Origin of the sequence: Micromonospora sp. NPDC005979 (genome assembly GCF_040614415.1) — a bacterium.
Classification (GTDB): Bacteria; Actinomycetota; Actinomycetes; order Mycobacteriales; family Micromonosporaceae; genus Micromonospora.
Genome location: NZ_JBEXUR010000016.1, coordinates 11,501 through 67,177 on the forward strand (window position 1 = coordinate 11,501; position 55,677 = coordinate 67,177).

Here is a 55,677-nt window from a genome sequence, read left to right on the forward strand (position 1 = left end):
CTTGTCGGAGCCGTATTCGTCGTCGGAGCCGTATTCGTGGCCCTCGGACTCGTGGCCCTTGGACTCCCAGCCCTTGTCGGAGCCGTATTCGTCGTCGGAGCCGTATTCGTGGCCCTCGGACTCGTGGCCCTTGGACTCCCAGCCCTTGTCGGAGCCGTATTCGTCGTCCGAGCCGTAGTCCTCGTCCTTGGACTCCCAGTCCTTGCTGTCCTTGTCCTTGGACTCCCAGTCCTTGCTGTCCTTGTCCTCGGACTCCCAGTCCTTCTTGCCTTCGTCCTTGGACTCCCAGTCCTTCTTGCCCTCGTCGTCCTGGGCGTCCTGGCCGTGCTCCTCGCCCTTCCAGTCCTTGCTGTCCTCGTCCTCATAGGCGTCGGCGGCAGCGCCACCGCCCTGGCCGCCGGGCTGGGCGTCGCCGTGCTCACCCTTGCCCTCGTCGTCCTTGCCCTTGTCGCCCTTGCCTTCGTGGTCCTTGCCCTTGTCGTCCTTGCCGTGCTCGTCCTTGCCCTTGCCCTTGTCCTCGTCCTTGCCGTGCTCGTCCTTGCCCTTGTCGTCGTGGTCGTAGGAGTCGTCCTCCTCGCTCCACTCGCCGCGGTCCTCGCCCCGGTCGTCGCGCGCGGGCTTGAGCTTGACCTTGCCGGTGACCTTGGACCACACGTAGGCGTGCTCCTGGCGATCCGGGCAGATCTCGAGGAGCTTGACCTCGTCGCCGGCCTTCACGATGTGCGGCTTGGCGTAGACCTTGCCGTCCTCGTCGTGGTGACCGTCAGCGAACGCGATCCCCGGCGCAAACACCAGGAGGGACGCGCCACCGAGGGCAGCGCCCGCAACGACCTTCCCGAGCATCTTCTTAGCCATGACCTGCGTCACTCCATCCCTGTTGTCCTGAGCCCGGCGACAACCGAGCTAAGACCGACGTTAGACCTTTTCATGACCTATGAAGTGAAAGATTCGCGTTTTGACCTTTGCTGGTGGTAAGCGGCGAAGGAGTGATACGCGGCTTTCTTTGCCCGCCATGCCACGCCGGGCGCTCACCGCCCGGTCGGGTTGGTCGTGGCCTTCCGGGAACTAGCGGCTGCCCTCGACCGGTAACGGAAGGCTGGTGCCACCCGCGTCACCTCGGAGGTATCGTCCGAGTCGAGGGCGACGACGCATCGAGCCATTGCCATGGAAGCGCTCCCATGCAAGAATCGGCGCACGCGGTTCGGGGGAGCCACACCGCGCAGGCGGGGCGTCGAGGGCATCCGGTTCACCGGACGACAACCGGCCGCCGATCGGTCGGCCACGCGCCGGCCAATCACCACCAACCACCACCACCGCCCGTCCGGGTCGGGCACCCCAAAGAATCCCGTGGCGCCGGAGGCCGTCCGTGCAGGACGCCCGCCGGGCCGTCTCGCCGGGCCGTACGCGGGCCCGGTCTCGCCCAAGGAGATCAGTGGCATGAATGTGTGGAGAAGGCTGTCCGGCCCCCGCCGGACCCTCGCGCTCGCCGGCGCGGGCGTTCTGGTCGCCGGCGGGCTGGTGACGATCCCGGTCACCGCGGCGCAGGCCGCGACGCAGTGCGACATCGCGTACACGACCAACGACTGGCAGGGTGGCTTCACCGCCAACATCACCATCAAGAACCTCGGCGACCCGGTCAACGGCTGGACGCTGGGCTGGACCTTCCCCAACTCCAGCCAGCGCGTGCAGCAGGGCTGGTCGGCCACGTACACCCAGTCCGGCAGCCAGGTCACCGCCCGCAGCATGTCCTACAACGGCACCCTCGCGACCGGCGCCTCGACGACCCTCGGGTTCAACGGAGCGTGGAGCGGCAGCAACCCGAAGCCGACCTCGTTCACCCTGAACGGTGTGGTCTGCAACGGTGGCACCGGCAACCCGACCACCCCGCCGCCCACCACGCCCCCGCCGACCACGCCTCCGCCCACCACGCCTCCCCCCACGACCCCGCCGCCCACGACGGGGCCGCCGCCGACCACCCCGCCCCCCGGTGTGAAGGTCGACAACCCGTACGCCGGTGTGCCCGGGTACGTGAACCCGGAGTGGAAGGCCAAGGCGGACGCCGAGCCCGGCGGTAGCCGCGTCTCGAACAACCCCACCGCCGTGTGGCTGGACCGGATCGCCGCGATCAACGGCACGCCGAACAGCAGCTCCAACGGCGCCTTCGGGGTGAAGGACCACCTGGACGAGGCGCTGCGCCAGGGCGCCGGCTACATCCAGTTCGTCATCTACAACCTCCCCGGCCGCGACTGCTCGGCGCTCGCCTCCAACGGTGAGCTGGGGCCGAACGAGCTGCCCCGGTACAAGTCCGAGTACATCGACCCGATCGCCGCGATCCAGGGCGACTCGAAGTACCGGAACATCCGGATCATCAACATCATCGAGATCGACTCGTTGCCGAACCTGGTGACCAACACGTCCGGCCAGGCCGGTGGCACGGTCATGTGTGACACGGTCAAGGCCAACGGCGCGTACGTCAACGGTGTCGGCTACGCCCTCGCCAAGCTGGGCGCGATCGGCAACGTCTACAACTACATCGACGCCGGGCACCACGGCTGGCTCGGTTGGGACAGCAACTTCAACCCGTCCGCCGAGATCCTGAAGACCGCCGCTGTCGCCTCCGGCAGCACGGTCAACAACGTGCACGGCTTCATCACCAACACCGCCAACTACTCGGCGCTCACGGAGCCGTACTTCAAGGTCACCGACAACGTGAACGGCCAGACGGTGCGGCAGTCCAAGTGGATCGACTGGAACTACTACGTCGACGAGCTGTCCTTCGCCCAGGCGTTCCGGACCAAGCTGGTGTCGTTGGGCTTCAACTCCAACATCGGCATGCTGATCGACACGTCCCGCAACGGCTGGGGCGGCGCCAACCGGCCCACCGGCCCGGGCGCGACGACCAGCGTCGACACGTACGTCAACGGTGGCCGGGTCGACCGTCGGGCGCACGCCGGTAACTGGTGCAACCAGGCCGGCGCGGGTCTCGGCGAGCGGCCGCGGGCGAACCCGGCGACGGGCATCGACGCCTACGTCTGGGTGAAGCCTCCGGGCGAGTCGGACGGCTCCAGCTCGGAGATCCCGAACAACGAGGGCAAGGGCTTCGACCGGATGTGCGACCCGACGTACGGCGGTAACGCCCGCAACGGCAACAACCCCACCGGGGCGCTGGGGAACGCGCCGATCTCCGGAGCGTGGTTCTCGGCTCAGTTCCGCGAGCTGATGCAGAACGCCTACCCGGCGCTCTGATCGGGTAGCTCACGCGCCAACCCGCCTCCGGCAGTAGGTGAGGCACTGCCGGGGGCAGGTTTCCCCGGGGTCCCCGGTCCGACCATCACGGTCGGGCCGGGGACCCCCCTTTCCGCGTCTGTCCCAGGTCAGGGCACGGTGCGTTCGATCGCCGCGCGGCCGTGTTCGGCCAGGTCGCGACGGGCCTTCTCCAGGTTCTCCGGGGTGAGGTCCTGCCCACGGGCCTTCACCAGGTCCTCCGGTTCCCAGGGCTGCTCGGCGCCGGTACGGATGTTGTCGCCGCCCGCGCCGGTGCCCGTCCCGGTCGCGCCGGTCCCGGCGCCGTACGGGTCGCCGATCAGGTCGTCGGAGTCCGGGGCAAGGTCCGGCTGCCGCTCGCGGGGTTCGGTGAAGGTCGGCGTGTCGCGGTCGGGGCCACCCCCGGTCCGCAGCTCCGGGACGGTGCTGTCGTCGTCCACCGCGGCGGCCGTTTGCGGGCTCTCCTCCAGCGGTCGGCGGTCGCGATCGGTCATGGTGCTGCCTCCTGTGTCCGACACGGTGCCTGATCCCCGCCGCGTACCCCGTGCGCGGGTGCCCATGCGCGGCGCCGGCGCCGTCCCGGTGGACGGCGCCGGCGGCGGAGCGGGGTTCAGCGGTCGGACTGCGACTCGTTCGCGGACGGTGCCTCCGCCGGCCGCAGCCACTGCCAGAGCAGCATGACCAGCCCGAAGGCGAGCATCACCAGGCCGGCCCACAGGTTGATGCGGACACCCTCGGCCTTGTCGATCTCGGCTCGACTGTCGAAGATGCCGATCAGCGTCACGATGATTCCGTACGCCACGAAGAGCCCACCGATCACGCGACGGATGTCGAACAGACGGGCGGCGGCGGAGCGGCGCTCCTCCGACTGCGTCTCGTCGATCAGCGGGTCCTGCGCCGGCTGGCCGTCGTTGCTCATCTGCCGACTCCTTTCCTAGAAGACCGGGATGTAGAAGAGTGCGGCCAGCGCGACCGCGACCAGGCCGAGCAGCACGGGGGAGCGGTACCAGACGGCGTCCCCGGCGAGCACGTCGCCCTTCAGGTCGACGCCGCCCATCCCGTAGACCAGTCCGCGCAGATCCTCGTCGCGCTTGGGCGCGGTGAGCGGGGTGAGGATGGCGGCGACCACCGCCACGGTGACGAACGCGATTCCGGCGCCCCAGAAGCTCTCCTCCAGGTCGGAGTTGAAGCCGATGACGCCGCCCTTGTAGAGCAGGTACGTCGCCAGCGACGCCAGGGTGCCGAGCAGCAGCGACCAGAAGCCCGCGAGGGCGCTCATCCGCTTCCAGAACATGCCGATGATGAAGGTGGCGAACAGCGGTGCGTTGAACAGGGAGAAGAGTGCCTGGATGTAGTTCATGATGTTGCTGAACCCGGAGGCGATGAACGCGGTCCCGATGCCGATCACCACGGCCGCGACGGTCGCCCACCGGCCGATCCGCAGGTAGTACTCGTCGGACCGGCCGCGCCGGACGTACGACTGCCAGATGTCGTAGGTGAAGACGGTGTTGAAGCCGCTCACGTTGGCCGCCATGCCGGCCATGAACGACGCGAGCAGGCCGGTGACCGCCACACCGAGCACGCCGTTGGGCAGCAGGTCCCGCATCAGCAGCGGGATGGCGTTGTTGTACTGCAGGTCGCCGCTCTCCGCGCCGAGGCCCTTGACCGTCACCAGGGCGACCAGGCCCGGGATGATCGTGACCAGCGGGATGAAGAGCTTCGGGTACGCGGCGATGATCGGCGTACGCCGGGCGGCGCTCATGTTCTTGGCCGACAGGGCCCGCTGCACCTCGGCGAAGTTCGTCGTCCAGTAGCCGAACGAGAGCACGAAACCGAGGCCGAAGACGATGCCGATCCACTGCGCGCCGAGGGGGTTGTCGGTGCTGCCGGTGTCCTGCCAGGCGTGCAGACCCGCCTCGCCGAGTTTCGAGTCGCGGACCGCGTCCATCAGCCCACTCACGCCCCCGACCTTGACCAGACCGATCACGGTGACCGGGATGAGGCCGGCCAGGATGACGAAGAACTGGAGGACCTCGTTGTAGATGGCCCCGGACAGGCCACCGATGGTGATGTACGCCAGCACGATCGCCGCGCCCACCACGATCGCCGTCCAGAGCGGCCAGCCGAGCAGCGCCTGCATGACCAGGGCCAGCGCGTAGAGGTTCACACCGGCGATCAGCACCTGGGCGACGGCGAAGCTGAGCGCGTTCAGCAGGTGCGTCGGTCGGTTGAAGCGCAACCGCAGGTACTCGGGGACGCTGCGGACCTTGGAGCCGTAGTAGAAGGGCATCATCACGATGCCCAGGAAGACCATCGCCGGCACCGCGCCGATCCAGTAGTAGTGGACCGTCATGACGCCGTACTGGGCGCCGTTGGCCGCCATGCCGATGATCTCCAGTGCCCCGAGGTTCGCCGAGACGAAGGCGAGGCCGGTCACCCAGGCCGGCAGGGAACGGCCGGAGAGGAAGAAGTCGACGCTGGTCCGGATCGCCCGGCGGGCGGCGAAGCCGACCCCGAGGACGGTGACGAAGTACAGCGCGAGGATCAGGTAGTCCAGCCCGTTCATGTTGAGCCGGAGGCCGCCGCCGTCCATCTCGTCACCCCTCGTCCGACGTGGGCACCGCATTCGATGCGCGCGCCCTATTACCCGCTGCGCGAGGTTTCACGCCTGCCTGTCTGATCCGTGTGGTTCCGGCGCTCCCGAGGTCTTTCGTGGCGTACCCCGCGGGTTGCCCCGGCTGCCGCAGCGGCGGCGTCGCGGCGACGCTGCGGGGATGGGCGCCCTGCGGTGGGTGGCCTGGTCCCTTTGCTCTGCTTCAGCGGAGGAAACAGCGGGCGTCCGGTATCCGGACACCGGGTGTTGCCTATGGTGAAGCAGAGCAAAGGGGCCAGACCGGTAGCCGGCTACCGGCCGGCGGCCCGGCGCCGGCGCGGCCCGGCGTTGGCCCGCGCCCGGCCGGTGCGGGCCGGTGCAGGCGCGAAAAGGGACGCCCGGCCGGTGTCGGCCGAGCGTCCCGCGGTGGTCCGGGTAGGTCAGCGACCCAGGACGCGGTCCAGGAAGTCCCGGTAGTTACGGACCGCCATGCGCAGTTGCTCGGTGTCCGCCGAGCCGGCGTCCTGCCAGCCGCCCAGCGTGTTCTTCTGCGCCGCGAGCGCCGAGGCGAGTGCCTGGATGGCCTCCTCGACCAGGGCCTGCGCCTCGCCCGCCGCGGCGGAAGGATCGTCGACGAACCGCAGTTGCACGTCCCGCCAGCGGTCCCGGAAGCCCTGTGCGGTGTCCCCGTCCAGGAGCGTGGCCGCGTCCGAGGCGACGGTCGAACCGGCGGGCCGCGACGTGCCGGCAGACTCCAACGAGGTGCCGACGCCCTCGGCGGGGACCGGTTCGGCGTCCGGGTCCACCATCTCCGGGGAGGCGCTGCCGTAGCCGGCCGCGCCGGCCGCCGCCGCGTCCGGATCGCCGGCCCAGTCGGTCAGGTCGCTCCGGCGCTCCGGGGCGCCTTCGGTGCTTCCCGGCACGACGACGGTTCGCGCGGTGTCGGTACGGTCACGTCGGTCGTCGAGATCCGGGTCGGCAGCCTCGTCGGCGTCCGGCGTCGTGTCCTCGTCGGTCTCCGCGAAGTCGTCGCGGCGGTGCAGTTCGGCGGTGGGGTCGGCGCGCAGGCCCTCCCGCTCGCCGTCCTCGGCGCCGTCGCCCGGCGCGGCGGTCCGCTCGGCCCGCGGGTCGGGCTGGTCCTGCGGACGCGGGCTGGCCAGAGCGGACGCGGCCACCGCGTCGGCGACCGTGGTCGCTCCGAACGTAGTCGGCAACGGGCCCGGCTCGTGGAAGCCACCCTCGTCGTCGGCCCGGTTCCGCCGGTCGTCGTCGACTCGGTCGTCGTCGACTCGGTCGTCGTCGAGCCGGTCGTCGTCGAGCCGGTCGTCGTCGAGCCGGTCGTACGGGACGTCCGGGTCGGTGCCGTTGATCCGCTCGTGGTCGGTGGTCGGCGCGTCGTCGGCGTCCCGTTCGGCGCCGACGGTCGGATCGTCGAAGGTGCCCCGGTCGTCCAGGGCATCTTCGGGTACGTCCGAGTGGGCGGCCCGGTCACCGGTCGGCGGGACCGGCACCGGCGCGGACCGGACGGCCTCCGGATGGTCGTTGCTCACCTGCTGCTCTTCGTGGCGCATCGGTGGCCTCCTCAGCGGCTCGTGGCGTCGTGCGGAGTGTCCGGGTGGGAACGCTGTTCGGGCGTGCGCTGACCGACGGGCTCCTCGCCGAGCAGGTCGGCGAAGAGGGCCCGGTAGTGCACGACCGCCTGACGCAGCTCCTCGGTGGTCGCCTCACCCCGCGAGTTGCGCAGGTGGATCTCGTGCGCGTCCCGGTAGTTGGTCAGGGTGCGGGCGTGCTCGACGGAGAGATGGGCGATCTGGTCGGAGAAGTCACCGGTCGGGTAGCCCTGCTCCTCGATGAGCCGGGTGACCAGTTCGTCCGCGTCGCCCACGGTCTCACCCGGCGAGTCGATGAAGCGGATCTGGAGCTCCTCCCAGGCGGCGGCGTACCGCGCTCGCGACTCCGGGCTGAGCGGGGTGAGCGTGAGCTCGGCGTGCCGGCGCTCCCGGTCGCGTAGCTCACGCTCCGCGGCGGACCGGCTCTCCTGCTCCTGCACCACCCGGTCGTACTCCGGTCCGAACCGGCTCTGCAGCGCGCGGCGACGACCGATCGTCCGGACGGCCACGGCGATCGCCGCGATGACCACCAGCACGACGAGCACGATGACGACTATCTGCGTGGGCGACATGGGCTCCTCCTTCGTCATCTGGTATTCCCTCCGCGTAGTGATCGCCAATCCCGATCCGGGGTACTTTCCTCGCCGATCGCGCTCCGGCGTGGCGGTAGATGACAGAAACCTGACTCATTCCAGATAGTCCGCGTGGGTGGACTGGCCCCCGTCGTACGGCACCGCCGGCAACGTCTGATCCTTTCCCGCCCAGCGCCAGCGCCCCGGCGAGCGCGACAGCGGGGCGCTCGCCGTACTCGCGGGGGCGCGCTCCGCAGCCCGGACGCCGTCCGACGGCGGTAGTGCAACCGGGCGTGATTACGTATCCTGCCCAAGGCGCGCGCGCCGGTGCCCGGCCCGACGACCGGGTACGCGACCGGCGAGCGCGCTGCCCGGCGGTGCCGGCGCCCCTCCTGCCACCCTTGACGGGCGAGGTCTGATGAAAACCCGCGACTGGCCTATCCGCTCGAAGCTGACCGCGTTGGTCGTCGCGCCGGTGACCGCGCTCCTCGCGTTGTGGATCTTCGCGACGACGTTGACCTTCGGGCCCGCCCTGAACCTGCTCTCCGCGCGTACCCTCCTCTACGACCTGGGCCGCCCCGGCGAGGCGGTGGTCACCGAGCTGCAACGCGAGCGTCGCCTCTCGGTGGTGCAGCTCGCCGGCGACACCGAACTGCCCGCGTTGGCCGAGCAGCGCCTGCGTACCGACCGGGCGGTCGCCGAGCTGCGTCGCCGGGTCGACGGGGAGGCGTTGCGCTCCGCCGCCGACGACCTGCTGGAGGACCGCGTCGACCGGCTGGTCACCGCCCTGGCGGCGCTGCCGACCGGACGGGACTTCATCGACGACGGGATGATGGACCGCGCGGGCGCGATCGGCCTCTACAGCGGCATGGTCTCGGCGGCCTTCCAGGCGTTCTCCGCCATGGCGAACCTCAGCGACCCCGCCATCAACCGGCAGGCGCTGGCCCTCACCACGCTGGGCCGATCCCGCGAGCTGCTGGGCCAGACCGACGCGATGCTGGCCGGTGTGCTGACCGCGGGGAAGTTCGCCAATGGGGAGCACGCGCTGCTCGTGCAGACCATCGGCAACCAACGGTGGCTCACCGAGAGCGCGGTGGCCGACCTGCCCGAGACCGGGCGCGCCGCGTACCAGCGGCTCACCGAGAGTCCCGACTTCACCAGCCTGCGGGCCATGCAGGACGCGCTGATCGGCGCCAACCGGTCCGGTCGTCCACCGGTGGACGCCGCCGTGTGGCAGGCCAGCCACGACGCCGTGCAGCAGGAGTTGCGCGACTTCGAGCTGGCCGAGGCCGACAACCTCACCGACCGCTCGGTGCCGATGGCGGTCGGGATCCTGGTCCGGCTCGCCGCCGCCGGGGTGCTCGGTCTCGTCGCCGTGGTGGTCTCGGTGCTGGTGGCGCTGCGGGTCGGCCGCACCCTGGTCCGGCGGCTCAGCGGAGTCCGTACCGCCGCCCTCGAACTGGCCGAGCACCGGCTGCCCGACGTGGTCGCGCGGCTGCGTCGCGGCGAGCACGTCGACGTCGCCCGGGAGGCGCCACCCCTGGAGTACGGCCACGACGAGATCGGCGAGGTCGGGCGGGCCTTCACCGAGGTGCAGCGCACCGCCGTCCAGGCAGCCGTGGACGAGGTCACCCTGCGCCGAGGGCTCAACGAGGTGTTCCTCAACATCGCCCGCCGCAGCCAGGGCCTGGTGCACCGGCAGTTGCACCTGCTGGACCGGATGGAGCGACGCGCCGAGGACCCGGACGAGCTGGCCGAGCTGTTCCAGGTGGACCACCTGGCCACCCGGCTCCGCCGGCACGCCGAGGACCTGGTCATCCTGGCCGGCTCCGCGCCGGGCCGGGGGTGGCGCAACCCGGTCGCGATGGTCGACCTGGTCCGCGGGGCGATCAGCGAGGTCGAGGCGTACGACCGGGTGGACATCACCGTCGTGCAGCCGGCCGGTGTGCTGGGCCGGGCGGTGGGCGACATCATCCACCTGCTCGCCGAGCTGGTCGAGAACGCCACCGCCTTCTCCCCGCCGGACACGCGGGTGACCATCACCGGGGAGCAGGTCGCTGACGGGTACGTCCTGTCGGTCACCGATCAGGGGCTGGGCATGTCCGCCACCGCGCTCGAGAACGCCAACACCCGGCTGACCAGCTCGCCCGAGTTCGATCCGGCGCAGAGCGCCCGCCTCGGTCTGTTCGTGGTGGCCCGGCTGGCGGCGCGGCACTCCGTACGCGTGCGACTGCGGTCGCCCGAGGACGGCGGCGTCACCGCCGTGGTGGTGATCCCCACCGACCTGGTCACCGCCGAGCCACCGGCCGGCCCCGACCCGGCGTCGCCCGCCGCCGCGCCCGGTGACCGGCGACTGGCCCGACCCGTACGCCGGACGACGGCACCCCGGTCCCGTGCCGGTCGTACCACCTCGGCCCCGGTCGTCACCAGTGACCCGCCCACCCTCGTCCTGCCCACGGGGCCGACGTCCGATCTCCCGGCCGCCACGGACGAGCCGCCCTCCGACGGGACGGCGGACGACCTGGAGGGGCTGCCCCGGCGGGTACGGCGACGTACCCCCAACGCCCTGCCCCGGCCCACCGCCGCCGACACGCCGTCGCCCCGCTCGCCGGAGGAGGTACGCCGGGTGATGGCGTCCCTGCAGGCCGGCACCGCCCGGGGTCGGGCGACAGTGGTCGCCCCGGCGGCCCCGACCCGCGTTCCCACGCCCCCGCCCTCCGCAGCGCCGGCGATCCCGGCCGCTGCGCCGGCGGCGGTCCCGGCTCAGCGATCCGCGGCGGCCCCCGAGACCGGGTCCGCTGCCGATTCGGGATCTTCCGCGCCCCCGAAGGCCTTCGATCCGACAGCGACTGAGAGGGACGCCTAGTGCGGGAAACGACGAAGCAGAGCGCCAGCCTCGACTGGTTGCTCGACGAGCTGGTGCAGCGGGTTCCGGCCGCCCGGGAGGCGGTCGTGCTCTCCGCCGACGGCCTACTGCTCGGCTCCTCGGCCGAGTTGGAACGCGCCGATGCCGAGCACCTCTGCGCGCTCGCCGCCGGCTTCTCCAGCCTGGCGCGGGGCGCGAGCCACCACGTGGACGGCGGTCCGGTCCGGCAGACCGTGGTGGAGATGGAATCGGCGTACCTCTTCGTCACCGCCGCCGGCCAGGGCGCCTGCCTGGCCGTGGTGAGTGACGCGGACGCGGACATCGGCCTGGTCGCGTACGAGATGGCGATGCTGGTCATCCGCGTGGGGGAGAACATGACCGCGTCGGCCCGACCGTCCGCGGACGCCGGTGATGCGGACTGAGCCGCCCGGCCCCCAGCACGAGTGGCTGGACGGCGACGCGGGCCCGGTGGTCCGCCCTTACACGCTCACCGGCGGCCGGGTGCGCTCCGCCGCCGGTGGCTTCGACCTGGTCGCGTTCGTGTTGGCCGCCGCGGACCTCGACCCGGCGGCCCAGCCGCAGTTGCCGCCGGAGCACCGGCGGTTGGTCGCGTTGGCCAGTCACCCGGTGTCGGTGGCCGAGCTGGCGGCCGAGCTGGACCTCGCGGTCGGTGTGATCCGGGTGCTGCTGGGCGACCTCCTCGCGCAGGGCCTGGTCGCGGTGCACGAGCCGCCGGCCAGCCGCGATCTTCCCAACGACGACATCCTCAAGGCGGTGGTCAGTGGACTCCGTGCGCTATGACCATGCGGGCTCAGCCCTCACCGTTCCGCTGGCACTGAAGATCCTCATCGCGGGGGGCTTCGGCGCCGGCAAGACGACGCTGGTGAGCGCGTTGAGCGAGGTCCGGCCGTTGCAGACCGAGGAGGTGCTGACCGACGCCGGCATCGGCACCGACGACCTCTCGGGGGTGGAGGGCAAGACGACCACCACCGTGGCGATGGACTTCGGCCGGATCACCATCAACGACGACCTCCAGGTGTACCTGTTCGGCACCCCCGGCCAGGACCGGTTCTGGTTCCTCTGGGACGAGCTGGCCTTCGGCGCGCTCGGCGCGGTGGTGCTCGCCGACACCCGGCGGCTGGCCGACTGCTTCCCGTCGATCGACTACTTCGAGCAGCGTGGCATCCCGTTCGTGGTGGGGGTGAACTGTTTCGAGGACACCCGTCGCTTCGACCTGGAGACCGTACGCCGAGCGCTCGACCTGGACCCGGACGTGCCGATGGTGCTCTGCGACGCCCGGGACCGACAGTCCGGCAAGCTGGTGTTGATCTCCTTGGTCGAGCACGTGGCCCGGCAGCGCGGCGAGCCGGTGCCGGCCTCCTGAACCGCCACCACGTGTTCGGCGGACCGGGCTGGCGTCGAAAAGCCGGTTAGCCGGTCGGCTTCCTGGGCAGCTCTGGTTGGATCTACTCCAGGATGTCGGCGAAGGGGTGCAGCGTGACTGGTCCGGGCGAGATCGTCCACATCGGGGGTTACACCGCGCACAGCGGCGGGCGGGCGGACGGCATCGTCGCGGCACGCCGCGACCCGGCCACCGGGGCACTCACCCCGCTCGGAACGGTAGCGGTCACGCCGTCGCCGTCGTTCCTCGCGCGGCATCCCACGCGGCCGGTGCTCTACGCGGTCAACGAGTTGACCGACGGTCTGGTCAGCGCCTGGCAGGTCTCCTCGGACGGCGCGCTGGACGCGCTCGGCAGCTTCTCGACCGGCGGCGCCGAGCCGTGCCACCTGGCGGTGCTGCCCGACGGTGGGCACCTGGTGGCGGCCAACTATGGCAGCGGAAGCGTCGCGGTCTTCCCGCTCGACGAGCAGGGCGTGCCCGGCGAACGGACCGATCTCGTGGTCCACGAGGGCCACGGCGCCGACCCGCAACGCCAGGAGCGGGCGCACGCCCACATGGTCTCTCCCGGCCGGGAGCGGGAGCCCCTGCTCGCGGTGGACCTGGGCACCGACTCGGTCTACCGGTACGACCTGGACAACGCGAGCGGGCGGCTGGTGCCACGCGGTCCGCGGATGCGTACGACGCCGGGCGTCGGGCCCCGGCACCTGGCCCGGCACCCCGACGGCCGGCGCTGCTACCTGGTCGGCGAGTTGGACGCCACGGTCACCGCGTACGAGTTGTCCGAGGACGGGTCACTGCACCAGCGCGGCCGGGTCGACACCAGCGGGCGGACCGGCCACGTCCAGCCGTCGGAGATCGCTGTCGACCCGGACGGGCGTCTGCTCTACGTCGCGAACCGCGGTATCGGCACCATCGCCGTCTTCGACCTGACCGGTGAGCTGCCCGCGCTGGTGTCCGAGGTGGACACCGGCGGGGAGTGGCCGCGACACTTCGCGCTGATCGGCGAGCATCTCTACGTCGCCGACGAGCGGGCGGACATGGTGCGGGTGTTCCGACGTGACCCGAGCACGGGGGTACCGGCTCCGGTGGGCGAGCCCGTACCGCTGGCGAGCCCGACGTGCGTCCTGCCGTGAGCGGACGGAATGACGGAAGCAAATGCGAGAGCGGGACAGGTTTGGCAACGGCGTGGGGCCGATTCATCACTCTCTGTTGTTAAATGGTGATCAACTGTTTCTCCTGCGTAACTTTAGTCCGAACGGATGTGGCAGAGACGGCACCTAATACGCAAGATGGTCAGCGTGTCTGCAGGCCGCCATCGAATGCGTTCGAAACTCCATCTAGCAGCCGCCGCCGCGACGGCGACGGTTCTCGTCGTCACGACCGGCGTCTGGTTCGGCTACAAGGAGCTGATCCAGCCAAGCTGTTCGGGGGAGATCCGACTCGCCGTGGCCGTCGCCACCGAGCTCGCGCCCGCGGTGGACGCCGCCGCCTCCCAGTGGGTCAAGGACGGCGCCGCAGTCGGCCCCACCTGCATCCGCGTCGATGTCTCGGCATCCGACCCGGTCGACGTGGCCGCCGTGGTGGCCGCGAAGCACGGTGCCGTACTCGCCGGCGTCGGCCAGGCCAGCGGCACGGCCGTGACCCCGGACGTCTGGGTGCCGGACTCCTCGACCTGGCTGCTGCGTCTCAAGAAGGACGCCACGGCGTTCGCGCCGACAAACGGGGCCTCCATCGCGCGCAGCCCCGTCGTCGTGGCGATGCCCGAGCCGGTGGCGACGCGGCTCGGCTGGCCCAACGCCAAGTTCACCTGGGCCGATCTGCTCAAGCAGGTCAACAGCAGCAAGCCGCTGCGTACCGGGATCGTCGAGCCGACCCGCGACGCGGCCGGGCTGTCCGGTCTGCTCTCGCTGACCACGGCCGCCAGTGGCGCGGGCGGCGACGCCCAGCGCAACACCGTGGGCGCGCTGCGGGCGCTGGCCACCGGTCGCTCCTCGCTCCGCAACGACCTCCTCGCCCGCTTCCCGACCGCCACGGACCCGACCTCGATCGCGAGCGCTCTCGGTGCGGCGGCGCTGTCCGAGGAAGACGTGATCGCGTACAACAGCAAGAAGCCTCCGGTGCCGCTCGCCGCGCTCTACATGGAGCCGGCGCCGATGCCGCTGGACTACCCGTACGCGGTGCTGCCCGGCATCGAGCCGACCAAGGCGGCCGCGGCGAAGGTGCTGTACGAGTTGCTCACCGCGCCGAAGTTCCGGGACCGCCTGGCGGCGCAGTCGCTGCGTGGGCCGGACGGCAGCTGGGGTGCCGGCTTCAACGCCCCGCAGGGCGCGCCGAGCCCGGCCGGTGGCGCGTCGACCGCCCCGGCGGCCGGCGGCACCGCGGCGGGCGGCCTGGACCCGGCCGCGATACAGCGTGTCGTGTCCAGTTGGTCGATCGCCACCCAGTCCGGCCGGATGCTCGCCGTCATCGACGTCTCCGGCTCGATGAAGGACGAGGTGCCCAGCGCCAACAACCGCAGCCGGGAGGAGGTCACCGTCGACGCGGCCCGCCGCGGTCTCGGGCTCTTCGACGACTCCTGGTCCATCGGCCTGTGGACCTTCTCCACGAAGCTGGTCGGCAACCGCGACTACCGGGAACTGGTGCCGATCGGACCGCTCTCCGGCCAGCGGGCCCAGTTGGAGGGGGCGCTCGCCACCGTCAAGCCGTCCAACGGTGATACCGGCCTGTACGACACGATGCTGGCCGCGTACCAGGCGGTGCAGGAGGACTGGCAGCCCGGCCGGGTCAACTCGATCGTGCTGTTCACCGACGGCAAGAACGAGGACGACAACGGCATCAACCAGCAGCAGCTGCTCGCCAAGCTCAAGCAGATCGCCGATCCGGAGCGGCCGGTGCAGGTCATCATGATCGGTATCGGCGAGGGCGTCAGCAAGGCCGAACTGGAGTCGATCACGAAGGTGACCGGCGGGGACGTCTTCGTCACCAAGGACCCGAGCGAGATCGGCAGCATCTTCCTCACCGCCATCGCGCGGCGTCCCCCAGCCCCGCGCTGAGCCGCCGCTGAGCAACAAGGAACCCGTCGTACCGGTGAGCCGGTACGGCGGGTTCCTTGTGTGGCCAGGGGATTGAAGAAAAGTGACGGCAATACGTCGGAAGCAATCGGCAGTCATAGTTGTCAGGGCAGGATGTCGACGTGTTCCGGCAATGTCGGTCCGCCTTCGGCCCGACCCGTCGGCCGGGGCCGTCCTGAACAGAGTGGGAGGGCCGGTGACGACCGCGACACTGTTGACCCCCGCCGACACCTCGGCGCCGCCGAAGGACCGTCCGAGCGGACTGGTGGCCCGTGCCGACGAACGTTCCTACATCCGGGTCCTGGTGGTGCTGGACACCACCGTCCTCATCATCGCGCTGCTCGTCGGATACGTCGGCAGGTTCGGTGACGAGGAGCCGGTCGGCTCCAAGATCCCGTACGTGCTGGTGGCCCCCGGCCTGGTCCTGGCCTGGCTGATCTCCCTCAAGGCGCTCGGGTGCTACGACGACCGGGTCGTCGGCTACGGGGCGGACGAGTACCGGCGGGTCAGCTCGGCGAGCCTGCGACTGGCCGGCGCGATCGCCATCGCCGGCTACATCGCCGACGTCGGCGTCTCCCGGGGTTTCCTCGGCATCTCCTTCGCGGTCGGCACGGTCGGGTTGGAGGTGACCCGGTTCGCGGCGCGCAAACGGCTGCACCGGGCCCGCTCGAAGGGCGCCGGCTGGTCCCGCCGGGTGCTCGTCGTCGGCGACACCGCGCACGTCCTGGAACTGGTGCACACCCTGCGCCGCGAGCCGTACGCCGGCTACCAGGTGGTCGGCGCGTGCATCCCCGACGCGCTGCTGGCGCCGGTGGCGCAGCGGCTCGGTGACGTACCGGTGGTGGGATCCTTCCGGGGCATCCCGGAGGCCGTGACCGCGATCGGCGCGGACACCGTGGCGGTGACCGCCTCCGGTGAGCTGACCGCGGCCCGACTGCGTCGACTCGGCTGGCAGTTGGAGGGGACCGGCGTCGACCTCGTCGTGGCCCCCGCCCTCACCGACGTGGCGGGTCCGCGGATCCACACCCGCCCGGTCGCCGGGCTGCCCCTGATCCACGTCGAGGCGCCCGAGTTCCGCGGCGCGCGCAAGTTGGTCAAGGGTTTCGTCGACCGGTCGATCTCGTCGGTCGCCCTGGCGCTGCTCCTGCCGCTGATCGCGGTCATCGCGTTTGCCATCAAGCTGGACAGCCGCGGGCCGGTGTTGTTCCGGCAGGTCCGGGTGGGGCGGGGCGGGCAGGAGTTCGGGGTGTTCAAGTTCCGGACGATGGTGGTCAACGCGGACGCGTTGCTCGCCGAGCTGGCGGCCCGGAACGAGACCGACGGCCTGATGTTCAAGATGCGCGACGACCCGCGGGTGACCCGGGTCGGCCGGCTGCTGCGCAAGTGGTCGTTGGACGAGCTGCCGCAGCTGGTCAACGTCCTGCTGGGCCAGATGAGCCTCGTCGGTCCGCGTCCGCCACTCCCGTCCGAGGTGGCCCGCTACGACGGCGACGTGGCCCGGCGACTGCTGGTCAAGCCCGGCATGACCGGGCTGTGGCAGGTCAGTGGCCGGTCCGACCTCAGTTGGGAGGACGGCATCCGACTCGATCTCTACTACGTGGAGAACTGGTCGCTCGCCGCCGACCTCACCATCCTCTGGAAGACCGCCGGCGCGGTGTTGAACAGTCGCGGCGCCTACTGACCGCCACGCTCACCGCTGCTGCGGGCCGGTCCAGTCCAGGCAGACCACCACGGCGTCGTCAACGAGGTCGCCGGCCACGAAGGCGCGCAGGTCGCCGAGGAGCGACCGGACGGCGTCCAGCGGCTCCATCGGCCCCGTCCGCCGCAGGAACCGGTCCAGTGCCGTCTCGCCGTAGCGGACGCTCTGCCCGGTGGCGTCCACGACGCCGTCGCTGACGACGAACAGCCGGTCACCGCGTTCCAGCGTGAACGTCTGCTCGTGGTAGTCGGTCGCCTCGAACATGCCGAGCGGGAACTGCGCCTCCAGCGGCTGTTCGGTGACCTCACCCCGGCGCAGGAGGACGAGCCGTGGCGAGCCGGCGTCCACCACGGTCATCGTCCCGGAGCGCAGGTCCAGCTCCATCAGCAGCGCGGAGAGGTGCCGCTTGCCCCGGTACTCGTCGTAGATGGCCTGGTCGGCGAGGGCGGCCTGATCGCCCAGGCCGAGGCCGGCCCGGCGGGCGTTGCGCAGCGCGTGGGTGGCCAGCGACGTGAGCAGCGATGCCGCGACACCCTCACCGCTGCCGTTGATCGTGGAGAGCCAGAGCCGTTCCCCGTCGTCGGACCAGTCGAAGCTGTCACCACGCACGGCGTACGCCGGTTCGAGCTGCCCGGCCAGGCTGAACGAGGGGCGGATCCGGCTCCGGCCGGGCAGCAGGTCCCACTGCATCTCGGCGGCCAGGGTGAGCCGCTGGCTGCGTCGGGCCACGCTGTAGACGTCGGTGCCGGGGGTGACGGCGGCCACCTCGTGTGCCAGCGAGGTGGCGATGTCGGCCAGCGCGGCGAGCACCGAGGGGTCGTCGACCACCGGCGCCAGGCGCAGGACGCCCCGGCGTTCGCCGCGCATGCTCACCGGAAGCCAGGCGACGCCGTCGACCAGGACGGGGGACTGGTGATCGAAGGCACGCCACGCGGGGTGGCCGGCGCCCCGGAGAGAGTCACCTTCGGTGAGGGGCAGCAGCTCCGCGAGGCGGTAGTCGACCTGGTACAGCTCCGCCTCGGAGATCCCGTACGCCTCGTTGAGAACGGCGCGGACCCCAGCCACGAGACGGTCGGCGGATGTCTCGTTCAGGCTGCGTCGTGCCCGATTGACCGGTTTGCTCATCAGGCCTCTTTCATCCGAGCTCGACCACCTCTGGGTTCGGAGTAGTCTCGGGCCACCATGGCCGAACACAACGGTCCGCCGGACCCTACGACGAGTATGGCTGCCGCATTGGACGCGGCGGCGGGTGCCCTGCTGGGTGTCTGGGATTCCGCCCGCGAGGCGACCGCCAGCCGGGTCTCCGGTGCCCAACTACGGGCGGTGATGGTGGTCGAGCAGTACGACGGGATCAACCTACGCCGGCTCGCCACCCGTCTGGACATGTTGCTGAGTTCCGCCAGCCGCCTGTGTGACAGGTTGGTCGCGGCGGGCATGCTCGAGCGCGAGCCGGGGCGCTTCGACCGGCGGGAAATTTCCCTGCACCTCACCCCGGAGGCCCGGCGACTCCTCGCGGAGCTGCGCAAAGACCGCCAGGAGCGGCTGGCCGCCGTGTTGGCCGCGATGAGCCCGGCGGGTCGCGCCGCGCTGGTGAGCGGGGTGCGGGAGTTCGACGAGGTCGCCCGCCGGCAGCGCGCGCGGAGAGCGCCGGACGACGGGGACTCCCCGCGCGGGCGGGACGAATGGCCGCAGGACCCGGACCGGCCCGACGGCCCGGCGCGCAAGTCGTCGGAGCACCCGGACCAGCCCAGTCGAGGGGTGTGGCAGGGCGGGGCGGCCAAACCGGAGCGGACGGTGGGCGCGCCCCGCGACTGGTCCGCCGGCGAGCCACCGGTGGCGCGGACCGCCTGAGGGGTCGAACCGCGGGGTTCAGCCCGGTGTCGACGCGCACACCGCCAGCATGGCGATGTCGTCGGCGGCCTGCCCGCCCACCCAATCGTCGACCACCTGGAGCAGCCTGTCGACCAGGACCGCCGGAGGCAGACCGGCCGCCGCGGCGAGTGCGCCGCGCAGCCGGCGTTCGCCGAACTTCTCCGCGTGCGCCGGGCCGCCGCTCGCCTCGGTCACCCCGTCGGTGTACGCGAGGAGCAGATCGCCCGGATCGAGGTGCACCCGTACCTCGGTGAACCGGGCGTCGGTCAGCGCGCCGACCGGCATACCGCCGACCGGGACGCCCGTGACGGAACCGGCGGCGGTGACCAGCAGCGGTGCGGGGTGGCCACCGCCGGCGATCCGGAGATCCACCCCCGTCGGTCCGTGCTCCATCCACCCGAGCAGCAGGGTGGTGAGCTGGCTGCGCCGTGCCGCGTCGGGCGCGTCGAACAGGGTGCGGTTGAGCAGGTGGATCAGCTCCAGGGGGCGCTGCTCGACGAGCCGTAGCGTCTGTAGCGACTGGCGGACCCGCCCGGTCAGCACAGCCGCGCCGACACCCTTGCCGGCCACGTCGCCCAGCGCGAACAGTGCGCCGCGCGGGTGCGGGAACACCTCGTAGAAGTCCCCACCGATGCGAAGTGTGTCGCCCGCGGACCGGTAGCCGCCGGCCATGCGTACGCCGGGCACCGTCGGCAGCTCCGGCGGGAGCAGGCTGGTCTGCAACACCCGGGCCAGGTGGGCCTGCTCGCCGTACAGCTCGGCGGCGGCCAGCGCCGCGCCGGCCCGCGCGGCGAATTCGCGGGCCAGCTCGCGGTCGCGGGAGTCGAAGTCGGCCCGCCCGGCACGGCGGACGAGCAGCAGGGCGCCGGCCGGGCCGCCGGGGCCACGTATCGGGCTGACCAGCGCCGCGCCGGGCCGGCCGAAGCTGGGCGGAAGCAGGGCGGTCAGCCCGGCGACGTGGGTGTCCGGCCACTGGGTCGGATCGTCGAGGTCGCCGTCGAACGCCGCGCCGAGATCGGGGACGAGGTCGCTCAGCTCCTCATCGGCCACCCCGGTCACCGGGGCCGGCTCGTCGTCGGCGTACCGCGTGAAGCGGGGATGCGGCTCGGCCGGCGCGGGCGGGCGGAGCAGCGCCACGGCGGCGTCGGCCAGGTACGGCACGGCGAGGGTCACGGTGGTGCGGAGTGTCTGGTCCCGGTGCAGCGAGAGCCCGAGCCGGCTGCCGGCCCGGGCGAGGAAGGCGGTGCGGGAGCGTTCGGCCAGCAGGGCGTCGGTGCGGGCGTGCTCCTCGGTGACGTCGCGGACGTACCAGGCGTACCGGTCGCCGGCGAGCTGCCGCCGGGTGCCACGCAGGTGGCGGCCGTGGTGCTCGGCCTCGAACGCGGCGGTGCCGTCGCGGACGGCTCGGGCCAGCGCCGTCATCGGGCACCCGGACAGCTCGATGCCCGCGACGATCTCCGGGAGCAGCTCGACCGCCCGGGCGTTGACCAGGGTCACCCGGCCGCCCGCGTCGGTCGTCAGCACCGCCTCGGCGAGCCCGTCGAGCAGCTCGCGGGCCAGCGGCGGGTCGGCGGGCAGCCCGGTGCCGGGGTGGCGGGTCGGACGGCGCGATGTCTGCCCGTCCCCGCCGACCGGACCGGCCGAGCCGCCCCGTTGGGTCGTGGTCACCGCCCGACGCCGGCCCGCGTCCGACGACCTGTACGCATACCGCTCCCGCGCTCCTCGCCTGCCGATCGTTGCTCGACGGCAAGGGTACCGAGCCGCACCGACACACTCCCAGAACGCGTCGCCGGTAATCAGCCGGCGCGGTTCAGCCAGCCGGCGGGTCGGGCGACGATCCGCCGTACCACCGAGCCGGCCGCGCCCACGGCGGCGGCCTCCGGCCCGAGGGTCGACGGGCGGACCGTGACCGGTGACCAGGCGGCGGTGAGCACCCGGGCCTTGATCTCGGCGAGCACCGGTGGGCAGAGCCAGGGGGCGAGCGGGGCGTACCCGCCGCCGAGTACCACGGTGTCCAGGTCCAGCAGGTTCACCACACCGGCGACCGCCACCCCGAGGGCGGTGCCGGCGTCGTTCAGGGCGCGCAGCGCGGCCGGCTCGCCGGCCTCGGCCAACTCGGCCAGGCGGGCCGTCGCGGTGTCGGCGGGTAGCTCCGCCCGTACCAGTCCGGCAGCGGCCACGATCGCCTCCTGACCGGCGTACTGCTCCAGGCAGCCGCGCCCCCCGCAGCGGCAGGGCCGCCCCTGCGGGTGTACCGGCAGGTGCCCGATCTCGCCGCTCCAGCCGCGTGCGCCCCGGAACAGCGCGCCGTCCAGGACGATCCCCGCGCCGATGCCGACCTCGCCGGAGATGTGCAGGAAGCTGGCCGGGCCGGGCGGTCGGGAGTGCAGCTCGCCGAGCGCGGCGAGGTTGGCCTCGTTGTCCACCACTAGGGCCGGTACGTCCGGTACCCGATCGGTGAGGGGTGGGTGCGCGCTCAGCAGCTCGGGCACCGGCACGTCCCGCCAGCCGAGGTTCGGCGCGAGCCGGACCTGCCCGGAGTCGTCGATCAGGCCGGGTACGGCGAGCGCGGCCCCGGCGAGCGTGAGGCCCTGCCGGGCCGCGTCGGCGCGGGCCTGCCGGGCCAGGTCGACGAGGCGGGCCAGGGCGTCCTCGGGCGCGACGGGGCGCAGATCGGCGCGGTGCACGGTGCGGTGGCGGACCTGGCCGGCGAGGTCGACGACGCATACCGTCAGATAGTCGACGTTGACTTCGAGCCCGAGCCCGGCCGGGCCCTGGTCGGCCAGGACCAGTCCGCGTGCCGGGCGGCCGGCGCCGGCCCGGGGCGCTGGCTCGGCCTCGCTGACCAGTTGGCCCGCTAGCAGGTCCTCGACGACCGCGGAGACGGTGGCCCGGGTCAGCCCGGTGGCCGTGGCCAGGTCGGCGCGGGACGGGGGTCGGTCGGCGGCGGCGATCCGGCCGAGGACCAGGGCGAGGTTGAGTTCGCGCAGGCTGCCCTGACGGGCCGCGCCGACCGGGGCGTGGGTGGGGCTCACCCCTTGACACTGCCATAGGGCGGGCAAATAATTCAATCGCTGAACAAATACCTGACACCACCATCCCGGAGGTCACCCATGGCACCTCGTCCCACCCCCGCCGACAAGTTCTCCTTCGGGCTCTGGACCGTGGGCTGGCAGGCCCGCGACCCGTTCGGCGACGCGACCCGCCCCGAGCTGGACGCCGTCGAGGCGGTGCACCGGCTCGCCGAGCTCGGCGCGTACGGCATCACCTTCCACGACGACGACCTGATCCCGTTCGGCGCGGACGCCGCGACCCGCGACCAGCACATCGCGCGGTTCCGCAAGGCCCTCGACGAGACCGGCCTGGTGGTGCCCATGGTCACCACCAACCTCTTCACCCACCCGATCTTCAAGGACGGCGGCTTCACCAGCAACGACCGCGACGTCCGCCGTTTCGCGCTGCGCAAGGTGCTGCGCCAGGTCGACCTGGCGGCCGAGCTGGGCGCGAGCACCTTCGTCATGTGGGGTGGCCGCGAGGGCTCCGAGTACGACCTCGCCAAGGACGTCCAGGCCGCGCTGGACCGCTACCGCGAGGCCGTCAACCTGCTCACCCAGTACTCCATCGACAAGGGCTACAACCTGCGCTTCGCCCTGGAGCCCAAGCCGAACGAGCCGCGCGGCGACATCCTGCTGCCCACCATCGGGCACGCGCTCGGCTTCATCTCCCAGCTGGAGCACCCGGAGCTGGTCGGCCTCAACCCCGAGGTCGGACACGAGCAGATGGCCGGGCTCAACTACGCCCACGGCATCGCCCAGGCGCTCTGGCAGGGCAAGCTGTTCCACCTGGACCTCAACGGCCAGCGTGGCATCAAGTACGACCAGGACCTGGTCTTCGGTCACGGTGACCTGATGAACGCGTTCGCCCTGGTGGACCTCCTGGAGAACGGTGGCCCGAACGGCGGGCCGACCTACGACGGTCCCCGGCACTTCGACTACAAGCCGTCGCGTACCGAGGACATGGACGGGGTGTGGGCGTCGGCGGCGGCCAACATGAGCACGTACCTGCTGCTCAAGGAGCGCGCCGCGGCGTTCCGCGCCGACCCGGAGGTCGTTGAGGCGCTGGCCGCCAGCAAGGTGGGCGAGCTGAGCACGCCGACGCTGGGCGACGGCGAGGGCTACGAGGAGTTCCTGGCCGACCGTTCCGCGTTCGAGGACGTCGACGTGGACGCGGTGGCCGCCCGGGGCTTCGCCTTCGTCCGGCTCAACCAGCTCGCCGTCGAGCACCTGCTCGGCGCCCGCTGAGGCCCCGCCATGCCGCTGGTCGCGGGCGTTGACTCGTCCACACAGTCCTGCAAGGTGGTCATCCGGGACGCGGAGACCGGCGCCCTGCTCCGGCAGGGCCGGGCGCCGCACCCGGACGGCACCGAGGTCGACCCGGAAGCCTGGTGGCAGGCGCTTCGCGGCGCCGTCGACGAGGCCGGTGGGCTGGCCGACGTCGCGGCGGTCTCGGTCGCCGGCCAGCAGCACGGCATGGTCTGCCTCGACGAGGGCGGCCAGGTGGTCCGTCCGGCCCTGCTGTGGAACGACACCCGCTCCGCCGACGCCGCCGCCGACCTCGTCGAGGAGGCCGGCGGCGGCGCGGCGGGGCGTCGCTTCTGGGCCGACGCCACCGGCAGCGTGCCGGTGGCGAGCTTCACCATCACCAAGCTGCGGTGGCTGGCCCGGCACGAGCCGGAGCAGGCCGCCCGGGTGGCCGCCGTGTGCCTGCCGCACGACTGGCTGACCTGGCGGCTGGCCGGCGCGCCCGGCCTGTCCGCGCTGCGAACCGACCGGGGGGATGCCAGCGGCACCGGCTACTGGTCCCCGGCCACCGGCACCTACCGTCCGGACCTGCTGGAACGGGCGTTCGGCCGGCAGCTCGTGGTGCCCGAGGTGCTGGGCCCGGCCGAGTCGGCCGGTCGCCTGACCGGGGAGTGGGGTGACGCCCTGCTGGGGGCGGGCACGGGCGACAACGCCGCCGCCGCGTTCGGTGTCGGCGCCGGTCCCGGCGACGTGGTCGTCTCGATCGGCACCTCCGGCACCGTCTTCAGCGTGGCCGACGTCCCGGCCGCCGACGACAGCGGTGCGGTGGCCGGCTTCGCCGACGCGTCCGGTCGCTTCCTGCCGCTGGTGTGCACGCTCAACGCCGCACGCGTGCTGGACGCCGCCGCCACGATGCTCGGCGTCAGCCTGGACGAACTCGCCGAGCTGGCCCTCTCCGCTCCCGCCGGCGCGGACGGGCTGGTCATGGTGCCCTACCTGGAGGGCGAGCGGACGCCCAACCGTCCGCTGGCCACCGGTGCGGTCCATGGCCTGACCCTGCGCACCTCGACCCCCGCGCACCTGGCCCGGGCCGCCGTGGAGGGCATGCTCTGCGCCCTCGCCGACGGCCTGGACGCGCTGACCGCGCAGGGGGCCACCGTCCGCCGGGTCATCCTGGTCGGCGGCGGGGCACGGTCGGCCGCGGTCCGCCGGATCGCGCCGCAGGTCTTCGGCTGCCCGGTCGTCGTCCCACCCGCCGGGGAGTACGTCGCCGACGGGGCCGCCCGCCAGGCCGCCTGGGTCGCCCTGGGCGGTGCGACGCCGCCGCAGTGGGACGTCAAGGGCACCGAGGAGTACGCGGCGGAGCCCGTCCCCGCCGTCCGTGACCAGTACGCCGCGGCTCGCGGGCTGGTGCTCGACCGGCGCTGAGCGTCGGTCGACCGGGTGGGCGTCGGTCAACGGTGATCGACGCCCACCCGCGTGCCAACCTGGTCGCCCGGGTCTGATTGGCTGCGGGTCATGACGGTGACCAGTGGCGGGCGGGAGCAACGCGCGCGCGGCCGGGGCGGTGGTCCGGCGCACCGGCTGTACAGCGTCGTGGTGTTCGTGGTGCTCGCCTCGTTGGACAACGTGGCGATCGGACTGGTCCCACCGCTGTACGGGCCGATCGCCCGCACGTTCGACGTGTCGACCGGGCTGCTGGGCGTGGTCACCGCCGTCAGCTTCCTGGTCAGCGCGGTGGCCGCGGTCGGCTGGGCGTACGTCGGGGACCGCGGCAACCGTAAGCCGCTGCTCATGGTGGGCACGCTGCTCTGGGCGGCGGGCACCGGCGGCAGCGCGCTCGCCGGCGGGTACCTCACGTTCCTGGCCGCCCAGTTCGTCGCGGCGGTCGGCCTCGGCGCGGTCGGCTCGGTCGGCTTCTCGGTGGTCACCGACCTGATCTCACCGGCCCGCCGCGGGTTGGTGATGAGCTTCTGGGGGCTCTCCCAGGGCGTCGGCACGCTCGCTGGCACGCTCGTCGGTGGGCTCCTCGGCGCCACCGACTGGCGGCGGCCGTTCCTGCTGCTCACCGGGGTGGGGCTGACCGCCACCGTGGCGTACCTGTTCACGTACGACATCCGTCGCGGCCAGAGCCAACCGGAGCTGGTGGACGCCCTGGACTCCGGTGCCGAGTACGACTACCGGATCAGCCGGGCCGACCTGCCGCGCATCCTGGACCGGCGGACCAACCGGTGGCTGATCCTGCAGGGCCTGACCGCGCAGGCCGCCTTCGGCTCACTGGTGTGGCTGCCGAGGCTCTTCGCCGAGCGGGCCGAGGCCCAGGGCTACTCGGAGTCGACCGCCGTGGTGGTCGGCAGCGTCTTCGCCACCCTCTTCCAACTCGGCGGGGTCCTCTCCATCGTGGGCGGGCTCGTCGGCGACGCGGCGCAGCGGCGTACCCCCCGGGGCCGGGCAGTGGTCGCGGCGGTCGGCATCCTCGCCGCGCTCCCGTTCTACCTGGTGTTGTTCTTCGTGCCGGTGACCATCGACGTGCCGGACGGCGGGAGCGGCGGCGCGGTCGTCGGCGCGGTGCTGGCCAGTGTGTTCACCGAGCCGTCGGTGGGGCTGAGCCTGCTCACCGCCGTGGTGGCGCTCGCGTTGACGTCGGCCAACTCGCCGAACTGGTTCGCGCTGATCGCCGACGTGAACCCGCCGGAGCACCGGGGGACCGTCTACAGCCTCGGCAACCTGGTCAACGGCGTCGGCCGGGCGGCCGGCAACGGGCTGGTCTGGGGAGCCTTCCAGGGGCTGCGAACGGCGTTTCCGCCGCCCCTGAACTTCGCCGTCGGCCTGGCCGCGTTCCAACTCTTCTTCATTCCCACCGGCGTCATGTACTGGCTCGCCTCGCGCAGCTCGCCGACCGACATCGACAACGTGCACAACCTGCTCCACACCCGAGCCGAACGCCTCTGACGCCGCCGCCGCGTGCCCGCGCCGGCTCGCTGGCTGGTCTTCTGGAGGGCTTGGACCTCCTTCTCACCACCCGGTCATCGGGCCGCCTCTCCCCGGTCCGGGTAGTGCCAGCGCCTCCTTTGCTCTGCTTCAACCCCGGCAACAGTTGGCGCCCTTACGTGTTGCCTGGGTTGAAGCAGAGCAAAGGGCGTGATGCTCACCCCGCCCCCGCCCCCGCCGCCGCCGCCGCCCCCCGGACCGCCCCACCGACCCGGCGCGCTGGAAGCGGTGGTCGGTGGGGGCGGTGGGGCGGTCGGGGCGGTGCAGCGGTCGATCGGGTGGGTCAGCCGTGCAGCCAGACCGTCACGTCGGTGGGGACCGCGCCCTGGTCGGTCAGTGGGGCGCTGGCGGCGAGCACCTCGGCGTTGGCCGGTACCGGCACGGGGGCGTCTCCGAAGTTGGTCAGCACCGTCAGGTCGCCGTTGCGGAACACCAGCGTCTCGTCATTGGAGGAGACCCACTCGAGCGTGCCCCGGCCCAGACCGTGGGCGCGGCGTAGCCGCAGCGCCGCGCGGTACAGCTCGTACGTCGAGCCGGGCACGTCGCGCTGCCGGTCCAGCGCGTACTCCGCCCAGGACGGCGGCTGCGGCAGCCAACTGGCGTCGGTGGGCCCGAAGCCGTACGACGGCGCGTCGGCCTCCCACGGGATCGGCACCCGGCAGCCGTCCCGGCCTCGCTGGGTATGCCCGCTGCGCGCCCAGGTCGGGTCCTGGCGGGCCTCGTCCGGCATGGTGGTGTGCTCGGGCAGGCCCAGCTCCTCGCCCTGGAAGAGGTACGCGGAGCCGGGCAGGGCGAGCATCAGCAGGGTGGCCGCCCGAGCCCGACGCAGGCCGAGCGCGGCGTCCGGCTGCGGGTCACCGATGCCGATGCCGTTGGGCCGGCCGCCACCGATCGCCAGGCCGAGCCGGGAGGCGTGCCGCACCACGTCGTGGTTGGACAGCACCCAGGTCGTCGGCGCGCCCACCGAGTCGGTCGCTTCCAGGGACCGGGTGATCACCGCGTACTGGGCCGGCGCGGTCCACGCGGCGAGCAGGTACTCGAAGTTGAACGCCTGGTGCATCTCGTCCGGGCGGACGTAGCGGGCCAGCCGCTCGGCCGGCTCGACCCACGCCTCGGCGACCAGCACCCGTTCGCCGGGGTAGCCGTCCAGGACCTGCCGCCACTGCCGGTAGATCTCGTGCACGCCCTCCTGGTCCCACATCGGCGGTCGCGGCTTGTCGATCTCGTTGCCGGAGAGGATCTCCTGGGGCTCCTGCCAGTCGGGCAGGTTCGCCTGCTTGATGAGGCCGTGCGCCACGTCGACGCGGAAACCGTCCACCCCCCGGTCCAGCCAGAACCGCAGGACGTCCAGGAACTCCTCGTGTACCTCCGGGTTGTCCCAGTTGAGGTCCGGCTGGCCGGTGTCGAACAGGTGCAGGTACCACTGGCCGGGCTGGCCGTCCGGGTCGACCGTGCGGGTCCACGCCGGACCGCCGAAGACGCTCTGCCAGTCGTTCGGCGGCTGCTCCCCGGCCGGGCCGAGGCCGTTCCGGAAGATGTACCGGGACCGCTGAGCGCTGCCCGGGGCGGCGGCCAGGGCCTCCTGGAACCAGCGGTGCGCCGAGGAGGTGTGGTTGGGCACCAGGTCGACGATCACCCGAAGGCCGCGCGAGCGGGCCTCGGCGATCAGCTTGTCCGCGTCGGCGAGGGTGCCGAACAGCGGGTCGACGTCCCGGTAGTCGGCCACGTCGTAGCCCGCGTCGGCCTGCGGCGACGGATAGAACGGGGACAGCCACACCGCGTCCACCCCCAGCTCGACCAGGTGGTCGAGGCGGGCGGTGATGCCCGGCAGGTCACCGATTCCGTCGCCGTTGGAGTCGGCGAACGAACGCGGGTAGATCTGGTAGATGGCGGCCTCGGTCCACCAGCCGGTGGCGGTCTGCTGCGTCGGGTCGGTGTTCAGGGTCGTCTCCCGTGTCGTGCCGTGGTTGATGTTTCAGTGTGCCCGGGGCGGTGCGGTGGACTCCCGGACGACCAGCCGAGTGGGCAGGATCACCGGCGAGTCGCCCTCGGCGGTCCGTTGACCGACGACCGGGCCTAGCGTGCGGGCCCCGAGCGGGTCGAGCAGTATCCGGGCGGCCAGCCGGCCCTGTTCCGCGGCCGGCTGGGCCACGGTGCTGAGGCCCAGCACCCCGGCGAGGTCGTGGTCGTCGATGCCGACCACGCTGACGTCCTGCGGTACGCGCAGACCGGCATCGCGCAGCGCGGTCATCGCGCCCATCGCCATCTCGTCGCACGCCGCGACGATCGCCGTGGGTGGCTCACCGCGGGCCAGTAGTTCGGCGGCGGCCCGGTTGCCACCGTCGATGGTGAACGACGACTCGACGTCGAGGCTCGGATCGGGTCGCAGGCCGGCGGACCGCAGTTCGGTCTGGTAGCCCCGGCGTCGGTCGAGGTGGGTGGTGTAGGCCAGTTCGTCGTCGGGGTCGCCCGAGATGTGCGCGATCCGACGGTGGCCGAGGTCGAGCAGGTGCCGGGTGGCCATCCGTGAGGCGGCCACGTCGTCGATGCGTACGCAGGGCCAGTTGGGGACCCGGCTCCCCGAGCTGATGGTCACGCCGGGCAGGTCCAGGGCGGCCAGGGCGGTCAGGTCGGCCGGGCGCAGCGGCGTGGCGACCAGCATGATGGCGTCCACCCGCTTGTGGAGGTTGGCCGTACGCAGCACCCGCTGGCGGATCTGCTCCCGACCGCCGAGGTTGTAGAGCAGCAGGTCGTAGCCGGAATGGTGGAGGTGCTCCTCGACGGCCTCGACGACGGTGCTGAAGAACCAGCGGGTGATCCGGGGTACGACCACCGCGACCGTGCCGGTGCGACCACCGGCGAGCCGGGACGCGCTCGGCGATACCGCGTAGTCGAGCTGCTCGGCGGCCGCGAGGACGCGGCGTCGGGTGGCGGCCGAGACCGTCGGCAGCCCGCGCAGGGCCCGCGAGACGGTGGCCGTGGAGACCCCGGCCAGCCGAGCCACATCATCAATTCTCGTCACGGTTCCCCCGCTCGATACCCGTCGCCCGCCGCCGCCTTCAGGGGCCGGGCGGCGGCGGGCAAGCGGGTCAGCCCTTGACGCTGCCGGCGAGTAGACCTCGCACGAAGAAGCGCTGTAGGGACAGGAATACGACGAGCGGTACGACGATCGAGACGAACGCGCCAGCGGTGAGCCGCTGCCACTCGTTACCCCGGGTGCCGGCCATCTCGGCCAACCGGACCGTGAGCGGCGCGGTCTCGTTGCCGCCACCGGCGAAGATCAGCGCGACCAGCAGGTCGTTCCAGACCCAGAGGAACTGGAAGATGCCGAACGCGGCCAGCGCCGGAGTGATCAGCGGCAGCACGATGGTGCGGAAGATCTTCGGGTGCGTGGCCCCGTCGACCCGGGCCGCCTCCATCAGGTCTCCGGGGAGCTGCGAGATGAAGTTGTGCAGCAGGAACACCGCGAACGGAAGCGCGAAACACGTGTGCGCGAACCACACCTGGGCGAACTTCTGCTCGTCCACCAGGTCCCACGCCGGCATCAGGGTGACGCCACCGAGGCTGACGCCGGTGGAGAAGAACTTCAGCAGCGGCACCAGGGCCATCTGCAGCGGGACGATCTGCAACGCGAAGATCGCGATGTAGAGCCAGTCCCGCCCGCGGAAGTTGATCCACGCCAGCGCGTACGCGGCCAGCGAGGCGAAGGCCAGCGGGAAGAGCACCGACGGGATGGTGATCGCCAGCGAGTTGATGAAGTAGCTGGCGAGCTGCCCCGACGACGCGGACCGCCCGAAGAGGACCTGTTGGTAGTTCTCCAAGGTGAACTGCGGGTTGGTGAACGCCGTCCACCAGCCGGTCGTCTTGATCTCGTCCTCGGGTCGGAGGGAGGAGACGAGCAGGCCGAAGGTCGGGATGGTCCAGACCACCGCGATGACGATCGAGACGAGCGTCGCGGTACGGCTGTTCAGCCGCTTGCGGACCCGGCCGGCGGTGCTGGACGTCCCGTCGGCGGTCTTCTGGGCGCCGGCGGCGACGGTGGGCGTTGCGGTGGTCATCTCAGCCCTCCCGCTGACGACGGAGGTTGCGGATCTGGTAGATCACGACCGGGATGACCAGGATGAAGAGGAAGACCGCGAGCGCGGAGCCCTGCCCGTTCTGGCCGTACCGGAAGGCCTGGTTGTACATCTCGCTGGCGATCACGCTGGTGTCGTAGTTGCCGTTGGTCGAGGTCCGGACGATGTCGAAGACCTTGAGCGTGGCGATCGTGAGCGTCACCGCCACGACGATCAGCGCCGGCCGGATGCTCGGCATGGTGATCTGCCAGAACATCTGCCACGGGCTGACGCCGTCGAGCCGGGCGGCTTCGACGATGTCGCCGGGGATGGCCTTGATCGCGGCGGAGAGCACCACCATGGCGAAGCCGGCCTGGATCCAGACCATGATGACGATCAGCAGCAGCGTGTTCAGCGGTGACTCGAGCAGCCACTGCTTCGGCTCACCGCCGAGGCTGACGACGATCTGGTTGAGCAGACCGATCTGGTCGCCGTCGCCGCGGTACGCGTAGACGAACTTCCAGATGATGCTCGCGCCGACGAACGAGATGGCCATCGGCAGGAAGATCAGTGACTTGGCGATCGCCTCGAAGCGGGCCTTGTCCACGAGTACGGCGTAGATGAGGCCGAACGCGGTGGCCACCAGCGGGACCAGCAGCACCCAGACCAGGGTGTTGATCAGAACCCGGACCATGGAGTTGTCGGAGAACATCCAGCTGTAGTTGCGCAGCCCCACCCATTCGGTGCTGCCCCCGTTCATCAGCGAGAGCAGCATGGTGCGGATGGCCGGTACGACAAGACCGATGGTGAGCAGCAGCAGCGTCGGCAGCAGGAAGAACAGGGCGAAGAGCCCTTCCCGCTGCTTGGGTCGCCGGGTCAGCGGCGTGCCGCTGATGGAGGCGGCGACGAGCTGGGCCTCCCGCCGTCGGGCGAACCAGGCAGGCACCACGTCGAGCAGCAGGAGCAGACCACCCACCACCACCACGAAGGCGACCAGCCCGTACATCAGCATGAGGAGCTTCGGCTGCTCGTCGGCGAAGTCGAACTCCATCAACCCTCCCTCTCGGGTCCGGATCGGCCGGTGGCCCGGCTCGCGTGCGCGAACCGGGCCACCGCCGTGATCACTTCGGCCAGCTGCTCTCGATGCCCTGGAGCACCGGGGCGGTCTGCTTGCCGTTCAGCCAGTCGACCATGCCCTTCCAGAACGTTCCCGCGCCGACGGCGGCCGGCATCAGGTCGGATCCGTCGAAGCGGAAGGTGCCCGTCTTGTCCTGCAGGATCTGGACGGACAGCTTGTCGATCGGGCTGGCCACGTTGGCGATGTCCAGCTTGTTGTTCGCCGTGACCCAGTTGCCGAGCTTCGCGCGGCTGTTCACGTACTCGCCGGAGGCGAGGTAGGTCTGCACCGCCTGCACCTCGGGACGGTCGGCGTACGCGACGACGAACTCGCCAGCGCCCAGGACCGGCTTGCCCTTGGCCGGGTCGATGGTCGGGAAGTAGAACGCGAAGGCGTCACCGTTCTCGTCCACCTTGGTGCCCTCGGGGAACTGGTTGGCGTAGAACGACGCCTGCCGGTGCATCGCGCACTTGCCGGTGGTCACCGGCAGACCCGCCTCCTGGAAGGCGGTGGTGGTGATGCTCTTGACGCCGCCGAAGCCGCCGTTGACGTACTTCTCGTTCTTGAGGATGCTGCCGGCGCGGTCGACCGCGTCGACGATCCTCGGGTCGTTGAACGGGATGGCGTGGGTGGTCCACTGGTCGTAGACCTCGGGGCCCTGCGTCCGCAGGATCACGTCCTCGATCCAGTCGGTGGCCGGCCAGCCGGTGGCGTCACCGGACTCGACGCCCACGCACCACGGCTTCATGCCGCTCGCGGCGATCTTGTCGCTCAGCGCGATGAGCTGGTCCCAGGTGGTCGGAACCTCCCAGCCCTTCTCCTTGAAGGTCTTGGGGGAGTACCAGACGAAGGACTTGACGTTCGCGCCGAGCGGCACGCCGTAGAGCGTCCCGTTGACGGTGCCGTACTTCAGCCAGTCGGCCGGCATGTTCTGCTCGGCCATGGTCTTGGTGTCGGCGCCGAGGGACTTCAGCTTGCCGGCGTCCGCGAACCGCTTCACGAGGCCCGGCTGGGGCACGAACGCGATGTCGGGGGCGTTACCGCCGTCGACCCGGACGGGGAGCTGCGCCTCGAACTCGCCGCTGCCCTCGTAGGCGATCTCGATGCCGGTGCAGTCGGTGAACTGCGACCACGAACGCTCGAGCAGGTCGGCCTCGGCGTCACGGATGGACGCGTAGATCGAGACCTTCTTGCCGTCGTTGCCCTGGTACTTCTCGTACGGGGCACATTCGGCGGATCCCGCCTTGTCGCTCTTCTTGTCATTGCCGGTACCGCAAGCGGTGGCGCTGAACGCCAGCCCGAGTACACCGGCGATCACGAAGGCCTGGCGTGGTCTGGTAAAGACCGCCATGCCGTCCTCCTTCCTAGCCGGCGTGGTCTCCGCTGGTGACCCGCGCCGGTCCGATTGGGCGTGCACACATGTAAGCGCTTGCATCAGGTCTGGTCCACCCCCTGTCAGACACGAGCGAGTAACAATCCCGAAACCTCGTGTCCGCCGGCTGGGCGCGTTCTCGGGCGTAGGTCCGGCCTCTTCCGGTGACTGGCGATTTCTGTCAGGCTGAAGGCACCTCATCGAAGGTTTTGCACATAGGAGGAGCTGGATGCGTAAGCGGTGGATCAGCCTGCTGGTGACCGGCCTGCTCGTCGGAGGGGCCGTCGCGCCGGCGAGCCCGGCCCTGGCCGCGCCGAGCTTCAAGGTGCCGTTCCCGTGCGGTCAAGCCTGGTCGGGGCAGACCCGGTCGGACCACAGCCCGGCGTACGCCGTCGACTTCAACCGCACCGACGACCTGGGCGACCCGGTGGTGGCGAGCGCTCCCGGCACGGTCGACCGGGTCACCGACCTCGGCGGCACCAGTTACGGCAAGTACGTCCGGATCGACCACGGTGGCGGTTACACGACCTACTACGCCCACCTCAACGGCTTCAACGTCTCGGTCGGGCAGACCGTCGGGTACGGCAAGGTGATCGGCTGGGTCGGCAGCACCGGCGGGTCCACCGGCCCGCACCTGCACTACGAGCAGCGCCTCAACGGCAACGACGTGCAGGTCCGGTTCAACGGCACCCTCGGCCTGTACTGGGGGACCAAGACCTACACCAGCGACAACGGTTGCTCGTCGGGCAGCGGTAACGGCACGGTCGACACCAGTGGCACGCCGCTGACCGTCCGCTCCGGCCCCGGCACCGGGTACGCCTCGGTGGGCACCGTCGCCGACGGCACCCGGGTGACCATCTCCTGCCAGACCAGCGGCACCACCGTCACCGGTACCTACGGCACCAGCTCGATCTGGGACCGCATCGGTAGCGGCCGCTACATCGCCGACGCGTACGTCTACACCGGTTACGACGGATACATCCCGAACGTGCCCCGCTGCTGACCTCTGGTGGTCTCCGGCGGGGTGACCCGCCGGAGACCGGTCGGGCGGTCAGACGTTGAGCCGCCAGATCGACAGATTCAGCGCGGCGGCGAAGGTGACCCACGCCCAGTACGGCAGCAGCAGCGCCGCCCCGACCCGGGACACCCGGGCGAAGAGCACAACGGTGAGGCCGATCGCCAGCCACATCACCACGATCTCGGCGAACGCGAGCCCGTACTGGCCCGCGCCGAAGAACAGCGGCGTCCAGATGGCGTTGAGCACGAGTTGGGCGGACCACGCCCACAGGGCGGGGGAGAAGCCGACCCGACGCCAGACCAGCCAGCCAGCGACCGCGATCAGCGCGTAGAGAACCGTCCAGACCGGGCCGAAGAGCCACGACGGCGGGGCCCAGTCCGGCTGGCGCAGGCTCGCGTACTCGTCGGTGGTGCCCCGCACACCGAGCCCGCCGATCGCGGCCGCGACGAAGACCGCCGCCGCGAAGGCGGCGAGCGCCCAGCGCGACCGCCGACGGGAGGTCGGCCCTGCCTCGCGAGATATCTCCATCGTCGAGATATTTCCGCCCGGCGTCCGGTCAAACCCAAAAAAAGCGCCGGGGCCGCTGCGGCCGGTGCTTCTGTCGGGAGGACGAAGCTCCGGTCGCGGCGACCCCGACGGGTCCCGGTGTGCGTGCGGATGTGGTTATGAGGTACGAGCGTCAATTGAAGATGCTGACACCACCCGGGCCGACGAGCAGCCCGACGACGATGAGGACGATGCCCCACAGGATCTGCCGGCGGAACAGCGCGAGGATGCCGGCGACCACGAGTACGACTGCGAGAATCCAGAGAATCAGCTCCATGACCTCTGAATACCCGACCCTCCGATCGGGGAAACCTGGTCCGTGTCGAGTTGATCCCCGACATGAAAGACGCTGTACGCCTGCTTGATCACCGGGTGCGCCACGTTGCGCACGCGTACCCCTCCCGGGGTCATCCCCCGCTCGGTGCCGGCGTGCGCGTGCCCGTGCAGGGCCAGGGCGGTCGGCGCCGAGTCGATCGCCTGCCCCAACTGGTACGACCCCAGGAACGGGTAGATCTCCAGCGGCTCGCCGACCAGCGTGTCGGGGACCGGGGCGTAGTGCGTGAGCGCGACCAGCAGGTCGCACTCCAGCGAGCGCAGGGCCTCTCCCAGGCGGTCCGCGCTCTCGTTGGTGGTCCGGACGAACGCCTTCATCTCCGGCTCGCCGAAGTCGCTCGCGCACCGGCCGGCGAACCCTCCGCCGAAGCCCTTGACCCCGGCGATGCCGAGCCGGCCGCCCGCACAGTCCAGGACGACGCCGTTGCCCTCCAGCACGGTGATGCCCGCGTCCTCGAGCACCTTCACCACCTGTGGCACCTGATCACACTGGTGGTCGTGGTTGCCCAGCACGGTGACCACCGGTACGGCAAGCCCACCGAACTCCTGCGCGACGCAGCGCGCCTCGGCCTCGGTGCCGTGCCGGGTCAGGTCGCCGGCCAGCAGCAGCACGTCGGCGCACTCCGGCAGCTCCTCCAGCGCCGGGCGGAACCGGCCGACCACGTCCTCGTCCAGATGCACGTCGCCCACGGCGGCGATCCGGATCACCATGAAACCTCCCTCAGGGCAGTTGCTCGATCTCCGTGGGCGCCTGGACGCGGATCACCCCGATGTCGCTGGTGATCGGCACGTCCGGGAAACGCTCCGCCACGAGACGCAGGATCTCCTCCCGCCGGTGCGGGCTCTCCACCTCGCCGTGGAGCACGAGGACGTCATCGCGTCGGACGACGGTGATCCCCTGTTCGGCGACGGCCGGATCCTCGGTGAGCGACCGTTGGATCTCCGCTTCGACGTACTCGTCGGGTGGCGCCGCGCCACCGGCCTGATCGTTCGTCACGGTGTCTCCTCTCCTGCCGGGGTGCCGGGCTCCGGCACCACCTCCAGCCGGTCCAGCAACACCAGGAACGCCTCGGCGTACGGCGAGTGCTGCGTCTCCTTGCGTACCCGTTCCCAGTCGATCTGCTCCCGCAGCGACCGGGCCAGCGGCAGGCCGCGGGCGAAGTCGCAGTAGTGCTGCGAGAAGCTCAGCAGCTTGTGCACCATGAGCTGGGTGGCGGACAGGACCGGCATGTGGATGGCGTCCACCGGCCGCACGACGGTGTCGGCGAACGTCTCCTCGGTCACCGGCGTCTCGATGGGCCGGTGGATCAGGTCCACCATCCGCTCCTCGTCGAAGACCTTGACGAGCCAGTCCTCCGGCGGGCGCTCGGCGCGGAAGCCGGCGGCGACCAGCGCCTCCAGCGACCGTTCGACGTCGGCCTCGCGGATGAGGAAGTCGACGTCGTGGTCGCTGGAGTGGCCGCCGTGGGCGTAGACGGCGAAGCTGCCGCCCAGGGCGAACGGAATCTCGGACTGCTTGAGCACGGCGGCGACCTTTTTCAGGGTGTGCACCAGACTCTCGTCCCCGCGCTCAGCCATCTGGGTCTCCCGTCGGTCGTGTCGTGGTGGACAGGCGGTTGGATTCGAACCCCCGTACCCGGCATTCCGGTCGCCCACACCTGCTCTGGTCGCGGTCGGGTGTCAACCGGAGCAAACGGGAACAAAGATCGCAGGAGGCGGGCATCGGTCGGATAGCCTGTCGAGGGTGGCCAGACCATCGGGGACGCGACGCCGCAGGGCCCGGTTGCGCACCGTCGCTCTGATCGGCATCGACGGCTCGGGCAAGACCACGCAGGCACACCGACTGGCGGACGCGCTCAACGCCGCCGGCCGCCCCGCGACGTACCGCCGCAACGCCAGCGGGCGTCGCTGGCTCGGGCGGCTCGCCCACCGTCTCGGCCTACCGGACGCGCAACGCCTCGTCGGGCGCGACGGCGTCCTCGCGGTGGAGTCCGTACTGCGCTGGCTGGCCATCGCCGCAGCCCTGCTCAGTTGCCTGCTCACCGGCCGGACAGCCGTCATGGACCGCTACTCGGCCTGCCAGTACGCCAGCATCCGCGCCCACGGCGGGCACCGCTGGGAACGACTGGCGCGGGCCGGCTACCGGCTGTTCCCGACGCCGCAGGTGACCTTCCTGCTCGCCGTCGACCCGGCGGAGGCCTACCGGCGCATCGAGGAGCGCGGCACCGACCACGAGTCGATGGGCTGGCTGACCGCGGCGGACACCGCCTACCGGACGCTGCCCGAGTACCCGAGCTTCGTCCTCGTCGACGCGGGCCGTCCCGCCGAGGAGGTTACCGAGCAGATCCAGGCCCACCTGTCGTCCTGGCTGCCGTCGGACCGCCGACGCGACCCGGCGCGGCCGTCGACCGGGACGCCACCGATACCGGATCAGGCCGGGCCCGGCGACGTGCCGCTGCTGGTTCAGGCGCGTCCGTAGACCGGAACGGTGGCTCCGCTGGTCGGCGCCGAGTCCGGCGAGGCGAGGAAGCGGATCACCGGCGCGATCTCGGCCGGGCCGACCCACCGCGAGTGGTCGGCGTCGGGCTGCGCGGCCCGGTTCGTCGGGGTGTCGATGACGCTGGGCAGCACGGTGTTGCAGCGGACCCCGCGCGAGCGGTACTCCACCGCGACGGCGTTGGCGAAGGCCAGCACCGCGGCCTTGGCCGTGACGTAACCGGCCGCCCCGGCGAACGGGCTGACCGCCGCGCGGGCGGAGACGCACACCACCGCGCCGCCTCCGGCCGCCACCAGGTGCGGCAGCGCGGCCTGCGTGACCAGGTACGTGGGGCGCAGGTTGACGGTGAGCATCCGCTCGAACTCCTCGACCGGTGTCTCGTGCACCAAGCCGCCGCTCGCGTACCCGCCGACCAGGTTCACCACCGCCCGCAGCGGCGCCGCCGGATCGGCCGCGGCGGCCTCGACCACCCGCGCCACGTCCGCCGGATCGGTCAGGTCCGCGCCGAGCGAGACCAGCCCGTGCGCCGCCGGCTCCGACCCGGCGGGCTCACCCCTTCGTGGTACGACCACCCGCCAGCCCGCCTCGACGAAGGACGCGACGACCGCACCGCCCAACCCACCGCCCCCGCCGGTCACCACCACAGTCCGCCCCACCATGTCCCAAACGCTAACCCCACCCGGCCCGAATGCCACCCGCCCCCACCGCCCCCACGCCGGGGTGGGGGTGTGGGGGTGGGGTGTCTGCTGAGAGCAGAGGGGGTGGGTTTTTCGGGGTGGGGCGGCGCAGGATCGGGGCATGGCGCGGATTTTGGTTCTCGGGGGTACGCGGTTTCTTGGTCGGGCGGTGGCTCGGCTCGCCGTCGCGCGGGGGGATGAGGTGACCTGCGCGGCGCGGGGCGTGTCCGGCGCCGTACCGGAGGGGGCGCGGTTCGTGTCGGTGGACCGCGACGACCCGGCGGCGCTGACGCCGCTCGCCGGTCAGGGTTTCGACGCGGTGGTGGACGTGACGCGCCAGATCAGCCACGCCCGGCACGCGCTCGCCGCGCTGGCCGACCACGTCGGTCACTGGTCGTTCGTGTCGACGATGTCGGTGTACGCGGACAACACGACCCCGGGTCTCGCCGCGGCGAACGCGCCGGTGTTGCCGCCCCCGCCGTCGGACGTGGACGGACCGGGCCCGGACTTCCGCTGGTACGGCGAGTGCAAGGTCGCCATCGAGCAGCTGGTACGCGAGCGGATGGGCGTGGACAGGTCGTTCATCTGTCGGGCCGGGCTGATCGTCGGAGCCGAGGATTCGAGCAACCGTTTCCCGTACTGGGTGCGACGGCTGGCCCGGGGCGGCGAAATTCTCGCGCCGGGGGAGCCGACCGACCGGGTGCAGTTCGTGGACGTCGAGGATCTGGCCGGCTGGCTGCTGCACGCCGGCGACACCCGGCTCAGCGGCACGTACGACGGGAACGGGCCGACGATGTCCCGGGCGGAGATGCTGGCCGGGGTGGCCGCCGGGCTGGGCGTGGAGGATCCCCGTCTCACCTGGGTCGACCAGGACTTCCTGCGCGAGCACGACGTACGCGAGTGGTGGGGGGAGCGGGCGCTGCCACTGTGGGTACGGCTGCCGGAGTCCGCCGGCCTGATGGACCGGGACGTCTCGGCGGCCCTGGCCGCCGGGCTGGTCGTCCGTCCGCTCGCCGACACCGTTCGGGTGACGGCCTCCTGGATGAGCGCCTACCCGGGCGACGTACCGCAGGGTGGACTCGACCCGGCGGATGAGGCGGCGGTCCTGGGTACGTGGCACGCTGTGCGAAAGGCGTGATCCGCATCGTCGACACTTTCCCACCACGTACGGTGATGGTTGACGCTCACGCTTAGTGAAAGTAAGTTTCACCCGTGGCGAAGAGTCCGAAGATTTCTGCGAGTCACGAGCCTGGTGGACTGATCGTCCACATCAGCGGGCTTCTGCCGTCGCTGTCGCCCGCCGAGCAGCGGGTCGCCCGGCTTGTCGTGTCCGACCCGGCCGCCGCCGCGCGGAGGACAATCACCGACCTCGCCACCGCGGCGGAGACATCGGAGGCGACCGTCATCCGGTTCTGCCGGTCGGTCGGGATGGACGGCTACCCGCAGCTGCGTATCCGGCTCGCCGCCGAGGCCGCCCGTCGCGTCGAACCTCCGGACGCCCGGGTCGTTGGCGGTGACATCCCGCCCGGCGCCGATCTCGCCCAGATCATCGCCACCATCGCGTTCAACGACGCACGAGCTGTCGAGGAGACCGCCGAACAGCTCGACCCGGCCGTCTGCGAGCAGGTCGTCGAGGCGATCGCCGGCGCTGGCCGGATCGACATCTACGGCGCCGGGGCCAGTGGGTTCGTTGCCTCGGACTTCCAGCAGAAGCTGCACCGCATCGGCCGGATCGCCTTCTACTTCCCGGACGTGCACACCGCGCTGACCTCGGCCGCCCTGCTCGGTCGCGGCGACGTGGCGATCGGCATCTCGCACACCGGCACCACCTCGGACGTGATCGAGGTGCTGGAACAGGCCCGGACGCGCGGCGCGAGCACCGTGGCGCTGACCAACTTCCCGCGCTCGCCGATCACCGAGGTCGCCGACTTCGTCCTCACCACCGCGGCCCGCGAGACGACCTACCGTTCGGGCGCCACGGCCAGCCGTCTGGCGCAGCTCACCGTCGTCGACTGCCTCTTCGTCGGGGTGGCCGCCCGCAACCGGTCCCGGGCCCGCAAGGCCCTCGAGGCGACCGCCGAGGCGGTCCAGTCGCACCGGGTGGGCGCGAGCCGGAGGCGGGCATGACGCCCGGCTCGGTCGAGCCGGACAAGGACACGGCAACACCACCCACCCGCCCGACGGTCCGGGTGGCCGCGCCCACCGAACGGCGTAACCCGCTCAGCGTCGACCTCGACCTGATGTCCACCCGGGACGTCCTCACCGTGATCAACGACGCCGACCGACGGGTGCCCGCGGCGGTCGCCGCGGTACTCGACGAGATCGCCGCCACGGTCGACCTGGCCGTCGCGGCGCTGCGCGGCGGTCACCGGGTGCACTACTTCGGGGCCGGCACCTCCGGCCGGCTGGGCGTGCTCGACGCGGCCGAACTGGCGCCCACCTTCAACTCGCCCCGGGACTGGTTCTGCGCCCACCTCGCCGGTGGCCCGGACGCGATGCTGCGCGCCGTGGAGGACGCCGAGGACGACGACCGGGGCGGCGCGATCGAGGCGGCCGGCTGTGTACGTGCCGGTGACCTCGTGGTCGGTCTGGCGGCCAGCGGACGCACCCCGTACGTCCTCGGGGCGCTCGCCACTTCCCGCGCCACGGGCGCCTCGACGGTGCTGCTCTGCGCCAATCCGGAGGCGGAGGCCGCCCGGTCGGTCGACGTGTTCATCGGGGTGGACACCGGACCGGAGGTGGTCACCGGGTCGACCCGGATGAAGGCGGGCACGGCGCAGAAGTTGGTGCTGAACGCGTTCTCGACCGCCGTCATGGTGCGCCTGGGTCGGGTCTACTCGAACCTCATGATCGATATGGTTGCCACCAACGCCAAGCTCCGGGGCCGAATGATCTCGATCCTGGTCGAGGCGACCGGATGTTCCGAGGAGGTATCCCGGCGGGCCCTCGGAGAGGCCGACGGCGACCTCAAGACCGCGCTCGTCACCCTGGTCTCCGGGGCCGAGGTGACCGCCGCGCGCGCCGCCCTCGCCCGCTCCGCGGACCAGGTACGCGGCGCCCTCGCCCTGCTCGCCTCCTGAGTTCACCCCATCCGGGAAGCGAATGGGGCTCCGGATTGTTCACCGGGTCGGAGGGTAATAACACCCTCGTGGATGAACCGACCGGTCCACCGCTGCGTATCTGGCAGTGACCAGGATCGCAGCGCGGTGGTGACCCGGGTCGCTGTGCCGGCGCGGCGGGCGGTGTTGCCTATGGTGCGGGCGATCGGTGACCCGTCGATCCGCCAACCCGTCCGAGGTGCCCAGCGGCGCGCCACCCGACGGGTGCTGACAGCAAACGTGGACCGTGCTCTCAGCAACTACTCAGGCATTCGTGACACTTTCGACTCACGAAATGGAACACCCGACACGTCTCATCTGTTGTGTAGGTGTCAGCACCGGTGGGCACAGCAGAAGTTACCAGGGCTGACCGGACGTGGGGAATGGCAAGGAACCGGGCAACCGGCGCGAGCGAGGGGACCGTGGGCAACGTGGACAAGAACATCGGCATGCGTACCGACGAGGTCGCCGAGGAGCGTGACCTGGTCGGCGTCTACCTGCACGAGATCTCCCGGACGCCACTGCTGGACGCCGCCAAGGAGGTCGATCTCTCCAAGGCGATCGAGGCGGGCCTCTACGCCGAGCACCTGCTCGGCGAGGATGCCGTTCCCGACGGTGTCGACCGGGCCGACCTGGATCGGCTGGTCGCCGAGGGTGAGCGCGCGAAGGACCTCTTCATCCGCGCCAACCTGCGACTGGTCGTGTCGATCGCGCGTCGTTACGTACGCTCGGGGATGCCCATGCTGGACCTGATCCAGGAGGGCAACACCGGCCTCGTCCGAGCGGTCGAGAAGTTCGACTACGAGCGTGGCTACAAGTTCTCCACCTATGCCACCTGGTGGATCCGCCAGGCCATCAGCCGGGCGATCGCCCAGCAGGAGCGCACCGTCCGTCTGCCGGTGCACCTGGTGGAGGACGTCAACCGGATGCGGAACGTGACCCGGCAGCTCACCCGTGAGCTGGGCAGCGACCCGGAGCCGGAGCAGATCGCGGCATCGCTCGGCGTCACCGTCGAGCGGGTCAACGAGCTGCGCCGCTGGTCGCAGGACACGGTTTCGCTGGACACCCCGGTCGGCGACGACGGCGACACCAACCTCGGTGACCTGGTCGCCGACAGCGATGCGCCGTCGCCGGAGGACATCGTCCTGAGCGGCCTCGAGCGGCAGCGCATCGAGGGGCTGCTCAACCACCTCGACGACCGGTCCGCCGGCATCATGCGGGCCCGCTACGGCCTGGAGGACGGCCGCGAGCACTCGCTGACCGAGGTCGCGTCCCGCTTCTCGCTGTCCCGCGAGCGGATCCGCCAGCTCGAGATCCAGGCCCTCGGCCGGCTCCGCGAGCTGGCCCGGGCCGAGGGGCTGCAGGCAGCCTGACCTGGTAGTAATGACGGCGAACGGCCGGCGTCCGATAGGGGGACGCCGGCCGTTCACCGTCTAGCGGACCCTGCCGTACCCGTGGATCGACATCATGTTCATGCCGCGCTTGAGCACGTTGCGACCGGCGCTCGGCGCGTCGATCACCTGCCCGTCGCCCACGTAGAGGGCGACGTGCCCGAGACCGCTGTAGAAAATGAGGTCTCCGGGTCGCAGATCGCCTCGGCCGATGTGTGCGACCGCCCCCCACTGCATCCGCGCGCTGTGCGGCAGCGATCGTCCGGCCGCCCGCCAGGCGGCCAGGGTGAGCCCGGAGCAGTCGTAGCCGCCCGGCCCCTCACCTGCCCAGACGTACGGCTTGCCGATCGCGCCGAAGGCGTAGCGCACCGCCGTGCCGGCATCTCCGGCGACCGCCGGAACATTCCGGACCTCGGCCTCCGCCGCCTTGGGCGCGGGTCGCTCGGTGGCCGCCCCGTACGCCTGTCGGCGCAGCTCGTACAGCTCGGCCAGGTCCTTCTCGATGCGTGTCTTGCCCGCCGCCAACTCGCGGGCCTGGGCGGCCTGCCGGGCCAGCGTGGCGTCCAGCCGCTTCTTCTCGTCGAGCAGCCGCCGCTGGTTGTCGGTGAAGCCGGAGATGCGCTCCTGGCGCTGTCGGGTCAGCTGGTCGAGGGTGCCGAGCCGGTCCAGCATGGCGGCGGCGCCGCCGGGCCGGAGCAACGCGTCGGCGGTACGAAGGCTGCCGCTCTTGTACGCGGTGTTGGCGAGTGCGGCGACATCCGCCCGGCTCTGCTCGGCCTGCTGTTCGAGCGGGCCGATGCGGGCCTGTAATCGGGCCACCGCGGCTTTGTTGTCCTTGATGTCCTCCGTGAGCTTGTTGTACGACTCCACGACCCGCTCCAACTCGGCCGAGGACGTCTCGATCCGGCGGGTCAGGTCGGCGGGGGACGGCTCGGCGTGCGCCGCCGCCGTCGGGGCGATCAGGGCGGCCGACAGGCCGACCAGCGCCACGGTACGCAGCAGGGTTCTCAGGGATGACAAGAGCGAGAGGCTCCTCTCCCACGGCCGCCGACGGGGCTGCTGACGCCCTCGGCGACACCGGTCGGGGTCGTCCGGGTGGACGACACTGGGCCGGACCGGCTCGCCCAACCTAACCCGGGACGGTTGTGCTGCGCAGTTGAAGCAGGGGCGAATGTTGACCAAGTGGCAGGAAGTGCCACTGCGGAACGAGAGCGTCAACGGGGCCACCGACACGGGGGCGAAGGCTCCGGCGGCACCTTTGCTTGCGGTAATGACCGATATACGACTTTCGTCGTTCCCGGCGCATGCCGCCGGTTAACAGCGCGCCATACCCCGATAAAAGGCGAAATGGATGCGGTTTCGCGACGATGTCGCCCGGGTGGGTGGGCGGTCCGCTGCCGTAAATGCCCAGGTGGGGTGGCGGCGCCCCAACACAATGGAGCCCGGGGCCGGGAATCCCGTCATCGGACACTCACGTCGGTGGTCACGGGATTCGACCCGACAGACCGCACCCGCGGGAGGATCCGTGAATCGTGAAGGCGCAACGACGCGACCGCAGCGAACGGTGCCCGGTGCCAGGTCCACGCTGCTCTACGCGCGACCCGGCATCATCGTCACCGTCGACCGGTTCACCGTCGGCCGCACCAGCTACCGCATCCCCGACCTGACCCACCTGCGTACCACCCGAGGGCCGCACGACCGGATCGCCGTCCGGGCCGTCGTGACCACCGCCTCCATGATCGGCGTGGTCGGCCTGCTCCTCGGCTTCAGCGGCGGCCTACAGCGGTTGACCGCCGGGGCGTACCTCATCCTCGGAGCGGTCCTCCTGTTGCCGGCGACCCTCGCCCTCGTCGGTGACCGCTGGCGACCACCACCGTACGAGCTGTGGGGATGGCACCGGGGTGCCGAGGTGCTGCTCTTCAGCGCCGACGACGAGCGGCAGTTCGGCCAGGTCACCCGGGCGCTGCTGCGCGCCCGGGAGGTCAACCGGTACGGCGGTTGGGTCGACCCGGTCGCCTCGGCCGACCCCTGGCGGCCGAACCGCTGACCGGACGGCCCCTCGTGGCCCCGATCAGCCGGCGACCGGCTCCGGCGTACGGGTGGCCGGCCGGTCGAGCCAGGCGGTGACGCGACGCTCGGCGTAGAACGAGACGAACGGCACGGTGCCGGCCAGCATCACCAGGAGCATCCGCTTCAGCGGCCAGTCGGCCCGGCGGCTCAGGTCGAACGCGGCCACCAGATAGATCATGTAGAGGAAGCCGTGCGCCGGGCCGACGGTCTCCACCACCGTCGGGTTGTCGAACGCGTACTTCAGCGGCATCCCGATCACGACCAGCAGGATCAGCACCACGCCCACGATCCAGGCGATCACGCGGTACCGGGTAAGGGCTGCGCCCACTTCGTCCGTCCTTCTTCAGGCCCGGCTCAGCCGGGATAGTCACCGGGCCGGGCGCCCGGATTGGCGTTCAACCATGACAGGTAGTCGTTGTACGCGGCCAGCGCGTCGTCACCGGGCGTCGCGTCGACCGGCGCCCTGGTCACCCGCACCGGTCGGCGTACCGCCGGTCGGGAGTCCGCGCTCGCGGCCGGGGCCGGCTCGTCGGCCGGAGCGCCGGGGGACACCGTGCCGCCCTGCGCGGCGCGCCGGGCCAGCCGCACCTCGCGCCACCAGACGTACACCACGAAGCCGGCGAAGATCGGCCACTCGACGGCGTACCCCCAGCTGAGGCTGTTGCCGGCGGTCGCCCGGCTGATCTGCCACCAGCCCGCCCCGAGGAAGCTCCCGACCAGCACGACCATGGCCACGTGACGTGCGATCCACGCCGGGGTCCAGAGCCACCTCATGGGGTCGAGGGTACCGGGGACGGCGGCGCTCTCCGACACGGCGTCGTAGCTGGCGCGCGGACGCGATGGTTTGGTGTCACCCCGTGTGGGCATCCGTCTAGGCGCCAGCCCAAACGAGACCAGGGGGGCGATGATGACCGGATCGGTACGCGAGGACGGGTTTGCGTCCAACGGCGGTACGGAGATGAGCCCGGAGCAGCGGGTGCCCGAGTGGGACGGCGACCACTTCGCCGACCCGGGGGGCGCCGAACTCGACGGCGACGCGGTCGGCGTCGGATTTGACGGCGACGAGGTCGGCGTCGACCCGACGGAGCTGACCGACGACGATCTGATCCGCGAGATGCACAGCCTGCACCGCACCCGGCTGGACACGCTGCGGCACGCGGCGGATTCCGCGCTTGCGAACCATCTGCGGCGTACGGCGGAGCTGGAGACCGAGTACCTCGCCCGCCACCCGGGCCGGGAGGTCGACCCGAGCCGTCTGCGGGACGCCTGATGGCGGCGCGAGCCGTGCGCGGCATGTCCGCGCCGCCCGAGGTGGTCTTCAACACGGCCACCGACCCGGCCCGAGCCTCGGCCTGGTTGCCCGCGCCACTGCGGTCCGACGGAAGCCCTCCGGCCGAGGTCAGTGGGGAGGAGCTGCGGGCCCGCTGGGGCGACGCCGACTGGGCGGCCGAGATCCGGGTGGATCCCGCCGATTCCGGCGGCGCGCGGATCCAGCTCGACCTGACCGACGGCTCGGGTGCCGACCCCGATCAGTTGGCCGACGAGGCGCTGACCAACCTCGCCCGCGAGGTCGCCGACAACCTTCAGGCCGGTTAAGACACGCCGACCGTTCGGAACTCTCGTACCACGACCACGACGACATGGAAGGAGACCGGTGACCGACACTGGCCTGCGACAGAGGGTGGCGCGGCTGCGCCGGGCGTACGCGCCGCACGAGCATCGACCGCTCGGCGGTTACCTGGCGGCGATGGGCACCTACGCGGGCGTCACCGGAGCGCTCGCCGGCCTGGTCAAGGTGACCGGGCGGACGGTGCCCGAGCGCCCCGCCGTCGCCGACGTGGTGCTCCTCTCCATCGCCACGCACAAGCTCAGCCGGCTGCTGTCCAAGGACGCGGTGACCAGCCCGTTGCGGGCTCCGTTCACCCGGTACGACCGGCCGATCGGCAGCGGCGAGGTGATGGAGCAGGTCCGCGACTCGGGCAGCTCCACCCGGCACGCCATCGGCGAGTTGCTGAGCTGCCCGTTCTGCCTGGCGGTCTGGGTGGCGACGGGCCTCACCGGGGGACTGGTGCTCGCCCCCCGGCTGACACGCCTGGTGGCGACCGCGCTCACCGCCGTGGCAGCCTCCGACTTCCTCCAGATGGCGTACGCCTCGGCCCAGCAGGCCGCCGAGGGCGGACACGACGACGACTGACGAGCAGACGCGACAGGAGGGGGCCGGCATCTGCCGGCCCCCTCCTGTCGTACGCGTCAACGCTGCATACCGGACCAGCCGTGCGGCGACTCCGGCTCGCGTTCGTCCTCGTCCGCGCCCGTGATGATGTCCCGGTCCACCGCCGTGCGGTCGTGTTCGTTGGCGAAGTCCGGCTCGGGCGTGGTGTCCCGGCCCTCCGGTGGCTGGCCCAGCGCCGGGACCTTCTCGTCGTGGTCCTCGTGGTGCGTCATGGTGTGTCGTCCCTTCGCGTCGCTGGGCTCGCTGGCTGCGCTCGTTCCGCTCACGCGACGCTGCCGCCCAGCAGGTCGCTGGCCTCGTCCACCGCGTACTCGCCCTCGGGCAACGCGTCGATGCGGGCGAGCAGGTCCGGCGGGAGTTCGGCGGCGACGGCCCGGCGGTAGATCTCCGCCTGTTGGATGCGCTCCTGACCCCGGTAGATGTCGTCGAGCAGGTCGTCGAGAGCGCGGGTGTCCGGCTCGTCGGCCACGGATGCGTCGTCGGTCACGTTGGTCAGCTACCCGGGCCGGAATCGGTCAAACGTCACGCCGGTGGCCCGGCAGGCGGCGAGCACGCCAGGCGCGAGCCGTGGACCTGGGACAGCACAGACAGCGCCGCCCCCGGCCTCGTGAGCCGGGGGCGGCGCTGGTGTCGGTGTGTAGGTCGCCTCTCGGCGAGTGGCGCGACGCGGCTCCAGCCGAACGGTATTCCGCGAGGGCTATTTAGGTGAGGCCCGGGGACACTGAGCACACCGACACCTCAGTTAACCAGGCCGCGCCCGCTCGTGTTCCGCGCACCGCAGTGCCGGCCGTCACACCTCCAGGGCGTGTCTCAAAGCCCCTGCTCGACCGAGGACTTTGACACACGCCCTACGCGTGGGTGGGCAGGGTGGCCCGGCGGGCGCGTACGGCGGTGGCCAGGGCGGCGAGCACCTCGGCGGTGTCGTCCCAGCCGAGGCAGGCGTCCGTCACCGAGCGGCCGTACACCAGCTCGCGGGTGGGGTCGAGGTCCTGCCGGCCGGGCAGGAGGAACGACTCCAGCATCACGCCGGTGATCCCGCGCTGGCCGGCGGCCAGCTGGGCGGCCACGTCGGCGGCGACCAGGGGCTGGTTGCGGTGGTCCTTGCCGCTGTTGGCGTGGCTGGCGTCGATCACCAGGCGCTCGGGCAGCCCGGCGGCGCGGAGCAGGTCGAGCGCCCCCGCCACCGACGCCGCGTCGTAGTTCGGCCGTCCGCCGCCGCCGCGCAGCACCAGGTGACCGTCGGTGTTCCCCCGCGTGTGCATGATCGCTGGGGTGCCCGAGAAGTCGATGCCCGGGAACACGTGCGGGACTCCTGCGGCGCGGATCGCGTCCACGGCCGTGCCGATGCTGCCGTCGGGGCGGTTCTTCATGCCGATCGGCATGGACAGGCCGGAGGCGAGCTGCCGGTGCACCTGGCTCTCCACGGTGCGGGCGCCGATCGCACCCCAGCCCACCGTGTCGGCGATGTACTGCGGGGTGATCGGGTCGAGGAACTCGCAACCCACCGGCAGGCCGAGCCGGAGGACGTCGAGCAGCAGCGCCCGGGCCCGGCGTAGGCCGGTGTTGACGTCGCCGCTGCCGTCCAGCCCGGGGTCGTTGATCAGGCCCTTCCAACCGACCGTCGAGCGGGGTTTCTCGAAGTAGACCCGCATGACGATGAGCAGGTCGTCGGCGAGCCGGTCGGCGGCGGCGCGCAGACGCTCGGCGTACTCCAGCGCGGCCGCCGGGTCGTGCACCGAGCACGGGCCGACGACCACCAGCAGGCGGTCGTCCTCGCGGTCGAGCACCCGGCTCACCGCGCGGCGGTCGTTCAACACGGCCGCGGCGAGCGGGGTGTCCAGGGGCAACTCGTGGTGCAGCAGGGCGGGTGTGGTCAGCGGCACGACGCGGTCGATCCGCTGGTCGCTGACCCGATCGGTCTCCGGGGTCGTCACGGTGGGCATCCTTTCGCCGACCGTGCCCGGGGCCGGTGCCCGGGACGAGCCGGCTGCTCGTACGCAGAGGGGCAGGAACGACAGCTCCTGCCCGGCCGGCTCGGTCCGTGGTGACGTCAGATCATGGTGAAGTCACCGGCGTGCCAGCCGGCTGCCTAAACCATGGATACGTCCTCATCACCGGGCCAGCCTACCCGACCCGGCCGGGCTCGCCGGTCCCTCGTCCCAGGATGCGGAGTGAACACCGCGTGCGAAGGGCGGACCCGGGGTAACAGGGGTGCCATGACTGACGAGCAGAGCGATCAGGAGCGGGCGGAGTCCCGCGCCCACCACCTCCTTCCCGAGGAGGTCGCCGCGGGCAGTGACGATCCGCAGGCGCAGGCGGAGGCCATCCTCGCCGAATCGGACCTGCGCGAGGCGGACCAGAACGCGGCCCCCGACACGGTGCTGGAACGGCGTACCTCGGATCAGACCGTGGTGGCCGTCGAGCCGCCGGACTGAACCGTCGCACCGCGGGCCCGGCGTGACCCCCGGTAGGTCTGCTCGCGCAGCCAGGTGAGCGGACCGGCCGCCCGCAGGCCGGCCGGCAGGTTGCGCACCGGGTCGAACGCGAGCGCGGCGTCCTGACGGGCGTCCAGCGGGACGCCGATGCCGACCTGGCCGAACGGTCGCCACGGCCCCACGGCGGACGCGACCGCGAGCACCAGGCGCGGCGCGTCCGTCCGGGCCGCCGCCGTGACGGCGGACAGGGTAGGGCCGAGGTCGACCGCCTCCGGGTCGGCCAACGCGGCCAACCAGAGTCGGCGGCGGCCGGCGCGATAGCCCATGATCGTGCTGTACGTCCCGGAGAAGCCCCGGCGGGGCAGCGGCAGGTTCCGCAGCACCGGGGCGGCGCCGCTGGAGCTGGCCAGCAGGTCGAACGGGCGTCCCTGGGCGCAGTGCACGCGCAGGGCCACGCCCAGCACGTCCGGCCACCCGCCCGGCGTGGGCGTCCCCCGGGACAGGCGGACCGTGCCCGCGTACTCACCGGGATCGTCCAGCAGGCCGACCCCGACGGGCGGTCCGGGCGTACCCCAGATCGTCACCAGGGCGGAGAACGACGCGCCCGCCGGATGCAGCAACCGGCCGCGGCGCAGGCGGCCGAGCGCGGCGCTCGCGCGTTCGACGGCGCGGGCGGCCGGTCCGGCGGCGGGTGGGGTCATACCCCTGCGGTACCCCGAGCGGCGGACTCGATGCGGGCGGGTGGGTCGGCTCGCCGACGCACCGCACGTCACCTTTCCGTCCGCGAGATCGGATAGCGTCGTGCCATGCCCGACAGTGGTTACCCCTGGCCCATCGAGACGTCCCGACTGGACAACGGCCTGCGTGTGGTGGTGAGCGAGGATCGGACCGCGCCCGCGGTGGCCGTGAACCTCTGGTACGACGTCGGATCCCGGCACGAGCCGGCCGGGCAGACCGGCTTCGCCCATCTCTTCGAACACCTCATGTTCGAGGGCTCGGTGAACGTGGCGAAGACCGAACACATGAAGCTGATCCAGGGCTCCGGCGGCTCGCTGAACGCGACCACCAACCCGGACCGGACGAACTACTTCGAGACGGTCCCGGCCGAACACCTGGAGTTGGCGCTCTGGCTGGAGGCCGACCGGATGGGTGGGCTGGTCCCGGCGCTCACCCAGGAGACGCTCGACAACCAGCGCGAGGTGGTCAAGAACGAGCGCCGGCAGCGCTACGAGAACGTCCCGTACGGGGACGCCTGGCTGCGGCTGCTGCCGCTGCTCTACCCGCCGGGGCACCCGTACCACCACTCGACTATCGGTTCCATGGCCGACCTGAACGCCGCCGACCTCGCGACCTTCCAGGCGTTCCACGAGATGTACTACGCGCCGAACAACGCGGTGCTCACCGTCGTCGGCGACGCCACGGCCGCCGAGGTGTTCGCGCTAGCCGACAAGTACTTCGGCGCGTTGCCCGCCCGCGACGACATCCCGGCCGCCCCGGACGGCCGCAGCGTCCCCGCGACCGGGCAGCCCGCCGTGGAGACGGTGACCGCCGACGTGCCCGCGCCGCGCGTCTACGTCGCGCACCGCGGCCACCCGTTCGGCACCCCCGGGTACGACGTGCTCACCGTCCTCGCCACGGTTCTCGGCAGCGGTCGGGGCAGTCGGCTCTACCAGCGGCTCGCCGACGGCGAGCGGATCGCCCAACCCGACCTGGTCGGCGCGTACGGGGTGGACCTCGCGCACGCGCCCGCGCCGCTGATCGCCACCGCCACGGCCCGGCCCGGGGTGAGCGCCGAACGGCTGACCGAAGGGCTCGCCGAGGTCGTCGACGAGCTGGCCACCGTGCCGGTCACCGCCGCCGAACTGGACCGGGCCAAGGCGCTGCTGAGCACCGCGTGGTGGCGGCAGATGTCGACGGTGGACGGCCGCGCGGACACGCTCGGCCGGTACGCCACCCAGTTCGGTGACCCGGCCCGGGCCGCCGACCGGCTGCCCGCCTGGCTCGCCGTGACCGCCGAACAGATCGCCGAGACGGCCGCCGAGGTGCTCGGCGCCGCCGACCGGGTGACCCTGACCTACGTGCCCGAGGAGACCGCATGACGCTGATCGCCGACCGTCCCGGCCCGGGTGCCGCTCGCCCGTACCGGTTCCCGCCGGTGGTCCGCCGCGCGGTAGGCGGCGGGCAGGTGGTCGCCGCGCACCTGCCCGGGCAGAACCTCGCCGTCGCGCTGCTACTGCTCGACGCCGGCGCCGGCCGCGAGCTGACCGGCAAGGAGGGCCTGGGCGGTGTCCTCGCCAAGGCCATGGAGGAGGGCACCGCGCAGCGGGACGCCACCGCGTACGCGCTGGCCATCGAGGCGTTGGGCACCGAACTGGTGACCGGGCTGGACTGGGACTCGTTCCAGGTCAGCGTGCAGGTCCCGGTGGACCGGTTGACCGCCGCCGTGGAACTGCTCGCCGAGGCCGTCCGGACGCCCCGACTCGACCCGACCGACGTGCGGCGGGTCCGCGACGACGAGGCGAACGCGCTGCGCATGGACTGGGCCAACCCCGGTCCGCGCGCCGACGCCGCGCTGCGCGCCGACCTGTTCGGCGCCGACACGCGGTGGGGACGACCGATGTACGGCGACCCGGACTCGGTGGCCGCCCTGGACACCGAGGACATCACCGTCTTCCACTCCGAGTGGTTCCTGCGGCCCGGCACCCTGGTCGTCGCCGGTGACCTGGACCGGATCGACCTGGACGCCCTGGCGGCCGCGGCGTTCGCCGGCACCGGAGGCGGTCCGGCCGAGCTCGGCGGTCCGGTCGAGGTGCCGCTGCGCGCCGGCCGGCGGATCATCCTGGTGGACCGGCCGGGCTCGGTGCAGTCCACGCTGCGGCTGGGCCACCCGGCGCCGCACCGGGCGCACCCCGACCACGTGCCGATGACCCTCGCCGGCACGGTCCTCGGCGGGGCGTTCACCTCCCGGCTCAACCACCTGATCCGCGAGGTGCGCGGCTACACGTACGGCATCCGGGGCGAGTTCGCCTCGTCCCGCCGGTTCGGCCGGTTCGCGGTCAGTTCGGGCGTGCAGACCGCGGTCACCACGCCGGCCCTGGTCGAGGCGGTGGGTGAGATCGCCCGTACGCAGGCGGAGGGCGTGACCGAGGACGAGCTGGCGGTGGCCCGCTCCTGGCGGGCCGGGCAGCTCTCGGTCGAGTTGCAGAGCCCCCGGGCGATCGCGTCCGCCCTGACGACGCTCGTGGTGCACGACCTGCCGGACGACTACCACGCCCGGCTGCGCGAGGAGCTGCTCAACGCCGACGTGGACCAGGTCTCCGCCGCCGCGGCCCAGCACCTGCACACCGACGCGCTGACCCTGGTGATAGAGGGCGACGCGGCAGTGATCCGAGAAGACCTGGAGTCCGCAGCCCTAGGAGACCTGATCCTGCTGTAGACGCGTTGATCAAGAGGTTTGCGTCAGATTGCACGCGCTTCTTGACGCAAACCTCTTGATCAACATTCCGGGCGCGGTCCGGTGTGAGGTGGGACCCGGGAGGTGGGAAAGGGGTCCCGGTTTCGGGGGTGGGGTGGGTAGCCTCCGGGGCATGAGGATCGGCATTGTGGGGGCCACCGGCCAGGTCGGTGGCGTGATGCGGCAGGTGCTGGCGGAGCGGGAGTTCCCGGCGGAACAGGTGCGGTTGTTCGCCTCGGCGCGGTCCGCGGGGCGTACGTTGCCGTGGCGCGACGAGGAGGTGACCGTCGAGGACGCCGCGACGGCGGACTACTCCGGGCTGGACATCGTGCTCTTCTCGGCCGGTAAGGGCACGGCCAGGGAGTTGGCTCCCCGGGTCGCCGAGGCCGGCGCCGTGGTGATCGACAACTCGTCGGCGTTCCGGATGGACCCGCTGGTGCCACTGGTGGTCGCCGAGGTCAACCCACACGCCGCGGCCGACCGCCCGAAGGGGATCATCGCGAACCCCAACTGCACGACGATGGCCGCGATGCCGGTGCTGCGCCCGCTGCACGCCGAGGCTGGACTGCTCGGTCTGGTCGTCTCGACGTACCAGGCGGTCTCCGGCGCCGGGCTGGCCGGCGTCGCCGAGCTGGACGAGCAGGTCCGCAAGGTCGCCGAGCACGCCGCCGGGCTCGCCTTCGACGGGTCGGCCGTCGAGTTCCCCGCGCCGCGCTCGTTCGCCGAGCCGATCGCCTTCAACGTGCTGCCACTGGCCGGCTCGATCGTCGACGACGGTTCGTTCGAGACCGACGAGGAGCAGAAGCTCCGCAACGAGAGCCGCAAGATCCTGGAGATCCCCGAGCTCAAGGTGTCCGGCACCTGCGTACGGGTGCCGGTCTTCACCGGCCACTCGCTGCAGATCAACGCCCGCTTCGCGCGGCCGATCACGCCGCAGCGGGCCCATGAACTGCTGGCCGACGCGCCCGGCGTCGCGCTGACCGCCGTGCCGACGCCGTTGCAGGCCGCCGGGCAGGACCCGACCTACGTGGGTCGCATCCGCGCCGACGAGACCGTCGAGTACGGGCTGGCGCTGTTCTGCTCCAACGACAACCTGCGCAAGGGCGCGGCGCTCAACGCCGTACAGCTCGCCGAGCTGGTCGCCGCCGAACGGCGCTGAGGATCACCGTCCCCTGCGGGCCCGGCCGGTCACGGTCCGGGCCCGCAGTCGGTGGTGGGCGCCGGCACGTCGCGAGCGGGAGCGGGAGCGCGCCGATCGTGTTTGGATGGACGAAGCCGACCGTGTCACCTGGAGGAAGCTGTGCCGGAGGACCCCAACCAGCAGGCGTTGACCGACCTGGTCGCCGGTCGTTCGATGGGCGTGCTCGCCACCATCAAACGTGACGGGCGACCGCAACTGTCCACGGTGGTCTACTCGTTCGATCCCGCTGCCGGCCTGATCCGGGTGTCCGTCACCGACGGCCGGGCCAAGACCGCCAACCTCCGTCGGGACCCGCGCGCCAGCTTCCACGTCAGCAGCGAGGACGGCTGGGCGTACGCGGTAGTCGAGGGGCGTGCCGAGCTGACCGCCACGGCGGCCGACGTCGACGACGCCACGGTCGAGGAGTTGGTCGGGCTCTACCGGTCGTTGCGCGGCGAGCACCCGGACTGGGCCGAATACCGCAGCGCCATGGTCGCCGAGCAGCGGCTGGTGCTGCGCCTGCACGTGGAGCGGATCTACGGGATGCCGCCCCGCTCCTGAGGGATCGCCCGCACTGCCGGGTCAGCCCGGCTCGACCACGGTCACCCCGGGCCAGCGGTGCGCGGGCCGGTGGCGGGCCAGCCGCTGTCGGGACAGCGCGACGTCCACCCGGGCCGGGTTGTGCCGCCACACCCCGCCGAGTAGGTCCGCGAGGCCGTACGGGGCACAGATCTCCAGCTCAACGTCCGCTGCCAGGCGCACGGCCACGGCTGTGGCGTACTCCGGCCAGGTGGCCACCGCCTCGGCGACGCTCCGGTACGGCGCGATCGGGTCTCCGCCGAACTTCGAGGCGTACCAGGTGTGTACCGCCGCCTGGTTGCGCGCCTGCCACGGCGGGGCCGACCAGGCGGCGACCAAACGGTCGGTGGCCCGCCGGTCGTCCTCGCGGGACAACCTCGCCGGGTCGAAGAAGACGACGTCCACGTCGCGAACGGTCGTCGGGTCGAACCCGTCGCCGTACCGCTCGCCCCAGACGAGGTCGCGCAGGGCGCCCGCGCCGATCCAGGCGTCGGGCAGGCCGGAGTCGCGGACCACGGTCAGCGCCCGGGTCAGCCAGGCGTTGCCGCCGATCAGCTCCCGCAGTTCACGCTCACCCGTCCGCACCTCGTCCACGGTAGGCGGCGTCGCCGGGGCACGCTGCCCCACGGCACGGGCACGGGCCGCGGTCGGCATCCTGGGGTACGCGCTGGCACCGATGTTCTACACCCTGACCAGCTGTGGCCGGTACGAACTGCGCCGCCTGCGCCGGCCGGACGGATAGCCGGCCGACCGATGGTGTTACCCCCTGCGGGGCGGCGGGTAGACGGGCCGTGCCGACACCGAGAGGGGAGCACCATGACAACGGTCGGAGAGTTCATGACGACCCGGTTGGTGACGATGGACGGCAACGACACGCTGATCGCCGCCGCGCAGGAGATGCGTGACAGCGCCATTGGTGACGTGGTGGTGACCGATGGCGACAGTGTCGTCGGTATCGTCACGGACCGGGACATCACGGTCCGGGGTGTCGCGGAGAACATGGACCCGGGCTCGACCCGGCTGAACCAGATCACCAGCCGCGATGTGATCACGGTGAGCCAGTACGACGACGCGGTGTCCGCCGCTGACCTGATGCGTACCTACGCCGTACGTCGGCTGCCGGTGGTCGACGAGGGCCGCCTGATCGGCCTGGTCTCGATGGGCGACCTCGCGGTCGAGCGTGAGCCGCAGTCGGTGCTGGCCGACATCAGCGCTGACGAGCCGAACAACTGACGCAGGCAGCACAGGAGCGCCGGCCCTCCCATCCCGGAAGGGCCGGCGCCCCCCTGCCCTCCACCCCCACCCGCCCCGCGCCCGCCCGCCCATGCCCTGCCCTCAGCCGGCCCCCAGCCCGCCCCCAGCCCGCCTCGGTCCGGTGATC

The 55,677-nt window shown here is 71.7% G+C and carries 54 protein-coding genes and 2 pseudogenes; 28 read left to right on the forward strand and 28 right to left on the reverse strand.

Features of this window, described 5'->3' with window-relative positions; genetic code table 11:
• A pseudogene (locus tag ABZ272_RS24140) lies at positions 1-855 on the reverse strand (hypothetical protein); the annotation flags it as partial.
• A gap of 582 nt (positions 856-1,437) precedes the next feature.
• Here ABZ272_RS24140 and ABZ272_RS24145 point away from each other — a divergent pair.
• The gene (locus ABZ272_RS24145) at positions 1,438-3,246 is read left to right on the forward strand and encodes a glycoside hydrolase family 6 protein (protein ID WP_355052190.1); all 1,809 of its coding nucleotides are present in this window, start codon (positions 1,438-1,440) and stop codon (positions 3,244-3,246) included.
• Between the two features lie 128 nt (positions 3,247-3,374).
• On the opposite strand, the gene ABZ272_RS24150 is transcribed toward ABZ272_RS24145, so the two are convergent.
• From ABZ272_RS24150 to ABZ272_RS24170, 5 genes and pseudogenes are all read right to left on the reverse strand, one after another.
• A complete protein-coding gene (locus ABZ272_RS24150) occupies positions 3,375-3,758 on the reverse strand; it encodes a hypothetical protein (protein ID WP_355052191.1) in 384 nt (127 codons plus the stop codon).
• A 116-nt stretch (positions 3,759-3,874) separates the two neighbouring features.
• Entirely contained in the window at positions 3,875-4,183 is a 309-nt protein-coding gene (locus ABZ272_RS24155) for a hypothetical protein (protein ID WP_355052192.1), read from the reverse strand.
• 15 nt (positions 4,184-4,198) lie between these two features.
• Entirely contained in the window at positions 4,199-5,857 is a 1,659-nt protein-coding gene (locus ABZ272_RS24160; protein ID WP_355052193.1) for a sodium:solute symporter family protein, read from the reverse strand.
• A gap of 1,043 nt (positions 5,858-6,900) precedes the next feature.
• A pseudogene (locus tag ABZ272_RS24165) lies at positions 6,901-7,089 on the reverse strand (hypothetical protein); the annotation flags it as partial.
• Positions 7,090-7,439: 350 nt separating this feature from the next.
• Positions 7,440-8,039, reverse strand: a complete 600-nt coding sequence (locus tag ABZ272_RS24170; protein WP_355052312.1) for a hypothetical protein — start codon at positions 8,037-8,039, stop codon at positions 7,440-7,442.
• Positions 8,040-8,457: 418 nt separating this feature from the next.
• Between ABZ272_RS24170 and ABZ272_RS24175 the strand changes: the two genes are divergently transcribed.
• The 7 genes from ABZ272_RS24175 (at position 8,458) to ABZ272_RS24205 (ending at position 17,059) form a co-directional block, all read left to right on the forward strand.
• A complete protein-coding gene (locus ABZ272_RS24175; protein ID WP_355052194.1) occupies positions 8,458-10,905 on the forward strand; it encodes a nitrate- and nitrite sensing domain-containing protein in 2,448 nt (815 codons plus the stop codon).
• Positions 10,905-11,327: a roadblock/LC7 domain-containing protein gene (locus tag ABZ272_RS24180; RefSeq protein WP_355052195.1), complete on the forward strand. Its 423-nt coding sequence runs from the start codon at positions 10,905-10,907 to the stop codon at positions 11,325-11,327. The genes ABZ272_RS24175 and ABZ272_RS24180 overlap by 1 nt, the downstream gene beginning before the upstream one ends.
• Entirely contained in the window at positions 11,317-11,706 is a 390-nt protein-coding gene (locus tag ABZ272_RS24185; RefSeq protein WP_355052196.1) for a DUF742 domain-containing protein, read from the forward strand. Before ABZ272_RS24180 ends, ABZ272_RS24185 begins: the two co-directional genes overlap by 11 nt.
• Positions 11,687-12,289: an ATP/GTP-binding protein gene (locus ABZ272_RS24190; RefSeq protein ID WP_355052197.1), complete on the forward strand. Its 603-nt coding sequence runs from the start codon at positions 11,687-11,689 to the stop codon at positions 12,287-12,289. Before ABZ272_RS24185 ends, ABZ272_RS24190 begins: the two co-directional genes overlap by 20 nt.
• Positions 12,290-12,402: 113 nt before the next feature.
• Positions 12,403-13,440 (forward strand): lactonase family protein, encoded by a 1,038-nt coding sequence (locus tag ABZ272_RS24195; protein WP_355052198.1) that lies wholly within the window; start codon positions 12,403-12,405, stop codon positions 13,438-13,440.
• 165 nt (positions 13,441-13,605) lie between these two features.
• Positions 13,606-15,360, forward strand: a complete 1,755-nt coding sequence (locus tag ABZ272_RS24200; RefSeq protein ID WP_355052199.1) for a substrate-binding domain-containing protein — start codon at positions 13,606-13,608, stop codon at positions 15,358-15,360.
• Positions 15,361-15,574: 214 nt separating this feature from the next.
• Complete coding sequence (locus ABZ272_RS24205; protein WP_355052200.1) at positions 15,575-17,059, forward strand: sugar transferase; 1,485 nt, start codon at positions 15,575-15,577, stop codon at positions 17,057-17,059.
• A gap of 9 nt (positions 17,060-17,068) precedes the next feature.
• Here ABZ272_RS24205 and ABZ272_RS24210 read toward each other — a convergent pair whose 3' ends face one another.
• Positions 17,069-18,202, reverse strand: coding sequence for a PP2C family protein-serine/threonine phosphatase (locus tag ABZ272_RS24210; RefSeq protein WP_355052201.1), 1,134 nt, complete (start codon positions 18,200-18,202; stop codon positions 17,069-17,071).
• A 96-nt stretch (positions 18,203-18,298) separates the two neighbouring features.
• On the opposite strand from ABZ272_RS24210, the gene ABZ272_RS24215 reads away from it, so the two are divergent.
• Entirely contained in the window at positions 18,299-18,928 is a 630-nt protein-coding gene (locus ABZ272_RS24215) for a MarR family transcriptional regulator (protein WP_355052202.1), read from the forward strand.
• A gap of 18 nt (positions 18,929-18,946) precedes the next feature.
• Here ABZ272_RS24215 and ABZ272_RS24220 read toward each other — a convergent pair whose 3' ends face one another.
• Positions 18,947-20,617 carry a SpoIIE family protein phosphatase gene (locus ABZ272_RS24220; RefSeq protein WP_355052203.1) on the reverse strand — a complete coding sequence of 557 codons (1,671 nt, stop codon included), beginning with the start codon at positions 20,615-20,617 and terminating at the stop codon, positions 18,947-18,949.
• 128 nt (positions 20,618-20,745) lie between these two features.
• On the reverse strand, positions 20,746-21,984 hold the full coding sequence (locus ABZ272_RS24225) for an ROK family transcriptional regulator (protein WP_355052204.1): 1,239 nt from the start codon (positions 21,982-21,984) through the stop codon (positions 20,746-20,748).
• Positions 21,985-22,062: 78 nt separating this feature from the next.
• Between ABZ272_RS24225 and xylA the strand changes: the two genes are divergently transcribed.
• The 3 genes from xylA to ABZ272_RS24240 all read left to right on the forward strand — a co-directional run bounded on the left by xylA (position 22,063) and on the right by ABZ272_RS24240 (position 26,202).
• Positions 22,063-23,250 (forward strand): xylose isomerase, encoded by a 1,188-nt coding sequence (xylA, locus tag ABZ272_RS24230; RefSeq protein WP_355052205.1) that lies wholly within the window; start codon positions 22,063-22,065, stop codon positions 23,248-23,250.
• 9 nt (positions 23,251-23,259) lie between these two features.
• Positions 23,260-24,678, forward strand: a complete 1,419-nt coding sequence (gene xylB, locus ABZ272_RS24235; RefSeq protein WP_355052206.1) for a xylulokinase — start codon at positions 23,260-23,262, stop codon at positions 24,676-24,678.
• Between the two features lie 90 nt (positions 24,679-24,768).
• The gene (locus ABZ272_RS24240) at positions 24,769-26,202 is read left to right on the forward strand and encodes an MFS transporter (RefSeq protein ID WP_355052207.1); all 1,434 of its coding nucleotides are present in this window, start codon (positions 24,769-24,771) and stop codon (positions 26,200-26,202) included.
• Between the two features lie 322 nt (positions 26,203-26,524).
• On the opposite strand, the gene ABZ272_RS24245 is transcribed toward ABZ272_RS24240, so the two are convergent.
• From ABZ272_RS24245 to ABZ272_RS24265, 5 genes are all read right to left on the reverse strand, one after another.
• The gene (locus ABZ272_RS24245) at positions 26,525-28,183 is read right to left on the reverse strand and encodes a glycoside hydrolase family 13 protein (RefSeq protein WP_355052313.1); all 1,659 of its coding nucleotides are present in this window, start codon (positions 28,181-28,183) and stop codon (positions 26,525-26,527) included.
• Positions 28,184-28,216: 33 nt separating this feature from the next.
• A complete protein-coding gene (locus tag ABZ272_RS24250; protein WP_355052208.1) occupies positions 28,217-29,263 on the reverse strand; it encodes a LacI family DNA-binding transcriptional regulator in 1,047 nt (348 codons plus the stop codon).
• A 67-nt stretch (positions 29,264-29,330) separates the two neighbouring features.
• Positions 29,331-30,299 carry a carbohydrate ABC transporter permease gene (locus ABZ272_RS24255; protein ID WP_355052209.1) on the reverse strand — a complete coding sequence of 323 codons (969 nt, stop codon included), beginning with the start codon at positions 30,297-30,299 and terminating at the stop codon, positions 29,331-29,333.
• Position 30,300: 1 nt separating this feature from the next.
• Positions 30,301-31,347, reverse strand: a complete 1,047-nt coding sequence (locus ABZ272_RS24260; protein WP_355052210.1) for a sugar ABC transporter permease — start codon at positions 31,345-31,347, stop codon at positions 30,301-30,303.
• Between the two features lie 70 nt (positions 31,348-31,417).
• A complete protein-coding gene (locus tag ABZ272_RS24265; protein ID WP_355052211.1) occupies positions 31,418-32,764 on the reverse strand; it encodes an ABC transporter substrate-binding protein in 1,347 nt (448 codons plus the stop codon).
• 250 nt (positions 32,765-33,014) lie between these two features.
• Here ABZ272_RS24265 and ABZ272_RS24270 point away from each other — a divergent pair, with 250 nt between their 5' ends.
• Entirely contained in the window at positions 33,015-33,788 is a 774-nt protein-coding gene (locus ABZ272_RS24270; protein WP_355052212.1) for a peptidoglycan DD-metalloendopeptidase family protein, read from the forward strand.
• A 48-nt stretch (positions 33,789-33,836) separates the two neighbouring features.
• On the opposite strand, the gene ABZ272_RS24275 is transcribed toward ABZ272_RS24270, so the two are convergent.
• From ABZ272_RS24275 to ABZ272_RS24295, 5 genes are all read right to left on the reverse strand, one after another.
• Complete coding sequence (locus ABZ272_RS24275; protein ID WP_355052213.1) at positions 33,837-34,331, reverse strand: TspO/MBR family protein; 495 nt, start codon at positions 34,329-34,331, stop codon at positions 33,837-33,839.
• Between the two features lie 151 nt (positions 34,332-34,482).
• Positions 34,483-34,626 carry a GPGG-motif small membrane protein gene (locus tag ABZ272_RS24280; protein WP_007464364.1) on the reverse strand — a complete coding sequence of 48 codons (144 nt, stop codon included), beginning with the start codon at positions 34,624-34,626 and terminating at the stop codon, positions 34,483-34,485.
• On the reverse strand, positions 34,617-35,393 hold the full coding sequence (locus ABZ272_RS24285; protein ID WP_355052214.1) for a metallophosphoesterase: 777 nt from the start codon (positions 35,391-35,393) through the stop codon (positions 34,617-34,619). Before ABZ272_RS24285 ends, ABZ272_RS24280 begins: the two co-directional genes overlap by 10 nt.
• Before the next feature lie 10 nt (positions 35,394-35,403).
• Complete coding sequence (locus ABZ272_RS24290) at positions 35,404-35,679, reverse strand: hypothetical protein (RefSeq protein WP_355052215.1); 276 nt, start codon at positions 35,677-35,679, stop codon at positions 35,404-35,406.
• Positions 35,676-36,338: a nucleotidyltransferase gene (locus ABZ272_RS24295; protein ID WP_355052216.1), complete on the reverse strand. Its 663-nt coding sequence runs from the start codon at positions 36,336-36,338 to the stop codon at positions 35,676-35,678. The genes ABZ272_RS24290 and ABZ272_RS24295 overlap by 4 nt, the downstream gene beginning before the upstream one ends.
• 79 nt (positions 36,339-36,417) lie before the next feature.
• Between ABZ272_RS24295 and ABZ272_RS24300 the strand changes: the two genes are divergently transcribed.
• Positions 36,418-37,161, forward strand: a complete 744-nt coding sequence (locus tag ABZ272_RS24300) for a dTMP kinase (RefSeq protein ID WP_355052314.1) — start codon at positions 36,418-36,420, stop codon at positions 37,159-37,161.
• Here the strand turns inward: ABZ272_RS24300 and ABZ272_RS24305 are convergent.
• Positions 37,146-37,838: an SDR family NAD(P)-dependent oxidoreductase gene (locus ABZ272_RS24305; RefSeq protein WP_355052217.1), complete on the reverse strand. Its 693-nt coding sequence runs from the start codon at positions 37,836-37,838 to the stop codon at positions 37,146-37,148. The two genes, ABZ272_RS24300 and ABZ272_RS24305, sit on opposite strands and share 16 nt — an antisense overlap.
• A gap of 139 nt (positions 37,839-37,977) precedes the next feature.
• Between ABZ272_RS24305 and ABZ272_RS24310 the strand changes: the two genes are divergently transcribed.
• From ABZ272_RS24310 to ABZ272_RS24325, 4 genes are all read left to right on the forward strand, one after another.
• Positions 37,978-38,994, forward strand: coding sequence for an NAD-dependent epimerase/dehydratase family protein (locus ABZ272_RS24310; RefSeq protein ID WP_355052218.1), 1,017 nt, complete (start codon positions 37,978-37,980; stop codon positions 38,992-38,994).
• 74 nt (positions 38,995-39,068) lie between these two features.
• Positions 39,069-39,983, forward strand: a complete 915-nt coding sequence (locus ABZ272_RS24315; protein WP_355052219.1) for a MurR/RpiR family transcriptional regulator — start codon at positions 39,069-39,071, stop codon at positions 39,981-39,983.
• Positions 39,980-40,936, forward strand: coding sequence for an N-acetylmuramic acid 6-phosphate etherase (gene murQ / locus ABZ272_RS24320; RefSeq protein ID WP_355052220.1), 957 nt, complete (start codon positions 39,980-39,982; stop codon positions 40,934-40,936). Before ABZ272_RS24315 ends, murQ begins: the two co-directional genes overlap by 4 nt.
• A 401-nt stretch (positions 40,937-41,337) precedes the next feature.
• A complete protein-coding gene (locus ABZ272_RS24325) occupies positions 41,338-42,327 on the forward strand; it encodes a sigma-70 family RNA polymerase sigma factor (protein WP_355052221.1) in 990 nt (329 codons plus the stop codon).
• A gap of 60 nt (positions 42,328-42,387) precedes the next feature.
• Here the strand turns inward: ABZ272_RS24325 and ABZ272_RS24330 are convergent, their stop codons facing one another.
• Positions 42,388-43,365, reverse strand: coding sequence for an NlpC/P60 family protein (locus ABZ272_RS24330; RefSeq protein ID WP_355052222.1), 978 nt, complete (start codon positions 43,363-43,365; stop codon positions 42,388-42,390).
• A gap of 544 nt (positions 43,366-43,909) precedes the next feature.
• Here ABZ272_RS24330 and ABZ272_RS24335 point away from each other — a divergent pair.
• Positions 43,910-44,392 carry a DUF6232 family protein gene (locus ABZ272_RS24335; protein ID WP_355052223.1) on the forward strand — a complete coding sequence of 161 codons (483 nt, stop codon included), beginning with the start codon at positions 43,910-43,912 and terminating at the stop codon, positions 44,390-44,392.
• A 24-nt stretch (positions 44,393-44,416) separates the two neighbouring features.
• On the opposite strand, the gene ABZ272_RS24340 is transcribed toward ABZ272_RS24335, so the two are convergent.
• Positions 44,417-44,743 (reverse strand): DUF3817 domain-containing protein, encoded by a 327-nt coding sequence (locus tag ABZ272_RS24340; protein WP_355052224.1) that lies wholly within the window; start codon positions 44,741-44,743, stop codon positions 44,417-44,419.
• Between the two features lie 26 nt (positions 44,744-44,769).
• The gene (locus ABZ272_RS24345) at positions 44,770-45,189 is read right to left on the reverse strand and encodes a hypothetical protein (RefSeq protein WP_355052225.1); all 420 of its coding nucleotides are present in this window, start codon (positions 45,187-45,189) and stop codon (positions 44,770-44,772) included.
• A 130-nt stretch (positions 45,190-45,319) separates the two neighbouring features.
• Here ABZ272_RS24345 and ABZ272_RS24350 point away from each other — a divergent pair, with 130 nt between their 5' ends.
• From ABZ272_RS24350 to ABZ272_RS24360, 3 genes are read left to right on the forward strand one after another with little or no spacing between them, the layout of a single operon-like run.
• On the forward strand, positions 45,320-45,685 hold the full coding sequence (locus ABZ272_RS24350) for a DUF6158 family protein (protein ID WP_355052226.1): 366 nt from the start codon (positions 45,320-45,322) through the stop codon (positions 45,683-45,685).
• Positions 45,685-46,011 (forward strand): hypothetical protein, encoded by a 327-nt coding sequence (locus ABZ272_RS24355; RefSeq protein ID WP_355052227.1) that lies wholly within the window; start codon positions 45,685-45,687, stop codon positions 46,009-46,011. Before ABZ272_RS24350 ends, ABZ272_RS24355 begins: the two co-directional genes overlap by 1 nt.
• A gap of 58 nt (positions 46,012-46,069) precedes the next feature.
• Positions 46,070-46,609, forward strand: a complete 540-nt coding sequence (locus ABZ272_RS24360; protein ID WP_355052228.1) for a DUF1360 domain-containing protein — start codon at positions 46,070-46,072, stop codon at positions 46,607-46,609.
• A 56-nt stretch (positions 46,610-46,665) separates the two neighbouring features.
• Here ABZ272_RS24360 and ABZ272_RS24365 read toward each other — a convergent pair whose 3' ends face one another.
• From ABZ272_RS24365 to ABZ272_RS24375, 3 genes are all read right to left on the reverse strand, one after another.
• A complete protein-coding gene (locus tag ABZ272_RS24365) occupies positions 46,666-46,860 on the reverse strand; it encodes a hypothetical protein (protein WP_355052229.1) in 195 nt (64 codons plus the stop codon).
• A 50-nt stretch (positions 46,861-46,910) separates the two neighbouring features.
• A complete protein-coding gene (locus ABZ272_RS24370) occupies positions 46,911-47,135 on the reverse strand; it encodes a hypothetical protein (protein ID WP_355052230.1) in 225 nt (74 codons plus the stop codon).
• Between the two features lie 361 nt (positions 47,136-47,496).
• Positions 47,497-48,591 (reverse strand): 3-deoxy-7-phosphoheptulonate synthase, encoded by a 1,095-nt coding sequence (locus ABZ272_RS24375; protein ID WP_355052231.1) that lies wholly within the window; start codon positions 48,589-48,591, stop codon positions 47,497-47,499.
• Between the two features lie 273 nt (positions 48,592-48,864).
• Here ABZ272_RS24375 and ABZ272_RS24380 point away from each other — a divergent pair, with 273 nt between their 5' ends.
• The gene (locus tag ABZ272_RS24380) at positions 48,865-49,083 is read left to right on the forward strand and encodes a hypothetical protein (protein WP_355052232.1); all 219 of its coding nucleotides are present in this window, start codon (positions 48,865-48,867) and stop codon (positions 49,081-49,083) included.
• Here the strand turns inward: ABZ272_RS24380 and ABZ272_RS24385 are convergent.
• On the reverse strand, positions 49,050-49,784 hold the full coding sequence (locus ABZ272_RS24385) for a phosphodiesterase (RefSeq protein ID WP_355052233.1): 735 nt from the start codon (positions 49,782-49,784) through the stop codon (positions 49,050-49,052). The genes ABZ272_RS24380 and ABZ272_RS24385 overlap by 34 nt on opposite strands.
• 105 nt (positions 49,785-49,889) lie before the next feature.
• Between ABZ272_RS24385 and ABZ272_RS24390 the strand changes: the two genes are divergently transcribed.
• The 4 genes from ABZ272_RS24390 (at position 49,890) to ABZ272_RS24405 (ending at position 54,278) form a co-directional block, all read left to right on the forward strand.
• Positions 49,890-51,182, forward strand: coding sequence for a pitrilysin family protein (locus tag ABZ272_RS24390; RefSeq protein ID WP_355052234.1), 1,293 nt, complete (start codon positions 49,890-49,892; stop codon positions 51,180-51,182).
• Positions 51,179-52,519, forward strand: a complete 1,341-nt coding sequence (locus ABZ272_RS24395; protein ID WP_355052235.1) for a pitrilysin family protein — start codon at positions 51,179-51,181, stop codon at positions 52,517-52,519. Before ABZ272_RS24390 ends, ABZ272_RS24395 begins: the two co-directional genes overlap by 4 nt.
• Positions 52,520-52,670: 151 nt before the next feature.
• Positions 52,671-53,696, forward strand: a complete 1,026-nt coding sequence (locus tag ABZ272_RS24400; protein ID WP_355052236.1) for an aspartate-semialdehyde dehydrogenase — start codon at positions 52,671-52,673, stop codon at positions 53,694-53,696.
• Positions 53,697-53,837: 141 nt separating this feature from the next.
• A complete protein-coding gene (locus ABZ272_RS24405) occupies positions 53,838-54,278 on the forward strand; it encodes a PPOX class F420-dependent oxidoreductase (protein ID WP_355052237.1) in 441 nt (146 codons plus the stop codon).
• 21 nt (positions 54,279-54,299) lie between these two features.
• On the opposite strand, the gene ABZ272_RS24410 is transcribed toward ABZ272_RS24405, so the two are convergent.
• A complete protein-coding gene (locus ABZ272_RS24410) occupies positions 54,300-54,881 on the reverse strand; it encodes a nucleotidyltransferase family protein (protein ID WP_355052238.1) in 582 nt (193 codons plus the stop codon).
• 231 nt (positions 54,882-55,112) lie between these two features.
• Here ABZ272_RS24410 and ABZ272_RS24415 point away from each other — a divergent pair, with 231 nt between their 5' ends.
• On the forward strand, positions 55,113-55,529 hold the full coding sequence (locus ABZ272_RS24415; protein ID WP_355052239.1) for a CBS domain-containing protein: 417 nt from the start codon (positions 55,113-55,115) through the stop codon (positions 55,527-55,529).
• The last annotated feature ends 148 nt before the right edge of the window (positions 55,530-55,677 follow it).

Bases quoted from the DNA above. Each gene is read 5' to 3' on its own strand.
- ABZ272_RS24145 (WP_355052190.1), top strand. From the start codon at position 1,438: ATGAATGTGTGGAGAAGGCTGTCCGGCCCCCGCCGGACCCTCGCGCTC.
- ABZ272_RS24150 (WP_355052191.1), bottom strand. From the start codon at position 3,758: ATGACCGATCGCGACCGCCGACCGCTGGAGGAGAGCCCGCAAACGGCC.
- ABZ272_RS24155 (WP_355052192.1), bottom strand. From the start codon at position 4,183: ATGAGCAACGACGGCCAGCCGGCGCAGGACCCGCTGATCGACGAGACG.
- ABZ272_RS24160 (WP_355052193.1), bottom strand. From the start codon at position 5,857: ATGGACGGCGGCGGCCTCCGGCTCAACATGAACGGGCTGGACTACCTG.
- ABZ272_RS24170 (WP_355052312.1), bottom strand. From the start codon at position 8,039: ATGTCGCCCACGCAGATAGTCGTCATCGTGCTCGTCGTGCTGGTGGTC.
- ABZ272_RS24175 (WP_355052194.1), top strand. From the start codon at position 8,458: ATGAAAACCCGCGACTGGCCTATCCGCTCGAAGCTGACCGCGTTGGTC.
- ABZ272_RS24185 (WP_355052196.1), top strand. From the start codon at position 11,317: ATGCGGACTGAGCCGCCCGGCCCCCAGCACGAGTGGCTGGACGGCGAC.
- ABZ272_RS24210 (WP_355052201.1), bottom strand. From the start codon at position 18,202: ATGAGCAAACCGGTCAATCGGGCACGACGCAGCCTGAACGAGACATCC.
- ABZ272_RS24215 (WP_355052202.1), top strand. From the start codon at position 18,299: ATGGCTGCCGCATTGGACGCGGCGGCGGGTGCCCTGCTGGGTGTCTGG.
- xylA (WP_355052205.1), top strand. From the start codon at position 22,063: ATGGCACCTCGTCCCACCCCCGCCGACAAGTTCTCCTTCGGGCTCTGG.
- xylB (WP_355052206.1), top strand. From the start codon at position 23,260: ATGCCGCTGGTCGCGGGCGTTGACTCGTCCACACAGTCCTGCAAGGTG.
- ABZ272_RS24240 (WP_355052207.1), top strand. From the start codon at position 24,769: ATGACGGTGACCAGTGGCGGGCGGGAGCAACGCGCGCGCGGCCGGGGC.
- ABZ272_RS24255 (WP_355052209.1), bottom strand. From the start codon at position 30,299: ATGACCACCGCAACGCCCACCGTCGCCGCCGGCGCCCAGAAGACCGCC.
- ABZ272_RS24260 (WP_355052210.1), bottom strand. From the start codon at position 31,347: ATGGAGTTCGACTTCGCCGACGAGCAGCCGAAGCTCCTCATGCTGATG.
- ABZ272_RS24265 (WP_355052211.1), bottom strand. From the start codon at position 32,764: ATGGCGGTCTTTACCAGACCACGCCAGGCCTTCGTGATCGCCGGTGTA.
- ABZ272_RS24270 (WP_355052212.1), top strand. From the start codon at position 33,015: ATGCGTAAGCGGTGGATCAGCCTGCTGGTGACCGGCCTGCTCGTCGGA.
- ABZ272_RS24275 (WP_355052213.1), bottom strand. From the start codon at position 34,331: ATGGAGATATCTCGCGAGGCAGGGCCGACCTCCCGTCGGCGGTCGCGC.
- ABZ272_RS24280 (WP_007464364.1), bottom strand. From the start codon at position 34,626: ATGGAGCTGATTCTCTGGATTCTCGCAGTCGTACTCGTGGTCGCCGGC.
- ABZ272_RS24285 (WP_355052214.1), bottom strand. From the start codon at position 35,393: ATGGTGATCCGGATCGCCGCCGTGGGCGACGTGCATCTGGACGAGGAC.
- ABZ272_RS24305 (WP_355052217.1), bottom strand. From the start codon at position 37,838: ATGGTGGGGCGGACTGTGGTGGTGACCGGCGGGGGCGGTGGGTTGGGC.
- ABZ272_RS24310 (WP_355052218.1), top strand. From the start codon at position 37,978: ATGGCGCGGATTTTGGTTCTCGGGGGTACGCGGTTTCTTGGTCGGGCG.
- murQ (WP_355052220.1), top strand. From the start codon at position 39,980: ATGACGCCCGGCTCGGTCGAGCCGGACAAGGACACGGCAACACCACCC.
- ABZ272_RS24325 (WP_355052221.1), top strand. From the start codon at position 41,338: ATGGCAAGGAACCGGGCAACCGGCGCGAGCGAGGGGACCGTGGGCAAC.
- ABZ272_RS24345 (WP_355052225.1), bottom strand. From the start codon at position 45,189: ATGAGGTGGCTCTGGACCCCGGCGTGGATCGCACGTCACGTGGCCATG.
- ABZ272_RS24350 (WP_355052226.1), top strand. From the start codon at position 45,320: ATGATGACCGGATCGGTACGCGAGGACGGGTTTGCGTCCAACGGCGGT.
- ABZ272_RS24355 (WP_355052227.1), top strand. From the start codon at position 45,685: ATGGCGGCGCGAGCCGTGCGCGGCATGTCCGCGCCGCCCGAGGTGGTC.
- ABZ272_RS24365 (WP_355052229.1), bottom strand. From the start codon at position 46,860: ATGACGCACCACGAGGACCACGACGAGAAGGTCCCGGCGCTGGGCCAG.
- ABZ272_RS24375 (WP_355052231.1), bottom strand. From the start codon at position 48,591: ATGCCCACCGTGACGACCCCGGAGACCGATCGGGTCAGCGACCAGCGG.
- ABZ272_RS24380 (WP_355052232.1), top strand. From the start codon at position 48,865: ATGACTGACGAGCAGAGCGATCAGGAGCGGGCGGAGTCCCGCGCCCAC.
- ABZ272_RS24385 (WP_355052233.1), bottom strand. From the start codon at position 49,784: ATGACCCCACCCGCCGCCGGACCGGCCGCCCGCGCCGTCGAACGCGCG.
- ABZ272_RS24390 (WP_355052234.1), top strand. From the start codon at position 49,890: ATGCCCGACAGTGGTTACCCCTGGCCCATCGAGACGTCCCGACTGGAC.
- ABZ272_RS24395 (WP_355052235.1), top strand. From the start codon at position 51,179: ATGACGCTGATCGCCGACCGTCCCGGCCCGGGTGCCGCTCGCCCGTAC.
- ABZ272_RS24400 (WP_355052236.1), top strand. From the start codon at position 52,671: ATGAGGATCGGCATTGTGGGGGCCACCGGCCAGGTCGGTGGCGTGATG.
- ABZ272_RS24415 (WP_355052239.1), top strand. From the start codon at position 55,113: ATGACAACGGTCGGAGAGTTCATGACGACCCGGTTGGTGACGATGGAC.